Genomic DNA, 56,327 nt, shown 5'->3' with positions numbered 1-56,327 from the left:
TCTGACGCCGGGATATCCATGAACCGGTTTCGCGTCGTCGCCGTTGCGTCCCGGCATGCTGCGGCGCGCTTTCCGTGTCATACTTACGCGATATTGCCGTAGGGATATGACCATCAATGAAAGTGACGCGCAGGCAGGAAAAGATTATCCGCGAGGCCCTGAGCCGCTGGCAGCAAGATCGCGTTATCGATGAACGGATGCAGCAGCATTTAAACGCGCATTTAGTTCGTTCTCCCTTCGACTGGCAGCGCCTGAGCCGCTATGCCTTCTGGACGGCGCTGGCCTGTCTGCTTATTGCCCTGGGCAGCCTGTTCGCCGATAGCCAGCTGGTTGAGCGGCTGGTGGGCCTGTTCAGCGACTCGGCGCTGGCGCGCATTGTCATGCCGGCGGTGGTTGCCCTGGCGTGTTACGCCTGGGGCTTTCGCCGTCAGCGGCGCGAGGCGCAGTGGCACTACAGCACCGAGGCGATTCTGTTTACCGGCGTCGTGTTTACCGCGCTGACGCTCTGGCAGCTCGGCGTGCGGCTGGATGACGGCAGCGGCCATATCGCCCCGCTGTTCCTCGTCGGTTGTGCGATTTACGGCGCCATTGGCTACGTTGGCCGATCCGGGCTGGTATGGCTGTTTTTCCTGCTGGCGCTCGGCAACTGGTTCGGGGCGGAAACCGGCTATGTATCAGGATGGGGCGCCTACTGGCTGGGGATGAGCTACCCGATTCGCTTCGTGCTGTTTGGCGGCGCGCTGCTGGCGCTCTGTTTTGTGCTGCAAACGCGGTTGCGCCAGCGCCGGCTGTTTACCGTCAGCAAAGCGATGGGCCTGACCTATCTGTTTATTGCGCTCTGGATCCTGTCGATTTTCGGCAATCACGATCTGGAAAGCTGGTACGGCCTTTCGCCGACGCGGCTGCTGCCGTGGGCGCTGCTGTTTGGCGCAGCGGCTGGGGTCTGTATCTATATCAGCCTGAAAACCGATGACGGCATGCTGCGCGGTTTCGGCCTGACCTTCTTCGCTCTTAACCTCTATACCCGCTTTTTCGAGTACTTCTGGGGGAGCATGCACAAGGTGGCGTTCTTCCTGATTCTGGCGGTATCGCTGGCCGCGCTTGGCCGCTACGCGGAAAGAATCTGGCACGCCGGCGAGCGGCGTGCCGGGGGAGATTAAATCTCGGTGATGGTGGTCGCCTGCGGCAGGCGCGATTTCGGCAGCGCGGCGTTGAAGTCTTCGACGCTGTGGTGGCCAACCGGCACCACCACCAGGCTGGTGTAGCCCTGCGCTTTGAGGTCAAATTCCGCATCCAGAATCGCCAGGTCGACGCCTTCGATCGGCACCGCATCGAGGCCCATTGCGGCAACGCCGAGCAGGAAGTTGCCGACGTTCAGATAGACCTGTTTGCCCATCCAGTGGTTGGCGTCGTTTAGATCTTTGCGGTGCATATCGGCAAAGAAGGTGCGGCCCTTATGGTTACCCGCTTTGGCTTCCGGCGTCGCGAAACGGCCGTCGGCCTCCTCCTGGTCAACCACGCGCTCCAGCCAGGCATCGTCCAGCTCGGTTTTTGCGCAGAAAACCACCACGTGAGAAGCATCGAGAATTTTACGCTCGTTGAACACGTAGGTGCCGCTGGCCGCCTTCGCCACCCGCGCCTTGCCTGCGTCAGTGCTGGCAACGATAAAGTGCCACGGCTGGGAATTGGTGCTCGACGGGCTGAACTGCAGCAGCGTTTTCAGGTTTTCCGCCTGTTCTGCCGTCAGTTTTTTGCTGGCATCAAATGCCTTGGTGGAGTGGCGCTTTAGGGCGACAGAAACGATATCCATAACTCTTCCTCAGGTTTAATCTCAAGATAATTTGAGTTTACAGCCCCTTACGGAGCGTTCAGTGAGAGAAGAGTACAGCGATGTCGGGGAAATGATAAGAGACAAAAATGCGATAACACTTATCGCGCTGCGCTGAAAATCACGCCGGGCGCAGCCGCTGCTGGACTTTTTTCGGCAGCTTGTTCACCACCTGGTTCCACGAATCGTCAATCAGCTCCGCCAGCAGATCTTCGCTAACGTCGGCGCCGGGAACCACGGTAATCCAGTGCCTCTTGTTCATGTGGTAGCCGGGCTCGATGCTGCGATAAATCTCCTGATTCAGCAGCGATTTTTGCGGCTCGGCCTTGAGGTTCACCAGCGCCCGGCCGCGAATATTCATGGTTAGCATAAAAATGCGTCCGCCCACTTTAAACACATCGTACTCCGGGCCGAACGGCCAGCAGTGCTCGGTAAAGGGGTAGGCCAGCGCGATGCGGTGGGCGCTGGCGTGCAGCGACGCGGGGGTCATCAGGCGGCGTCCTCGTGCAGCGCCTGCCACATGGCCTCAAACCCGAGCGCGATAAGCTCCCGAGCGCGCTGCGGGTCGTGGCTGGCAAATTCGATGGTCGTTTCCGCCAGCGACAGAAACAGCGCGTCGCAGAAGGCGCGATAGGCATCGCTCTGGAAGATGGCCTTGATCGACAGCTGGCACATCTCGTTGAGTTCGGGGAACATCTCTTTAACGCGGGTGCGCGTTTCGTCGGTGATCCTTTCGCTGAGCGCCATCCGACGGATGGCCTTGTTCTCCATCGGGTGGCGAATGCCCCAATCGATATAGCCGTTCCAGATGTTGCGCGCGTTCTCTTTTGGCCGCTTCTCGTTCGGCGTCAGCCCGGCCACCATCGAGGCAACCAGACCCGTTTTGATAGAGAGGTACAGCTCGTTGAGCAGATCGTCTTTAGTGGCGAAATAGCGGAACAGCGTCCCCTCGGCAACCCCCGCGCTGCGGGCTATGGCCGACGTTGAGGCGGCAATACCTGACTGGGCGAAGGCGGCGGTTGCGGCCTCCAGTAACGCCTGCTTTTTATCTTCACTCTTAGGACGAGCCACTGCATTTTACCTCGCGCGGATTTAAACCTTGATCTAAGCATGCCTGGCCATGGCACTGCAACGGTGTATGTCAAAAATTGAAAATCGTCTTGACGACTTTCGTCTTCTTCCTAATAATGAGTGCTTACTCACTCATAATCAAGTCTTATAGCAAAACCTTTGGGTCAGTCAGAGGGTTTCGCCTGGTCCGAATATGAATCCTGTCATCGTCAGCGTGGTCGCCATCATGTTATTAGCCTCAGCAACAGCTTTACCGTTTGTGTTAAATGCCGGGTTTGGTAAGGCGCCACAGGGCGCACAGCTTAGCCTCGTTGAACAGTCGCCGCACTATCATGACGGCCAGTTTCACAACCAGCTGCCCACGCCGAGCTTTACCGGGCAGAAAAATATGCTGGCCGCGATGTGGGATTTTCTGGTGACCAAACGCGAAAACGCCAGGCCGCAGCAGCCGCTGCCGCTGGTCAACACCGATCTTGCCGGCCTGCCGGCGGGGGAGGACACGATGGTGTGGCTAGGCCACTCCTCCTGGTTTTTGCAGCTGGCGGGCAAACGCATCCTGATTGACCCGGTCTTCAGCAGCTACGCCGCGCCGTTTTCGTTTATCAATAAAGCCTTCCCCGGCGACTATCCGTGGCGCGCCGAGCAGATGCCGGAAATCGATCTGCTGATTATCTCGCACGACCACTACGACCATCTCGATTACGCCACCATCAGAGCGCTGATGCCGAAAATTAAGCGCGTGGTCACGCCGCTGGGCGTCGGCTCGCACCTGCGCTACTGGGGAATGGATGGGGCGATTATCAGCGAGGCGGACTGGAACGAATCGGTGAAGGTCAGCGATGAGCTCACCGTGCACGTCCTGCCGGCTCGCCACTTCTCCGGGCGCGGCCTCAAGCGCAACCAGACGCTGTGGGCCAGCTTTATGCTGGTGACGCCGCAGCAGAAAATTTACTACAGCGGCGATAGCGGCTATGGCCCGCATTTCAAGGCCATCGGCGAGCGGTTCGGCGGGGTAGATCTGGCGATTATGGAAAACGGCCAGTACGACCAGGACTGGAAATATATTCATATGATGCCGGATGAGACGGCGCAGGCCGCCGACGATATCGGCGCTCGCGCGGTTTTACCGGGACATGCCGGGCGTTTCGTGCTGGCCAGACACAGCTGGGACGACCCCTATAAACGGCTGGCTGCGGCCAGCGAAAAACGGGCATGGCGTTTGCTGACGCCCATGCTTGGCGAACCGGTTTGGGTCGCCGATAAGACACAATCATTTAATGCCTGGTGGCGCTAATCGCCAGTGTGGTTCAAGAGGAGAGAGGACTTATGACTATTTCCGCTCAGGTGATTGAGACTATCGTTGAGTGGATTGATGACAATTTGCATCAGCCGCTGCGTATTGACGATATTGCTCGCCACTCCGGTTACTCAAAATGGCATCTGCAACGACTCTTTTTACAGTACAAAGGGGAGAGTCTGGGGCGCTATATCCGCGAGCGTAAGCTGCGGCTGGCGGCGCGCGATCTGCGCGATACCGACCAGCGGGTTTACGATATCTGCCTGAAATACGGCTTTGATTCGCAGCAGACCTTTACCCGCATCTTTACCCGGACGTTTAACCAGCCGCCGGGCGCCTACCGCAAAGAAAACCACCACCGCGCCCATTGAGACGCCTCCGCCGGGGGAGACCGGCGGAGGCTTTTCTTACCAGGCGTAGTTCACCGTCGCCGTTACCGTCCTGCCAATACCGTAGAAACAGGCGCTATCGCTGGCGCACGATGCGACGTATTTGGTATCGGCGATATTATTCACGTTGAACTGCACCTTCGCCCCCTGCAGGCGCGGGCTCAGCTCGCCTAACTCATAGCTCACCATTGCGTCATACAGGTCCACCGCCGGCACCTTGAAGGTGTTTTTGGCGTCACCGTAGCTGGTGCCGATATAGCGCATGCCGACCCCGGCGGTCAGGCTTTTCAGCGCGCCGCCGGGCAGGGTGTAGCTGGTGAAGGCCGACGCCATATGCGTCGGGATGCGCGCCGGCGTTTTCCCCTCGGTGCCCGCCACGGTGGTGCTGACGGTTTCGGCGTCGGTCCAGGTGTAGGAGGCGATCAGGTTCAGGTTGTCGAACACCGTGGCGTGCGCCTCGGCCTCAACCCCTTTCGAACGCACTTTGCCGCTGTTCTCAAACCATCCCGCCGCGCTGTTGTAGGTGGCGACGTTGCTTTGGGTCAGGTCGTACACCGCCAGGGTCATTAGCGCATTCGGGTTTGGCTGATACTTCAGGCCCGCCTCCAGCTGTTTGCCCACGCTAGGGTCGAACGGCCCAACGCCCGGCGCCCGGTTGGTCTGCAGGTTAGGTTCAAAGGAGGTGCTGTAGCTGATGTACGGAGAGAGGCCGAAATCAAAGGCGTACAGCAGGCCGGTGCGCCAGGTGAACTTGCTGTCGTTTTTCTGGCTGCTGCCGGCGTTGGTAAAGTCGGTGGCCCGCACCTCCGCCCAGTCGTAGCGTCCGGAAAGCAGCAGCTCCCAGTTCTCCCAGCTCAGCTGATCCTGCAGATAGACGCCCATCTGATCGAGATTCTGCTGCTCGTCGCTGGCGGTGCTGAAGGTGCTTTCGTCGACGTCAACCCCGTACGCCGGATGGCGCCAGTCGATATCGTACTGCGACCCGCCGGCGCGGCCGAGGTACTGCTTATCCTTGCTGGTCTTATAGTCCAGCCCGCCGATGGCGGTATGCGTCAGCTGGCCGCTGGTGAACTGCGCCTCGAGCTGGTTATCGATGCCGAACTCGTCGGTCTGACGCTCCTCGCGCTGGGCGCGGCGCGACAGCACCGAGCTGTTGGCGTCGCTGGTGGTGTAGACCAGATAGCGATACTTCTGCTTGATGGTGGCGTAGCGCGCGTTCTGGCGCAGGGTGAGGGCGTCGTTAAGCTGATGTTCAAACTCATAGCCGATCATCGTTTGCTCGCGCCACGACTGGTTATAGTTAGGGTCGCTGACGTTAAAGTCGCGCGGAATATAGCTGCCGTCGACGCTGCTGACGGTGCCGTAGCGCGGGAGGAAGTTGCGGTAGCCGGCATCGGGATCTTTTTGGTAGCTGGTGAGCAGCGTGAAGCGGGTGGCCTGGTTGGGATACCAGGTCAGCGCCGGCGCAATCGCCATCCGCGTCTCTTTATAGTCGTCGACCTGATTATTCTGGCTGCGGGCGATGCCGTTCAGGCGATACAGCAGGCTGCCGTCATCGCTCAGCGGGCCGCCAAAGTCGAAGGCCCCTTCCGCCAGATGGTTGTTGCCTGTACGGAACTGCACTTCGTGCAGCGGCTGGGCGGTGGGGCGCTTGCTGGTCATGCTGATAAGCCCCCCGGGATTGACCTGGCCAAACAGCACCGAAGCCGGGCCGCGCACCAGCTCCACGCGCTCCAGCAGCCACGGGTCAAAGGTGCCGGTTTGCGAGGAGGCGGTAGCGCCGTAGCTCAGTCCGTCGAGATACTTCGGCACGTAGCTGAAGCCGCGCACGAAGACTTCGTCATTGCGGTTGGAGGATCCGCGATACTCGGTAAAGACGCCGGCGCTGTAGCGCAGCGCCTGGGAGACCGAGGTGACGTCGAGGGCCTTCATCTGATCCCGGGTAACCACCGAGACCGACTGCGGCGTTTTGATAAGCTCGGCGGCGGTTTTGGTGGCCGACAGCGTTTTTGTCGCCACGATGCCCTTCAGCGGCGCGGTGGGATCTTCGCCGCCGCCCGCCGTTACCACCAGCGTCTCCTCCGCCGCCCGCGCCTGCCCCGCGCAGGAAGCCAGCGCCAGACCCGCGACCCAGATTTTTGATATATTATTATTTTTAAACATATTTTTAGCTATGTCCTTGGTTTTAATTGCCATCGAAAGCCGTTTTCCGCGAAGGGAAAATCTAACGGTTATCACCAACCGCCCAGATGTTATTGCAAATCATTCCTATTTGCATTAGCGTTGGCAACAAATTCTTACAGGAATAATCGGGCAATGAAGATGGCATGGAGTGGTCTGCTGGTGGGGATGAGCGCGCTACCGGCGGCGGCAATGAACTGCGAGTCCCGCTCGCTGCAGGGAGAGCTGCAGGGCAAGTTCGATGCCAGCGGCGAGGTCTGTTTTGACCTGCCGACGTTGGGGGAAAACTACGTCGCCGCGACCCTTTCCGGGGTGACGGACGCCCGCCTGCTGGATGAGCACAACCGCCGCCTGCGCACGCTGCTGGCGGGTGGGCCGGCGGACGGCGAGCAGACGCTGCTGTTTTCTCTGCCGGTCAACCGTCCTTCGGCGCTGGTGCTGCACGGCGAAGAGGGCACCCGCTGGCGCTTTCAGTGGCGGATGAAGGAGACCATCGCGCTGGTAAAAAGCCAGCCTCTGGACCCCGTTAGCCCGCGTCTGCAGCTGCTGATGCGGGAGCTGGCGGCCGGCGGCTCAACGGCCGCCTTCTGGCAGGAGCGCGAGCAGGAGGGGACGCCGATGGTTGAGGCGCTGGACGCGAGCCATAAGCGCGTCACCTTCCTGTGGCGCGGGGCGAGCCGCAACGTGTTTATCCTCGGATCGCCGGCGGGCGATCACGATCCGCTGTTTCGTCTCGGCAGCTCCGACGTCTGGTTCCGCAGCTACGTGGTCCCGGCGGACACGCTGATGCAGTACAAGCTGGCGCCGGACGTACCGGTGATTGACGGCAGCGCGCGCGACCAGCGGCGGGCGATTCTGGTCAGCGCCCAGGCCGATCCGCTGAATCCGCACAGCGTCAACGCCGCCAGCGATCGCTGGAACCGCTATTCGCTGCTGGCCCTCAACCCGGCGCGTTTCTGCACCCCGCAGCGGATGGCGCAGCCGCTGCGCTACGGCACTCTGACCCGCCATCAGCTCTACAGCGACTTTTTGCAAAATAGCCGGGAGGTGTCGATCTATCGCCCGCGCCTGCCGCAGCCGGCGCGCTGGACCCTGATGCTGTTCGATGGCAAAACCTACCAGGATGAGTACCGCTTCGCCAACGTCCTCGATAGCCTGATCGCCAGCCACGCGCTGCCGCCGGTGAACGTGGTGTTTATCGATAGCCTCGATCATCCGCGGCGGGCCAAAGAGCTGCCGCCCAACCCCTTCTTCGCCGACTTTATGGCCCACGAGCTGCTACCGTGGCTGCGCCAGCAGGGGCTGAACCCGACGCGGCAAAAAACCGTGGTCGCCGGTTCGAGCTACGGCGGCCTGGCCGCTTCGTGGGTGGCGCTGCGCTACCCGCGCCAGTTTGCCAACGTGCTCAGCCTGTCGGGGTCGTACTGGTGGGCGCCGAAGGGGGAGGAGGCGAGCTGGCTGACGCGGCAGTATCAGCAGTCGCCGCGCTATCCGGTGCGCTTCTGGCTGCAGGCGGGGAGGTTTGAGACCGCGGGCCCCGACGGCGGGATTTATGCCAATACGCAGGAGTTTGAGCGGGTACTGCGCGACAAAGGCTATCGCGTCAGCTTCCACCCCTCCTCCAGCGGCCACGATTATGCCGCGTGGTGTGAGGCGCTGGTGGCGGGGATGCGCGACTTAACCGGACTAACGCTCAAGGGAAAACCAGCGGCGCCAGACCCAGCGCAGCACCACGTATTCAATCGCGCCCAGCGCTAAAAACCACAGGCAAAACAGCAGGGTGTAGAGCTGGTTGAGATCGAGCAGGTGAAAGGTCGCAACCAGCTTCTGCGCCAGCGTCAGCCCAAGGGAGGGGGCCGGCAGCAGCAGGCAGGAGAGCAGCGCCAGCAGCAGGATGCCGGCGGCAGAGATCAGCGTTTCAAGCGGATGTTTCATTACTTGGTAATGCCTTCAATCGATAGAAAACCATGATATGCTACTGGTATTTAGGGCTTTCTATGGCTACCGTTACTGTTCATTGTCCTCGTTGCCATTCCGATTCTGTTTATCGCCATGGGCACAGCTGTTCCGGGCACGAGCGCTTTCGTTGCCGGTCATGTCGCCGCGTTTTTCAGCTGGCTTATACCTATGAAGCCAGAAAACCCGGTGTAAAAGAACAGATAGTTGAACTGGCACACAACGGTGCCGGCGTCCGCGATACCGCCAGAGTTCTTAAGGTCGGTATCAATACCGTCATACGGACATTAAAAAGCTCTCGCCGTCCCGGATAACCGCTTCTCCTGTCGCTCATGCCGATGTGGCACTCATCTGCGAGCTTGATGAGCAGTGGGGCTTTGTTGGCAGTAAAGCCCGGCAGCACTGGCTCTGGTATGCTTACAATACCAAAACGGGTGGCGTACTGGCTTATACTTTCGGCCCACGTACCGATGAGACATGTCGGGAACTGTTGGCCCTGTTGACGCCCTTTAGCATCGGCATGATTACCAGCGATAACTGGGGCAGTTATGCCAGAGAGGTGCCGAAGGAGATACATCTGACTGGTAAAATTTTCACACAGCGCATTGAGCGAAACAATCTGACGCTGCGAACCCGTATCAAGCGGCTGGCACGCAAAACAATATGTTTTTCACGTTCCATCGAATTGCACGAAAAGGTCATCGGTGCCTTCATCGAAAAGTACATGTTCTACTGATTGGAGGCATTACCCATTACTTGTTAATCGTCAGTTAAAAAACATATTGTCCGGCAAAATATTATTTAACGCAATATGCTTTCGCCGGCTATTATTCTCGCCTCTTTGTATTATATCTGATGCTCCATTTTTAATATTTCTGTTAATTTAAATCGAGACTTTTGTGATTAAATTAATAACCTGTCAGTGTAAATTAAAGTCATTATTAGATCGTCGCTTTTACAAAACTATAGGTACTGTAGCCCACCAGCGTAGCGATGATGATAGCCAGCAGGATGTATAGCGCCAGGCGGCGTCCGCGATAGATTCCAAACATAATGAGCCTCGTTTAATATAGGTTTATTAATCTTCTGCAATAGTTGCTTTGAGAAACAACTTATCACATTTTTTAAATTTTGCGAGAGATTAAAAGTTATCCTTCGGGTAATTCCTCTTGCCCGTGAAATTATAATCTTTCATTGGCCAGAAATGATTTCAGGCTTTCTGCTTCACGGAATTTATAAGGAAAATTTATTTTGACCAAAAAGATAAATCCCCGTAATACGCCCCCTTCAGGGGAGGCAGCATCCTGCTACGCCTACCAGCAAACGGTGGCTGATGTTGTGGCGCAGAAAGAGAGCCGCGCTGACGGCCTGACCTCCGCCGAGGCCGCAGAACGCCTGAAAACCTGGGGGCCTAACGCGCTGCCGGAAAAGAAAGGCAAGCCGGGCTGGCTGCGTTTTCTCGCGCACTTTAACGACGTCCTGATCTTTGTCCTGCTGGCCGCCGCCGCGCTCACCGCGGTGATGGGCCACTGGGTGGATACGCTGGTTATTCTCGGCGTCACCGTGATCAACGCCCTGATTGGCCACGTGCAGGAGAGCAACGCCGAAAAGTCCCTGCAGGGCATTCGCAATATGCTCTCCAGCGACGCGCGGGTGCAGCGCGGAGGCAGGCACGAGACCGTGGCGACCCGCGATCTGGTGCCGGGCGATATCGTCCTTCTGCGCGCCGGCGACCGCGTCCCGGCGGATATGCGCCTGATTGAAACCCACAGCCTGCGGGTGGAAGAGGCGATCCTGACCGGCGAATCGACGGTGGTGGATAAAACCACCGACGCGCTGCAGGGCGAGCTGCCGCTGGGGGATCGCACCAATATGCTGTTCTCCGGCACCACCGTCAGCGCCGGCGCCGGCGTTGGCGTGGTGACCGCCACCGGCCAGCAGACCGAGCTCGGCCATATCAACCAGATGATGGCGGGGATTGAGAAGCACCGCACGCCGCTGCTGGTGCAGATGGACAAGCTTGGCAAAGCGATTTTCGTCATTATCCTCGCGATGATGGCCGCGCTGTTCATCTTTAGCCTGGCGCTGCGCGACATTCCGATCGGCGAACTGCTGCTGTCGCTGATTAGCCTCGCGGTGGCGGCGGTACCGGAAGGTTTACCGGCCATCATCTCGATTATTTTATCTCTCGGCGTGCAGGCGATGGCGCGGCAGCGGGCGATCATCCGCAAGCTGCCGACCGTCGAAACCCTCGGCGCGATGACCGTGGTGTGCTCGGATAAAACCGGCACCCTGACGATGAACGAAATGACCGTCAAAGCGATCGTGACCGCCGACTGCTGCTACCGCGTCGAAGGCGACAGCTACGAGCCGAAGGGCAATATCTGCCTCGAAGGCAGCGACGAGCCGGTACAGATCAGGCCGGGCAGCGTGCTGGAAAGCTGGCTGCGGACCATCGACCTGTGCAACGACAGCCAGATTATCCAGGACGAGAGCAGGCTGTGGGGCATTACCGGCGGGCCAACCGAAGGGGCGCTAAAGGTGCTGGCGGCGAAAGCGCAGCTGGCGCCGGTGGAAACGCGCCTGATTGCCAAAATTCCGTTCGACTCGCAGTACAAATATATGGCTACCCTGCAGCAGATTGGCGATGAGCCGCGGGTGCTGATTACCGGCGCGCCGGACGTGATTTTCGCCATGTGCCGCCAGCAGATGAGCAAGCAGGGCGCGGTGCCGTTCGACCTGCAGTATTGGGAAGATGAGATGGCGCGCTTCGCCCGTCAGGGGCTGCGCATGGTCGCCGCCGCCGGCAAGCCTGCCGCTGTCGGCAGCGCGACGCTGACCCACGATGACCTGCGCGAAGGCCTGGTGTTCCTCGGCATCGCCGGGATGATGGACCCGCCGCGTCCGGAAGCCATCGACGCCATTCACGCCTGTCAGAACGCGGGGATCCGCGTGAAGATGATCACCGGCGATCACCCGCAGACGGCGATGAGTATTGGCCAGATGCTGGGGATCGCCAACAGCAGCGAGGCGATGACCGGCTACCGCCTGGAGCACATGGACGATGCCGAGCTGGCAAAAGCCGCCGTCGAGTACGATATTTTCGCCCGCACCAGCCCGGAGCATAAGCTGCGGCTGGTTAAAGCCCTCCAGGAGAGCGGCGAAGTGGTCGGGATGACCGGCGACGGCGTCAACGACGCGCCGGCCCTGCGCCAGGCCGACGTCGGCATTGCGATGGGGATCAAAGGGACGGAGGTCACCAAAGAGGCCGCCGATATGGTGCTGACCGACGACAACTTCGCCACCATCGCCAGCGCGGTAAAAGAGGGGCGTCGGGTCTACGACAACCTGAAGAAAACCATCCTGTTCATCATGCCCACCAACCTGGCGCAGGGGCTGCTGATTATCATCGCCCTGCTGGCGGGGAACATTATTCCGCTGACGCCGGTGCTGATCCTGTGGATGAACATGGCGACCTCCGCGACGCTCTCCTTCGGCCTCGCCTTTGAAGCCGCCGAGCGCAACGCCATGAACCGGCCGCCGCGTAAAACCGGCCAGCACGTGATGGACGCCTTTGCCGTCTGGCGGGTGGCGTTCGTCGGCACGATGATCGCCGTCGCCGCCTTTATCCTTGAGGCCTGGCTGGCGCCGCGCGGCCATAGCCCTGAGTTTATCCGCACCGTGCTGCTGCAGATGCTGGTCACCGCCCAGTGGGTGTATATGATTAACTGCCGCAGCAGCGACAGCTTCTCGCTGAATATGGGCCTGCTGCGCAATAAAGGCATCTGGCTGGTGAGCGGCGTACTGCTGCTGATGCAGCTGGTTATCATCTACGTCCCGCTGATGCAGACGATGTTTGGTACCGAAAGGCTGCCGCTGCGCTACTGGTTCGTCACTCTCGCCATCGGCGTGGCGATGTTCCTGGTGGTGGAGGTTGAGAAGCGCCTGACCCGCCGTTGGCGTAAAACCGCCTGAACCTTCGCGCCCCTCCCCATCCGGGAGGGGCGCGATAACGTCAGCAAGGAATTTCCCCCATGAAAAAAATGTTCCGCTTCGCCTTACTGGCCTGCGGCCTGGCCGGCTGCACCCTTAGCGCCGCCGCCGCGCCGGCGATCCCGGTCCGCGCGGCGACCGTCGAACGCGCCGCCCACCTCGACGAGCGTCAGCTTCCCGGACGCGTCGAGGCGATTCACGCGGTTGAGATTCGCGCCCGTACCGAAGGCGCCATCGTCGAGCGCCATTTCGCGGACGGGCAGTACGTCAGGCAGGGCGAGCGCCTGTTTACCCTCGACGACGCCCAGCCCCGCGCGGCGCTGGCGCTGGCCCAGGCCGAGCTGAGAAGCGCCGAGGCGTCGCTGCGCCAGGCCGAACAGCTGCTGAGCCGCTATCAGCGTCTGCAAAACAACCACTCGATCAGCCGCAACGACGTCGATAACGCGCGGATGCAGCGCGATGTCGCCGCCGCCGCCGTCGATCAGGCGCAGGCGCGCGTTGCCGCGCAGCAGATTACCCTCGGCTATACGCGCATTGATTCGCCGGTGACCGGGCGCGTGGGCCACAGCCCCTTCCACGTCGGCAGCCTGGTCAATCCGGCCAGCGGCGCGCTGGTGGATATCGTCCAGCTTGACCCGATCCGCGTCTCCTTCGCCTTAGACGAGGGCGCCTTTTATAGCAAGGCGGGGCAGCATGACGATATTGCCGCGCTGAAGCGGGCGTGGCAGGCATTGATCGCCCCCGGCGGCGCGCGCGAAGAGGGCGTGCTGACCTCGGTGGATAACCGCATCGACAGCCGCACCGCCAGCGTGGTGATGCGCGCCGAGTTCGCCAATCCGCAGCACCGCCTGCTGCCGGGCGGCAGCGTGACGGTGATTTTGCGCCCGCGCCAGCAGCAGGAAAGCCTGACGATCCCGCTGGCGGCCGTGCAGCAGGACGCGCAGGGCTTCTACTGCTGGGTGCTGACGGACAATAACACCGCCGCGCTGCGTCGGCTGACCCTGGGCGAGCAGCAGGGGCAGCGCTACGCGGTCGCCCAGGGGCTGGACGTCGGCGAGCGGGTGGTGACGGAAGGCGTACAGCGCCTGCGTGACGGCGCGGCCGTGCGGCTATTGAAATAAGGAAAGAAGGGATGCTGACGTTTTTTATCCGCCGTCCGCGCTTTGCGATGGTGATTGCGCTGCTGATAACCTTTGCCGGGGCGGTGGCGCTGAAGCTGATTCCGGTTGAGCAATATCCACAAATTACGCCGCCGGTGATTAGCGTCAGCGCTAGCTGGCCAGGCGCCAGCGCGGCAGACGTGGCCGAGGCCATCGCCGCGCCGCTGGAGACCCAGCTCAACGGCGTGGACCATATGCTGTACATGGAGTCCACCAGCTCCGACGAGGGGACCTACAGCCTGAGCCTGACCTTTGCGGCCGGCACCGATGCCGATCTGGCGGCAATTGACGTGCAGAACCGTGTCTCCCAGGCGGTGGCGCAGCTGCCCGCCGAGGTGCAGCAGAACGGGGTGCAGGTGCGCAAGCGGGCCACCAACCTGCTGATGGGGATCAGCCTCTATTCGCCGACGGAAACGCTCTCGCCGCTGTTTGTCAGCAACTACGCCAGTACCCAGGTACGCGAGGCGCTGGCCCGGCTGCCGGGCGTCGGCGAGGTGCAGATGTTCGGCGCCCGCGACTACAGCATGCGCGTCTGGCTGCGGCCCGACCGCATGAATGCGCTCAACGTCACCAGCGAAGATATCGCCCAGGCGCTGCGCGAGCAGAACGTGCAGGGCGCCGCCGGGCAGGTGGGGACGCCGCCGGTGTTTAACGGCCAGCAGCAAACCCTGACCATCAACGGCATCGGGCGCCTGAGCGATGCGGCAAGCTTCGGTCAGATAGCGATCCGCAGCGGCGAGCAGGGGCAGCTGGTGCGCCTGGCCGAGGTGGCGACCATCGAGCTCGGCGCCCGCAGCTACAGCTCCGGCGCGCAGCTCAACGGCCGCGACTCGGCCTATCTGGGGGTTTATCCGACGCCGACCGCCAACGCGCTGCAGGTTGCCAGCGCGGTGCGCGCCGAGCTGACGCGCCTGCACGCGCGCTTCCCGGCGGACCTCACCTGGGAGGTGAAGTTCGATACCACGTGCTTCGTGTCGGCGACCATCAAGGAGATTGGCGTTTCGCTGCTGCTCACCCTGCTGGCGGTGGTGGCGGTGGTGTCGCTGTTCCTGCAAAGCTGGCGGGCGACGCTGATCGTCGCGCTGGCGATCCCGGTATCGCTGATCGGCACCTTCGCGGTGCTCTACCTGCTGGGCTACAGCGCCAATACCCTCAGCCTGTTCGCCGTTATCCTCGCCCTGACGATGGTGGTGGACGATGCCATCGTGGTGGTGGAGAGCGTCGAGAGCCAGATGGCGGAAGGCGCCGGCCGCCTCGAGGCCACCGCCCAGGCGCTGCGCCAAATCGCCGGGCCGGTTATCGCCACCACCCTGGTGCTGCTGGCGGTGTTCGTGCCGGTGGCGCTGCTGCCGGGCATCGTCGGCGAGCTTTATCGCCAGTTCGCGGTCACCCTCTCCACTGCGGTGACGCTGTCGAGCGTGGTGGCGCTGACCCTGACGCCGGCCCTCTGCGCGCTGTTGCTGCGCCCGCGTCCGGCGCGTCCGGCGGCCGTCTGGCGGCTGTTCAATCGCGGTCTCGATCGCCTGCGCGACGGCTACGGGGCGATCGTCGTGCGCATGAACCGCCGGCCGTGGCTGGCGCTGGCGGCGGTCACGCTGGCCGCCGGGGCGGTGGCGTTCAGCTTCAGCACCATGCCGAAGGGCTTTCTGCCCGAGGAAGATCAGGGCTACTTCTTCGCCAGCGTCCAGCTGCCGGAGGCGGCTTCCCTGGAGCGTACCGAAGCGGTAATGGCCCAGGCGCGCGAGCTGCTGCTGGCCAACCCGGCGGTGGAGGACGTCATTCAGGTGTCGGGCTTCAATATTTTGAACGGCACCAGCGCCTCAAACGGCGGGTTTATCTCGGTGATGCTGAAAGACTGGCATCGGCGGCGGCCGCTGGAGCAGGTGATGAACAAGCTGCAGGGGCAGCTGCTGGCGCTGCCGGAGGCGACGATTATGGCTTTTGCGCCGCCGACGCTGCCGGGGCTGGGCAGCGCCTCGGGCTTTAACCTGCGCATTCTGGCCCAGGCCGGACAATCGTCGGCGGAGCTGGAAAGCGTAGCGCTGCGGGTGCTGCAAATCGCCAATCAGCATCCGCAGCTGAGCCGGGTCTTTACCACCTGGAGCAGCCGCGTGCCGCAGCTGACGCTGAGCGTCGACCGCGATCGCGCCGCCCGCCTGGACGTCCCGGTCGCGCGGATCTTCAGCAGCCTGCAGACGGCGTTTGGCGGCACCCGCGCCGGGGACTTTAGCATCAATAATCGGGTCTACCACGTGGTGATGCAAAACGAGATGCAGTGGCGCGAGCGGGCGGAGCAGATAAGCGAGCTCTACGTGCGCAGCAACCACGGCGAGCGGGTGCGCCTGAGCAATCTGGTCACCGTCACCCCCACGGTGGGGGCGCCGTTTATCCAGCAGTACAATCAATCTCCGTCGGTGTCGATTAGCGGCTCGGCGGCGGAAGGGGTCAGCAGCCGGGCGGCGATGGCCGCGATGGCGGAGATTTTGCAGGCCAATCTACCCCAGGGTTACGACTATGCCTGGAGCGGGATCTCGTGGCAGGAGCAGCAGACCGGCAACCAGGCTATCTGGATCGTGCTGGCGGCGGTGGCGATGGCGTGGCTGTTCCTCGTTGCGCAGTATGAAAGCTGGACGCTGCCGGCGAGCGTGATGCTGTCGGTGCTGTTCGCCATCGGCGGGGCGCTGCTGTGGCTGTGGGTAGCCGGTTACGCCAACGATGTGTACGTGCAGATTGGCCTGGTGCTGCTCATCGCCCTCGCGGCGAAGAACGCGATCCTGATCGTCGAGTTCGCCCGGGCGAAGCGCGAAGAGGGGACGTCGATAGCCGACGCCGCCCGCGAAGGGGCTATCCGCCGCTTTCGCGCGGTGCTGATGACCGCGGTCTCGTTTATTATCGGGATCGTGCCGATGATGTTCGCCACCGGCGCCGGGGCGCAGAGCCGGCGGATTATCGGCACCACCGTGTTCAGCGGCATGCTGGTGGCGACGCTGATCGGTATTCTGTTTATTCCCTCGCTGTTTGCGCTCTTCCAGCGCCTGCGCGAGTGGGGGCACCGCCGGATGTCGGCGCGGCGCTAGCGGGCTTCTACCGTAATCATGCTGACGAACGGATGGTACTGCCAGGGCACGCCGCCGCCCTGCCGGTACATTTTCGAAATGGTGCCGTCGAGGTAGAGCATCTGCCGGACGTTAAGCTTTGACTGCGCGTAGCAGGCGAAGTCGTAGAAGTTGGTTTCCTGCTCGCTGAGCATAAATATCACCTGGCCCTGGCGGGTGAGGCCGACGCCGTTGCGCAGCTTGCGCGAGGCGGCGGACGGCTTCAGCCGCCAGTTTATCCTGCCGTTTTCAATCAGCATCGGGCCGGACTGCACGGCGTAATCGATGGCCGGCGACGGCCGGTATTTATCGATGCTGACGATCCCCGCCCGCTGGCCTTTAACAAAAAAGACCCCGCCGGGACGAATGAAAAAGTTGCCGCCGCCGGAGGCGCGGTTGAGCGCGGTCAGCCGTTTGCCCTTTTCGATATAAAGCCCCAGCGGCGCATAGGCCTTATCGTAAATCCCGCCGTTCATCGCCATCCGCACGCGGCCGTCGCGGTTGATATCCGCCAGCAGCGATCGCAGGGAGCCCCAGGCGCTGCCGTCGCCGTTTTTCCAGTACATGGCGATCCGCTCCTGCTGCGGATTGACGGCGTAGCTTTGCAGCGTCAGCGACGGGTCGGTGAGGGCGCATTTTCCGGCGGCAAAGGCGGAAAACGGCAACAGCATCAGCGCGACGAGTCGCGGAGAGAGGCGCGGGAGCATGGGCATTCCTTGAAGCGGCTAAGGCGGGCAGTATACCTTTTTGTCGCCGCTACGCCGCCCAGATCTCGCAGTGCTTTTGCACCAGGCCGATCAGCGAGCCGCCGTTGGCGACAAACTCGCGCATCCGTCGGGCCTCGCTGCGGTTGTGCTGCGCCTGGCGGACGATGGCGTCAAGGGCGCTGGTGGCGTTGAGCTGCCGGGCGAAGGGCGCCAGGCGCTCCGCCAGGCATAAAATCTCCTCCCGGACGCTGCGCTGCTCGCCGGAGCGGACGTCGGTGACGATCCCCTCGAGGCCGTAGCGGCAGGCCTGGTAGCGGTTGAAAGGGTAGAGCAGATAGTCCTCGGGCTGCGGCTTAAACGGCCTTTCCGCCAGCAGCCAGCAGGCGATTATCTGAATATAGCCGGCAATATTGACCGCCTGGGCAATCGTCAGCGGGGTATCCATCACCCGCACCTCGACGGTGCCGAAGCGCGGGCTGGGGCGAATGTCCCAGTGCAGATCCTTCATGCTATCAATCATGCTGGTATAGCTGAGGCGGCGGAACAGCCCGTTAAACGCCTGCCAGTCGGTGACCCACGGCATCGGCCCGTTGTCGGGGTAGGCGGAAAAGAGGTTCAGGCGGGCGGTGGCGAAGCCGCTGTCGGCGCCGTCGAGCCAGGGCGAGGCCGCATTAAGCGCAATAAAATGCGGCACGTAGCGCGACAGCCCGTGGACGAGATAGATCGCATCGTCGCCGTTCTGGCAGCCGACGTGGACGTGCTGGCCGAATACCGTTGACTGCTGCGCGAGGTAGCCGAAGTGCTCGACGGTCTTCAGGTAGCGCGGGTTGCTGCTGATTTGCTGGCGCTGCCAGGCCTGAAACGGATGGGTGCCGCCGCCGCATATTTGCCGATGCTGCCGCGCCCCGGCGCGCAGTATCTCCTGCTGAATAGCGGTCAGCTGCGCCATCGCCTGGTGAATGTCGCGGCAAATCCCCGTCGCCACCTCCAGCATGCTCTCGGTGATGTCGTGCTTCACCTCCCCGACGGTAATGGCCTCCTCCACGGCGGCAATTAGCGCCGAGGAGTCCTGGCTCAGATCGTATCCCGGCGGGTTGACCACCTGCAGCTCCAGCTCGATACCGAGCGTAAACGGCGCCGAAACGTGAAAATCAGGTAATGGCATGGCGATTCCTTGCGTACGGATATGCAGAAAGTATAGGTAAAATTTCTCGGGCTTAGCGCCCGCCGCCGCCGGGCGAACGCTAATGGCCCTTATAAATAGAGGGGAGTTATGAATTTATTTTATATAAAGTTGCGCGGCGTTATTATTGCTTCCCGCGATAAAATAAGCTGGTGCAGTTCTGCAACATATTTCCCGCTGACGGTGCGGGAGAATAAGCTGTCACTATTTTATCAATACATATCATAGAGATAGTATAATTTATTCTTATTTTATAAGCGCTTTCACACTTATTTTCCTTGCTTTCAGATGTGGTATGCATCTTGCCTGCTAAATAACGACTTTTATTTAACAGGGACATTGTGATGCTCAAAAATACCTTATCCTTGCGTAAACGCCGCCCCGTGGCCGCGGCGGTTGGGGCGCTGGCGCTGCTGGCCTCCCTGCAGGCGAGCGCCTCAACGCTGCGAATTGCGATGACCGCCGCCGACATCCCGTTAACCCTCGGCCAGCCGGACCAGGGCTATGAGGGCAACCGCTTCACCGGCATCCCGCTGTACGACGCGCTGGTGGAGTGGGACCTCTCGCAGGGAGAGAAACCGAGCGGGCTGGTGCCGGGCCTGGCGACGGAGTGGCACGTTGACCCGCAAAACCAGACCCGCTGGATTTTTACCCTGCGTCCCGGAGTGAAGTTTCATGACGGTACCGAGGTTAACGCCGACGCCATCGTCTGGAACGTCGATAAGGTCCTGAACAAAAATGCGCCGCAGTATGCGCCGGGGCAGATCGGCAATACGCTGTCCCGGATGCCGACGCTGATCGGGGCCGAAAAAATTGACGATCGCACCGTGGCGCTCACCACTTCCGAAGCTGATGCCCTGCTGCCGTACAACATTACCAACCTGTTTATCGTCTCGCCGGCCGCATGGCAGAAGCTGTATGACGCGGTGCCGGCCAGCGCCGGCGATACCGCCGCGCGCGGCAAGCTGGCGTGGACGGAGTTCGCCGCCCACGCGGTGGGTAGCGGCCCGTTCAAAATGGAAAAACTGGTTCCCCGCCAGCAGCTGATCCTCGATAAAAACCCGGACTACTGGAATAAAGAGCGCATCCCGCGGGTCGATAAGGTGGTGCTGATCCCGCTCCCGGAGGCCAACGCCCGCACCGCGGCGCTGCTGTCGAAGCAGGTGGACTGGATTGAGGCCCCGGCCCCGGACGCGGTGGATCAAATCAAAGCCCAGGGCTTTAAAATCTACGCCAACACCCAGCCGCACCTGTGGCCGTGGCAGTTCTCATTCGAAGAGGGCTCGCCGTGGAAGGACATTCGCGTGCGCAAGGCGGCCAACCTGTGCCTCAACCGCGCGGAGCTGAAGAGCTACCTCGGCGGCTATATGACCGAAGCGACCGGCGTCTATGAGGCCGACAGCCCGTGGCACGGCAAGCCGACCTTCCAGATCAAATATGACCCGGATGCCGCCCGCAAGCTGATGACCGAAGCGGGCTACGGCGCCGGTAAACCGCTGCACGTTACCGTCGCCACCTCGGCCTCCGGCTCCGGGCAGATGCAGCCGCTGCCGATGAACGAATACATTCAGCAGAGCCTGAAAAGCTGCTTCTTTAACGTCGACATCAAGGTGACCGAATGGAACACCCTGTTCACCAACTGGCGCCTCGGGGCAAAAGACCCTTCGGCGAAAGGCATTGACGCCATCAACGTCAGCGCGGCGGTTAACGACCCTTACTTCGGCATGATCCGCTTCTCAACCGCCAAAGCCTTCCCGCCGGTGGCGACCAACTGGGGCTACTTCTCCACCCCGGAAACTGAAAAGCTGGCGACCGCGGTGAAGCACGCCTTTACTCCCGAAGAGATGAACAAAGCGGCCGGCGAGCTCCACGCCGCGCTGGTGGACCAGGTGCCGTTCCTGTTCGTCGCCCACGACGTGGGGCCGCGGGCCATTTCGCCGGCGGTGAGCGGCGTGGTGCAGCCGCAAAGCTGGTTTATCGATCTCAGCCTGGTGAGTAAGAAAGAGTAATGTGACGGGAGCCAAAGATGATCAATACGCTGCTGTACCGCGTTCTGCTGGCCGTACCGACCATGCTCGGCGTGGCGGTAATCTGTTTCATGCTGGTGCAGATTGCGCCGGGGGATCCGCTGGTGTCGGTGATGCCGCCGGACGCCTCGGAGGCCCTGCGCCAGACGCTGATGCAGGCCTACGGTTTTGATAAACCGCTGCCGCTGCAGTTTGTTCACTGGCTGTGGCGGGCGCTGCACGGCGACCTGGGGATGTCGGTCGCCACCGGCCGACCGGTGATCGGCGAAGTGATGACCGCCGTCAGCTACTCCCTGCGTCTGGCGCTGCTGGCGACGATTATCGGCTTCGTGCTCGGCAGCCTGTTTGGCTTCGTCGCCGGCTATTTTCGCAACAGCGTCATCGATCGTCTGGCGTCGGTGCTGTCGGTATTTGGCGTCAGCGTGCCGCACTACTGGCTGGGAATGCTGCTGGTGATCGCCTTTAGCGTCAAGCTGGCGGTCCTGCCCGCCACCGGCGGCGGACCGATCGGCGAAACCGGCTGGCAGTGGGACTGGGATCATCTGCAGTTTATGCTGCTGCCGGCGGTAACCCTGTCGGTGATCCCGACCGGGATCATCGCCCGCACCGTGCGTTCGCAGGTCGCCGATATTCTCAGCCAGGAGTTTATCGTCGGGCTGCGCGCCCGCGGGCTGGGTGAATCGCGCATTTTCCTCCACGTGGTGAAAAATGCCGCCCCTACGGCGCTGGCGGTGATGGGGCTGCAGGTGGGCTATCTGATGGGCGGCTCGATTCTGGTGGAAACGGTGTTCTCGTGGCCCGGCACCGGGCTGTTGCTCAACACCGCTATCTTCCAGCGCGATTTGCCGCTGCTGCAGGGCACCATCTGGGTGCTGGCGCTATTCTTCGTGCTGCTCAATCTGCTGGTGGATATTCTGCAAACCGCCCTCGACCCGCGCATTAAGAGGAGCTGACCATGATGGATACCTTGACGACAAAAGCGCGACCCGCGTCTGCGGCCATTCCCGCCCGCCAGGGCTACTGGCGCGGCGTGATCCGTCGCCTGCTGCGCGATCCCGGCGGCGTGGCGGTCGGCTCTATTATCCTGCTGCTGCTCGTGCTGGCGCTGTTTGGCCCGTGGCTGATAGCGAAAGACCCCTACCAGACGTCGATGTTTCTGCGCCTCAAGCCGATTGGCACCGACGGTTTCACGCTGGGCTCCGACGAGCTGGGCCGGGATATGCTGTCGCGATTAATCCTCGGCACCCGGCTGTCGCTGTTTATGGGGATTGTCCCGGTGGTCTTCGCCTTTTTCATCGGCGGCGCGATCGGCATCGTTGCCGGCTATGCGGGCGGTAAAACCAACACCCTCATCATGCGCACCGTCGACGTGTTCTACGCCTTTCCCTCGGTCCTGCTGGCGATTGCGCTCTCCGGCGCGCTGGGGGCGGGCATCGGCAACGCGCTATTGTCATTAACGCTGGTGTTCGTCCCGCAGGTGGCGCGCATCGCCGAAAGCGTCACCGCCCAGGTACGGCACATGGACTATATCGATGCCGCCCGGGCAACCGGGGCCAGCGCGCTGACCATTATCCGGGTTCAGGTGCTGGGCAACGTGCTGGGGCCGATCTTTGTCTTCTCAACCGGTTTAATCTCGGTCTGCATGATCCTCGCCTCCGGGCTCTCGTTCCTCGGCCTCGGCGTGCGTCCGCCCGAGCCGGAGTGGGGATTGATGCTCAACACGCTGCGCACGGCGATTTATACCCAGCCGTGGGTCGCGGCCCTGCCGGGATTGATGATTTTTATCACCTCCATTTCGTTCAATATCCTCGCCGACCGCCTGCGCGCGGCGATGGCGATCAAGGAGTAAACGATGCAGCCTTTTGTCAATATTGACCTCGGCGGCCCGGCCCAGCCGCTGCTGCAGGTCAAAAATCTGTTGAAGTACTTTCGCGCCGGCGGCGGAAAGGGGCATGAAGTGGTGCAGGCGGTGGATGACGTCAGCTTTACGGTGGTTAAAGGCGAAACGCTGGGCGTCGTCGGGGAGTCGGGCTGCGGAAAATCAACCACCGCGCGGCTGCTGATGCAGCTCCTGAACCAGGACCGCGGCGAGCTGGTTTTCGACGGGCTGGAGGTGGGCTCCTCCCGCCTGTCGATGAAGGAGTACCGTCGCCAGGTGCAGATGGTGTTTCAGGATAGCTACGCCTCGCTCAATCCGCGGATGACCATGGAGGAGAGCATCGCCTTCGGCCAGCGCGTGCACGGCGTTAGCGCGAAGGAGGCCGGAGAGTACGCGCGCTATCTGCTGGCGCACGTTGGCCTCGAACCGGGGCGCTTTGCCCACCGCTATCCGCACGAGCTTTCCGGCGGCCAGCGCCAGCGGGTGAATATCGCCCGCGCGCTGGCGATGAAGCCGCGGCTGGTGATCCTCGACGAAGCGGTCTCGGCGCTGGATAAATCGGTGGAGGCGCAGGTGCTGCAGCTGCTGCAGGAGCTGAAGCGTACGCTGGATCTGACCTACGTATTTATCAGCCACGATCTGCACGTGGTGCGCTGGCTGTCGGACCGGATCCTGGTGATGTATCTCGGCGAGGTGGTGGAAATCGGGCCGGCGGAGCAGCTGTTTAGCGCCTCGGCCCATCCCTATACCCGAGCGCTGCTGAGCTCGATGCCGTCAATGGATCCGCAAAACCGCACCCTGACCTCGCCGCTCAGCGGCGATCCGCCCAGCCCGATCGCGCCGCCGGCGGGCTGCCGCTTCCATACCCGCTGCCCGCACGCCAGAACGGTCTGCGCCGAGGTGAAACCCAGCCTCGAAAGCGTGGGAGAGGGGCACCAGAGCGCCTGCCTGATGGCGCAGCCGGCGTCGCCCTGGCATCAGGCTGTCGCCGTCCGGGAGGTCCGCCATGTCGCATGAGGCCTTTGTCCATATCCGCGATCTGCGGGTTGAGTTCCGCCGCGACGGTCAGACGATCAATGCGGTAAACGGCGTCTCTTTTGATGTGCAAAAGGGCGAGGTGCTGGCGCTGATCGGCGAGTCCGGCTCCGGAAAAAGCGTGACCCTCAGAGCGCTGATGCGCCTGCATCCGCCTAAAAGCAGCGTGCTCTCCGGGACCCTACGGGTGGATGGCGAAGCGGTGCTGGAGATGAGCGCCTCCCGGCTGCGGCGCTATCGCGGCGCGCGCTGCGCCATGATCTTCCAGGAGCCGCTGCTGGCCTTCGATCCGGTCTATACCGTCGGTCAGCAGATTAGCGAAGGCCTGCGCCGCCATGAGGGGCTTTCGCGTCCGGCGGCGAGGGAGCGGGCGCTGGAGGCGCTGCGCCAGGTGCGCATTCCGAGCCCCGAGCGGCGGCTGGATGCCTATCCCCACGAGATGTCCGGCGGGATGCGCCAGCGGGCGATGATCGCCCTCGCGCTGTCCTGCAACCCGCAGCTGCTGCTGGCGGATGAACCGACCACCGCCCTCGATGCAACGGTGCAGATTCAGATCCTGATCCTGCTGCGCGAGCAGCAAAAGGAGCGCGGCCTGTCGATTATCTTTGTTACCCACGACATCGGCGCCGCGGTGGAGATTGCCGACCGCGTGGCGGTGATGTACGCCGGGCGCATCGTCGAAGAGGCCTCAATGGAGGATATTCTCTACCGTCCGCGCCACCCCTATACCCAGGTTCTGCTGGGCAGCCGCCCGAAAGAGGGGCTTAAAAAAGGCGATGCCCTGCGCTGCATCCCCGGCTCGCCGCCGGACCTGGCGCGCCTGCCGGCGGGCTGCGCGTTTGCCGACCGCTGCCCCCACGCCAGGGCGGTCTGCGGGCAAAGCCAGCCGGCGACGGAGCAGGTTGGCCAGCGCCACGTGGTGAGCTGCCATCGCTGGCGGGAGCTGGCCGCCGGCGTCGAAAACCAGGCGCAGTACGCCTAAGCAATAAGGAGACAAACATGCAGGATGATATTCACGCGTTTATGCCCTATCCGCCGCACCCGGTGCCGCACGCGCAGGGCGGGCCGCTGAGCGGCATGACCTTTGCGGTAAAAGATCTGTTCGACGTGGCGGGCTACCCGACCGGCGGCGGCAATCCACATCTGCTGGCGCTCTCCGGGGTTAAAAGCCGCACCGCGCCGGTTGTGCAAACGCTGCTGGATAACGGCGCGCGCTTTATGGGCAAAACCCATACCAGCGAGCTGGCCTATTCGATGAGCGGCCACAACGTACATTACGGCACCCCGCGCAACGGCGCGGCGCCGAATCATATTCCCGGCGGCTCCTCCTCGGGATCGGCCTCGGCGGTTTCCAACGCGGTCTGTGATTTTGCCCTCGGCACCGACACCGGCGGCTCGGTGCGCACGCCGGCGAGCTACTGCGGGCTGTTCGGCCTGCGGCCTACCCACGGCGGGATCTCCCTCGAGGGCTGCCAGCCGCTGTGCGCAACTATGGATACCTGCGGCTTCTTTGCCCGTTCGGCGGAGGTCTTCCGCGCCGTCGCCGGATGCCTGCTCGGCGGCGAGCGCCCGGCGCTCGATAACGTCAGGCTGGCCAGCCACGAGGCGCTGTTTTCGCGCCTGCCGCTGCGCAGCCAGCAGGCGCTGCTGCCGGTACGCCAGCGCCTGAGCCGCGCTTTTGGCGCAATAGCCCCGCTCAGCGAGCCGCTGCCGGACGTCGACGAGATCTATCTCGCCTTTCGCCAGATTCAGGGCTACGAAGCGTGGCAGGCGCAGGGAGAGACGATTGAGCGCTACGGGCTGCAGCTGGGGCCGGACGTGCGCGAGCGTTTTCTGTGGGGGAAAGCGGTGACGGCGGCGCAGTTCGACGGCGCCTGCCGGCAGCGGGACAGCTTCAGCGCCTGGTGGGATCGGCAGCTGGGCGATGCCATCCTGGTGCTGCCGACGGTGCCGGACGGCGCGCCGCTGCTGACGGCGCAGGCCGATGAAATTGAGGCGGTGCGCCGCCTGTCGCACGACCTGCTGCTGATTTCCGTGATGACCCGGCGCCCGCAGGTGACGCTGCCGGTCGCCCAGGCGGGCGGCCTGCCGCTGGGGATCTCATTTTTGGGGCCGCGCGGCAGCGATCGTCTGCTGGTGGAGCTGGCCGCCGCTTTTATGCAAGGAGAAGAGCATGAGCAGTGATGTCCTTTTTACCCCGGCCGCCGGGATTGACGCCGGTCGGGTCAACGGCGAACGGCTGTGGGATTCGTTAATGGCGCTGGCGGAGATTGGCGCGACGGCGAAAGGCGGCTGCTGCCGTCTGACCTTAACCGATCTCGACAGGCAGGGGCGGGATTTGGTGATCGGCTGGGCGAAAGAGGCCGGGCTGAGCGTCAGCGTGGATAAAATCGGCAACGTGTTTATGCGTCGGGAGGGGCGCAACCCGCAGCTGCCGGCGATCGTTTCCGGCAGCCATATCGATACCCAGCCCACCGGCGGCAAGTTTGACGGCAACTACGGCGTGCTGGCGGCGCTGGAGGTGGTGCGCACGCTCAACGATCTCGAGATCGAAACCGAAGCGCCGATTGAAGTGGTGTTCTGGACCAACGAGGAGGGCTCGCGCTTTGTGCCGGTGATGATGGGCTCCGGGGTCTTCGCCGGCGTGTTTGCGCTGGAAGAGATCTATGCCGTGCGGGACGCGGAAGGGAAAACGGTGGGCGAAGAGCTGGCGCGAATCGGCTATATCGGCAGCCAGACGCCGGGGGAGCGGTCGATCGGCGCCTACTTTGAAGCGCATATTGAGCAGGGGCCGATCCTCGAAGCCGAAGAGAAGGTGATTGGCGTGGTGCAGGGCGTGCTGGGCATTCGCTGGTACGACTGCGTGGTCAGCGGTCAGGAGTCCCACGCCGGGCCGACGCCGATGCGCCTGCGCAAAGATGCCCTGCAGGCGGCCACCCACATTATGCAGGAGGTGGTGGCGATCGCCGGGCGCAGCGCAGAGGGACGCGGGACCGTGGGCCGGGTGCAGGTGTATCCCAACAGCCGCAACGTAGTGCCGGGCGAGGTGAGCTTCTCTATTGATATGCGCAATCTCAGCGACGAGCTGGTGGATGAGATGGACCGTCAGCTGCGGGCGTTCATCGGCAAAATCGAGCAGGAGAGCGGCCTCGCGGTGGCGCTGAAGGAGGTCAGCCACTATCCCGCCGCGCCGTTCCACGCCGAGTGCCGGGCGGCGATTGCCGCAGCGGCGCAGCGCCTGGGCTATCCGGCCCGCGAGATTGTCTCCGGCGCCGGACATGACGCGGTGTATATGAGCTATCTGGCGCCCACCGGGATGATTTTTATCCCCTGCAAAGACGGCATCAGCCATAACGAAATTGAGTACGCCTCGCCGGAGCACGTCACCGCCGGCGCTAACGTGCTGCTGCAGGTGATGCTGCGGTACGCCCGGGCGGTATAGCCCTGCGCAACGGTAGCCCGGCTCCGGGCTACCCCATCTGCTCCAGCTGGCCGCGCAGCACCTCCACCCCCGGCTCGATGGCGTCGGGGTTGATGGCGTGAAAGCCCATGCGAAAGAAGTTGTCCGGCGGGGCGTCGCTAAGAAAGTGGCGCGCGCCGGGCTCAATCAGCACCCCAGCGTGGGCGGCGCGCCAGGTGAGCTGCTGGGTATTGATATGTTCCGGCGTCGCCAGCCAAAAGGCGTTGGCGTACTCGCTGCCGGGAATGATCCGACACTCCGGGAGATGGTTCTGCAGGGCGCTATTGAGCCGATCCCAGCGCAGGGCCGAATCGTAATGGTAGCGCCGCAGGTGCGTTTCATAGTGCCCCTGGGCGAGGAAGTGCGCCATCTGATACTGGATATTGGTGGGCGGATGGCGGTAAATCAGGCGCCGCAGCGCCCGCGCCTCGTCGATAAGATCCGGGTCGGCCACCATAAAGCCCAAACGCAGCCCCGGCGACAGCGCCTTTGACAGGCTGCTGATGTAGATCACGCGCCCGCAGCGATCGCTGGCCTTCAGCGCCGGCAGGGGGTTGAGCATAAAGTTACTCTCCGAATCGTAATCATCCTCCACGATCGCCGCGTCATGGCGGGCGGCGTACTCCAGCAGCTGGCTGCGCCGGGCTTTACTCATCGTCACCCCGGTGGGGACCTGGTGGCCGGGGGTCACGTAGTAGTAATCGCAGGGGGCCTCGTTGAGCACAATCCCCTCGTCATCCACCGGATGCGGCACGATGTCGGCATCCGCCAGCAGGAAGGTATTAATCGCCTCGCGAAAACAGGGGTTCTCCACGCCCACCCGGGTGGCGGAGGACATCAGCAGGCGGGTGAGCAGGTACAGCGCGTTTTGCGAGCCGAGGGTGATCAGGATTTCATCCGCGGCGGCAACGATCCCGCGCTTCGGCAGCACCCGGGTGCGGATCTGCTCAATCAGCATCGGTACGTCCTGGTCAACATGATCGACTACCCACGCCGGATCGCGCACGCCGCCGTGCAGCCAGTTGGCCGCCGAACGCCAGGTGGCCAGCGGGAACTGGCGGGTATCCGGCTGGCCGTAGATAAACGGATAGCGGTAGTTCATCCAGCCGGCGGGTTTGAGGATCGACTCCTGCTGGCTGGGCGTGATCCGCAGCCGGGCGCCCCAGCGTGGTGCAGCGGCCTCGTCCTGCGGTGCGCTCTGCACGGCGGCGCCGGCGGCGGGCGGCGGATAATCCGGGTGCAGATAGAACCCGCTGCGCGGCCGGCTGATGAGATAGCCTTCGCTGACCAGGCTTTCAAAAACCAGGGCCGTGGTATTGCGCGAGACCCGCAGCTGGCGGGCCAGCTGGCGGCAGGAGGGGAGCGGCGTATCGGCGGCGAAGATGCCGCCCAGAATGGCGTTAATCAGCGTCTCTCGCACCTGTTCCTGCAGCCCGCGATGCGGGTCGAAATCAACGTGTAAAAGGTGACGGATCATGCTCGGCTCCTTACGCAAAAACGATATCGGTCATGTTGCAATCTCCATACCACCCTGAATCTGACTGACACATCTGCGCGGCGAATCTGGCTCTATGGGGAAATTGAAAACGCTCCATACAGTAAGAAACCGTCTATCGGTCGCGGACCGGAACGTCCGTCGGCACATATTTTGCAAAACCTTTCCGTGTTCCGGAGTGAACCAGTCTGGCGAATTAATAAGGGGTAGATTGATGAACAAATCATTGGGTTCAGTATGTCTGGGCGCCGTTATGGCAATGGCTTTTTCTTATCACGCCGCCGCTGCCGATCTGCCGGCAATCGAAAAAGCGGGCACCCTGAAGGTCGCGACCGAGGATGATTACGCGCCTTTTAACTTTATGAATAACGGCCAGGCGGATGGTTTTAACAAAGATATGCTCGACGAATTACGCAAGTACGCGAAATTCAACGTCGACCAGAGCATCCTGCCGTGGACCGGCCTGCTGGCGGCGGTTTCAACCGGCCAGTACGACATGGCGCTGACCGGCGCGGTGATCACCGACGACCGGCTGAAGGTCTTTGACTTCACGCCGCCGTGGGCCTCGGCCCAGCACTACTTCGTGAAGCGCGCCGGGGATAGCTCCCTCGACACCATCGCCGCCTTAAGCGGCAAAAAGGTTGGCCTGCAGGCCGGTAGCGCGCTGCTGGCGCGGCTGCCGGAGCTGAAGGCGATGCTGGAGAAAACCGGCGGCAAGCTCGGGCCGGTGGTGGAGTATCCCTCCTATCCGGAAGCCTACGCGGATCTCGCCAACAAGCGTCTCGACTACGTGATTAACGTGGTGATTTCGGTTAACGACCTGGCGAAGTCAAAGCCTAAGGTGTTTGCCAAAGGGCTGGCGGTGTCCGGTCCGGGCTATATGGCGTGGCCGATTCCTAAAAACTCGCCGCAGCTTTTGGCCTATATGACCAAATTTATCAACCATATGCGAGAAACGGGCCGCCTCGCAGAGCTGCAGAAAAAGTGGTTCGGCGAAACCTACGACAACCTCCCGACGGAGGCGATAACCAGCCCCGAGCAGTTCCATAAGCTGGCGGGTCTGTAACACGTCGCGGCGGGCAACCGCCGCCTGTTGATGCGAAGGAGGGCCACATGGACGCAATTTCCTGGCAGTTACTGATTGAAGGCGCGTGGACGACCCTCTGGATATCGGCCATCGCCATCGCTCTCGGGGTGGTGATTGGCCTGCTGATCGCCCTGGTGCGGATGCTGCGAATTCCGCTTGTCGATCAGCTGCTGGTCGTCTATATCAGCCTCGCCCGCGCCACGCCGCTGGTAACGCTGGTGCTGTTTCTGTTCCTTTCGCTGCCGACGATAGGGATTAACCTCGATAAAAACCTGGCGGCAATCGCCGCGCTGACGCTGAATACCTCGGCCTTTAACGCCGAGATCTGGCGCAACGCGTTTCGCACCTTTCCCCGCGAGCAGCGCGAGGCCGCGGAGTCCGTCGGCATGCGGCGCTGGACCTACTTCCGCTACATTATGCTGCCGCAAATGTGGATCGAGAGCCTGCCGGCGCTGGTTAACGAGATGTCCTTTCTGATCAAGGGCAGCCCGGCGATTGCGGTAATTGGGGTGGTGGACTTAACCCGCGTCACTAACCGCATCTCCTCGGTGACCTACGAACCGCTATCGCCGATCCTCGCCGCGGGGCTGCTGTATGTAGTCATTATCGGGCTGCTGCTGAAGCTGCAGAGTATGGCGGAACGCAAAGCTAAACGCCTGGCGCGCTAAAACAGGAGATCCTATGAATCAGTGGGCCGTTATCTGGTCGGTGCGCGACAGCTTTATTGCCGGTTTGCTCGCCACCCTTGAGCTATTTATCATCGCGGCGCTGGCCGGTTTATTTATCGGGATTGCGCTGTGCTATCTCAGCGAATATCAGAAGAAGTGTCTTAACCGGCTCATTATTGGCTTCGTCAGCCTGATGCGGGCGATCCCTTTTTTAATTCTCGCCTACCTGCTCTATTACGGGCTGCCTGAAGTCGGTATCAGCCTTGAGGCCTGGACCGCAGGGCTGGTGGCGCTGATTATTTATCATGGCGCCTACTTCTTTGAAATACTGCGCAGCCAGCGGCGGGTCTTCTCCAGCGGCTATATTGAGGCGGCGGTGGCCCAGGGCTTTTCGCGCTACAAAATATTTACCCGCATTATTCTGCCTAATATCGTTTCGTCGGCGCTGCCGCTGCTCGGCAACCAGCTGATCATTTGCCTGAAAGATACCGCCTTTCTGAGCATTATCACCGTCCAGGAAATTACCGCCGCCGCCAACAGCGTCCAGGCGACCTATTTTATCCCGTTCAACGCGTTTATCGTCGCCATAGCGCTCTACTGGGCGATCGGCATTCTGCTGGAGCTGCTGGTTAAGCGGCTGAGCGCCTGGGGAGCGAAAAGAGGAATGAGCCATGCCTGATTCAACCGCTGTCAGCATTAAAAACGTCTCCAAACAGTTCGATAATATTGAAGTGCTCCGCGACATCAACCTGACGGTTGAAAAAGGCACGGTGGTCAGCATTCTGGGGTCGTCGGGGTCCGGAAAATCGACGCTGCTGCGCTGCATGAACTGGCTCGAGCAGCCGGATCGCGGCGAGATCCATATCGGCGGCCTGCGCCTCGGGGTCGATGAGCGCAGCGGCCGGGCGATGTCCCACCGCCAGCTGTCGAAGGTGCGAGAGCGGGTGGGGATGGTCTTTCAGAGCTTTAACCTGTGGCCGCACCTGACCGTGCAGCAGAACGTCAGCGAAGCCCTGCTGCACGTGAAGGGGATGAAGCGCGGCGAAGCCAACGAGATAGCCCTGCGCCAGCTGGAAAAAGTCGGCATGGCGCATAAGGCGGACGTCTGGCCGATCACCCTTTCCGGCGGGCAGAAGCAGCGGGTGGCGATTGCCCGCTCGCTGGCCATGTCGCCGGAGGTGATCCTGTTCGATGAGCCCACCTCGGCGCTGGACCCGGAGCTGGTCAACGAGGTGCTGGGGGTGATGAAGGCGCTGGCGGCCGAGGGCTACACGATGGTGGTGGTGACCCACGAGATGGACTTTGCCCGCCACGTCTCCGACGAGGTGGTGTTTCTTGAGAAGGGGCTTTTGATTGAGAAGGCGCCGCCGGAGAAGTTCTTCACTAACCCGGACTCCGAGCGGGTGCGGCAGTTTTTGCAGAGCCGCCGCTAGCGCTAAAAAGCCCGGTCGGCGAGCCGACCGGGCCTGTGCAATACGCCGCTTTAATCGCGATCGATGGCAAAGGGCTGCCAGGCCTGACGCACCGGCATCACCTCCACGCGGTTGATATTCATATGATCCGGCAGGGTGGCGATATAGAACATCTGCCCGGCAATATCCAGCGCGCTCAGCGGCGTGGTGCCGCGATAGAGGCTATCGGATGCCGCCTGGTCGCCTTTGGTGCGTACCAGGGTGAATTCGGTCTCGGCGATCCCCGGCGCGAGGTCGGTGACCCGCACCCCGGTGCCGAGCAGGTCGCAGCGCAGGTTGTAGCTGAACTGCTTGACGAACGCCTTGCTGGCGCCGTAGACGTGGCTGCCGGGATAGGGCCACTGGCCGGCGATCGAGCCGATATTGATAATCGAGGCTCCGGCGCCGTGCTTAATCAGCGTCGGCAGCAGCGCGTGGGTGACGTTGACCAGCCCGGTGATGTTGGTATCGATCATCGTTTTCCAGTCCTGCAGGTCAACCTTTTGCGCAGGCTGCGGCGCCAGCGCCAGCCCGGCGTTGTTAATCAGGGTTTTGATATCGGCGAAGGCCGCCGGCAGTGCGGCCACCGCCGCCTCCACCGCCTCGCCGTCGCGCACGTCGAGCTCGATAATATGCACCGGCACCTTTTGGCTCAGCGCGTCCTTCAGCTTCTCCAGCCGCGCCAGGCGGCGGCCGCTGAGCACCAGCGACCAGCCCGCATCGGCAAAAACCTGCGCCGCCGCGGCGCCAAAACCCGAGGTTGCCCCGGTAATAAATACCACGTTGTGGGTCGTCATTTCATTCTCCTGTGTGCCTGGTTCATCCACTATAAAAACCGCCGGCGGGCGCGCACAGGGCCAGTCTTCACGCGGCGTTGTGACACCGTGTCACATCGCCTGCCGCGCACTGGCTCTATCCCTTTTTTCGCAATGCGCCCAATGATAGCGACAACAACAACGCCATCAGAGGGGCAGGATATGAAGCTGGCACTACAAGACGATGTATCGGTAAGCAACGATGACGTACGCCAACTGGATCGCGCTTACGTATTTCACTCATGGTCGATGCAGGGCAATTTGAACCCGCTGGTGATTGCCGGAGCCAAAGGCTGCGAGCTGTGGGATTACGCGGGTAAAACTTATCTCGATTTCAGCAGCCAGCTGGTCAACGTCAATATCGGCTATCAGCATCCCCGGGTGCTGGCGGCGATGAAGGCGCAGCTGGAGGAGCTGGTGACCATCGCGCCGGCTACCGCCAACCTTGCGCGCGGCGAAGCGGCGAAGCGCATCGTCGAGCTGGCGCCGGAGGGCTTTAGCAAGGTCTTCTTCACCAACGCCGGCGCGGACGCCAACGAAAACGCGATCCGCATGGCGCGCCTGTATACCGGGCGCGATAAGGTGCTCTCCGCCTACCGCTCCTATCATGGCAATACCGGCAGCGCCATTGCCGCCACCGGCGACTGGCGCCGGGTGCCGAACGAGTATTCGCGCGGCCACGTTCACTTCTTCAACCCCTATCTCTACCGCAGCGAATTTAATGCCGCCAGCGAAGAGGAGGAGTGCCGGCGCGCGCTGGCGCACCTGCGCAGAATGATCGAGTGCGAAGGGCCCGGCGCGATTGCCGCGATCCTGCTGGAGTCGATTCCCGGCACCGCCGGGATCCTCGTACCGCCGGAGGGCTATATGCAGGGCGTGCGGGCGCTGGCCGATGAGTTTGGCATCGTGCTGATCCTCGATGAGGTGATGGCCGGCTTTGGCCGCACCGGCAGCTGGTTCGCCTTTGAACAGGACGGCATTGTGCCAGATCTGATCACCTTCGCCAAAGGGGTCAACGCCGGCTACGTGCCCGCGGGTGGGGTGCTGATTAGCGAGCCGATCGCCCGCCACTTTGACGACCACTTCTTTGCCGGCGGCCTGACCTACTCCGGCCACCCGCTGGCGATGGCGGCCATCGTGGCCACTATCGACGCGATGAAAGAGGAGAAGATCGTCGAAAACGCGGCGACGATCGGCAACGGCGTGCTGCGTGAGGGGCTGGAGGCGCTGGCGCAAAAGCACGCTATCATCGGCGAGGTGCGCGGGCGCGGGCTGTTCCAGGCGCTGGAGCTGGTCAGCAGCCGCGCGCGTAAAACGCCGCTGGCGGCCTCCGATATGGCGGCGATTAAGGGGGCATTAACCGAGGCCGGCCTGCTGGCCTTCGTGGTGGAAAACCGCATCCACGTGGTGCCGCCGTGCACCATCAGCGCCGAGCAGGTCGCCAAAGGGCTGGCTATTTTTGACGCGGTGTTCGCGCGCTTTGCCGATCTGGCGCAGTAGAACACGCGCCGCGGCGGCTTCCCGGATCCGGCGTTGATGCCGCCGCTCAAGAGCCTCAGCCCATCCGGTGCTCGCCGCTGGCCAGCGCTTCGCGGTCGAAGAAGCGCTGGATCGTCCCTTCAGCCATAAACGCCGCCCGGTCCGACATATGGGCCACCACGTCGGCGTCGTGGCTCACCAGCAGATAGGTCATGCCGTGCTCCTGCTTCAGCCGGTTCAGCAGGTTGAGGATCTCCGCCTGTACCGACATATCCAGCGCCGAGGTCGGCTCATCCAGCAGCAGGATCTGCGGGCGCAGCAGCAGCGCGCGGGCAATCGCCACGCGCTGGCGCTGGCCGCCGGAAAGCTGGTGCGGATAGCGCCGCGCCGCGTCGGCGGGCAGCCCCACCTGCTCGAGGGCGGTGGTTACCCGCTGCGCAATATCGTCGATGCCGTGAATTTTCAGCGGCTCGGCGAGGGTGCGCCACAGGGTATGGTTCGGATGCAGCGAGGCGTAGGGGTCCTGAAACACCATCTGCACGTTGCGCCGCAGCTGGCCCTGAAAGCGTACGCCCGGCGTAATGGCCTTGCCGAACAGCGCCACCTCGCCGCGCCAGTCGCGCTGCAGTCCGCCCAGCACCCGCAAAATGGTCGATTTTCCGCAGCCGGAAGCGCCGATCAGGCTGAAGGTCTCCCCGGCGTCAACGCTGAAGCTGGCGGCGGAAACCGCCGTTTTAGCGCCGAAAATAACCTGGAGCGCCGAGAGATTAACGATCGCCATGCGCCGCCTCCGTAAAGGGTTGATTTCTGTCAAGGGTCGGCAGCATCCGGCCGTAGGTTTGCGCGTCGGGATGGCAGGTCCACAGCGTGCGGGTATACGGATGGGTGGCCGTCGGCAGGTCGCGGGCCGCCATTCCGTCGACCTGCGCCCCCCGATACATCACCAACACCCGGTGGCAGTGCTCGGCGACCAGCGGCAGGTCGTGGCTGATCAGCAGCATCGCCATCTGCCGCCGTTCGCACTGTTCGACCAGCAGCTCGAGGATCTGGTTACGCAGGCGGGCGTCGAGGGCCGAGGTGGGCTCATCGGCAATCAGCACCTTCGGGTTGTTGAGCAGCGCCAGGGCGATCATCACCCGCTGGCCCATGCCGCCGGAGAGCTCCCCCGGATAGCGGGCCAGCACCGGTAAATCAAGGCCCACGGCGGCCACGGCGGCCTTTACCGCCTCCAGCCGCTGGCGGCGGTTCAGGCGCTGGTGGAGCGTAAGCGCCTCCTCCAGCTGCGCCTGAACGCTGAGCACCGGGTTTAGCGCGTAGCGCGGGTCCTGCAGCACCATCGCCATATCGTTGCCGCGCAGCGCGCGCCAGCCGCGGTCGCTGAGGGTTAGCGCGTCGCGGCCGAGCACGCCGAGCGCGCCGGCGCTGACCACCCCCGGCCTGCGCACCAGCCCCATCAGGGCGCGGGCGGTCATCGATTTCCCGGAGCCCGATTCGCCCACCAGCGCCAGGCGTTCGTTGCCGAGCGTAAAGCTTAAATCGTTCACCACCCTGGCGCCGGGGTAGTCAATGGAGAGCCCCTGGACGTTGAGTCGGATATCAGTCATGTTGTGGCTCCAGTACGTCGCGCAGGCCGTCGCCCAGCAGGTTAAACGCCAGGCTGGCAAGTAGTATCGCCGCCCCGGGCGCGGCGGCAATCCACCATTGGTCGAAAATTACCTGCATCCCATCGGCGATCATCGCCCCCCATTCCGCCATCGGCGGGCGGGCGCCGAGGCCGAGAAAGCCCAATCCGGCGGCGGCGAGGATAATCCCCGCCAGATCCAGCGCCAGGCGCACGATGGCTGAAGGCAGGCACAGCGGAAGAATATGCCCCGCCAGCAGCCGCCCGCCGCGAATGCCCATCATCTCCGCCGCCGCCAGGTAGTCGCTGTGGCGCAGGCGCTGAATTTCGCTCCGCGCCTGGCGCGCGTAGGCCGGCCAGGCGGTGAGCGCCAGCGCCAGGGCGCCGTTGACCAGCCCCGGGCCGAGCATGGCGACAAAGGCAAAGGCCAGAATCAGCCGCGGCATCGACATCACCACGTCGGTAAAACGCATCAGCCCGCGCTCCAGCCAGCCGCCGTAGTAGCCGGAGAGAATACCCACCAGCAGGCCGGCAGGAAGGGTGATCAGGGTGACCAGCGCCACCAGCCCCAGCGCCGGACGGGCGCCGTAAATCAGGCGCGAGAGCAGGTCGCGGCCGTAGCTGTCGGTGCCGAGCCAGTGCCGGGCCCCCGGCCCCTGCAGGCGGGCGGCGGCATCCTGCCAGTTGGGATCCAGCGGCGCCAGCCACGGCGCGAACAGCGCCACCAGCACCAGCAGCAGAATGATCGCCAGCCCGCAGAAGGCGGCGGGGGAGCGGCGCAGGCGGCGTAAAAACAGATATGTCGGCATCAGCGCACCCTCGGGTCGTTTAAGCGCACCAGCAGGTCGGTGAGGTTATTGATCAGGACGAAGCTGACGCCAATCAGCAGCGTGCCGCCCATGATCGCCGTGGTGTCGCCGGCAAACAGCGCGGTGGTCAGATAGCGGCCGATTCCCGGCCACGAGAAGACGGTTTCGGTGAGGACCGCGCCTTCCAGCATGGCGGTCCAGGCCAGCGCGATCACCGTCAGCAGAGTGCCGCGAATGTTGGGCAGCACGTGGCGAACCAGGATCGTCATTTCGCCGGCCCCTTTGGCGCGCGCCAGCAGGATGTACTCTTTGTTCATCTCGCTCAGGCAGGCGGATCGCGTCAGGCGGGTGATGCTGGCCAGCGAGTAGTAGGCCAGCAGCAGCACCGGCAGCAGCAGGTGGCCGACGGCATTTTTAAACGCCTCTCTATCGCCAGAAAGCCAGGTGTCAATCAGCGCAAATCCGGTGCGCGGCTCGACGCTGTACTGATAGATATCGTCCAGCCGCCCGGGACCAGGCGTCCACTGCAGCCTGGCGTAGAACAGCGCCAGCATCAGCAGGCCGAGCCAAAAAACCGGCACCGAATTGCCGAGCAGGGTAAAGGTGCGCACCGCCAGGTCCCAGGGCGAGCCGACGTAGCGGGCGCAGAGCACGCCGGCAATGACGCCAAGCAGGGCGCCAATAATCAGCGCCAGCGTCGCCAGCTCGAGCGTCGCCGGGAAGGTGGAGAGCAGGTCGTGAAGTACCGGCTGGCCGGTGGCGCTGGCGATGCCGAGATCGCCGTGGGCGAGCCGGGTCAGATAGTGCCAGAACTGCACCGGCAGCGGCCGGTCAAGGCCGAGCTGGTGGCGTACCTGATCGTAGGTGGACTGGCTGGCGTGGTCGCCGACGATTTGCAGAACCCGGTCAACCGGCGACAGCGCCGAGAGGGCGAAGGTCACCAGCAGCAGGCCGAGCAGGGTCAGCGCCAGGGTAATCAGCCCCTGAAATAGCGCGAGCAGAGGGCGCTTTGCGCGCCGCTCCGCTCCGGTGGGTGAAACAGCAGACATGGTTATTCCGTAGGTAAAGAGTGCAGCGTAATCGTTGCGGGTAAACTTCCCGGAGCGCGGCGTTACGCCGCGTCCGGGTGGCTAAAACGTCGCTATTTGCTGACCCGATCGTACCAGACCATATCGGCGTTCAGCCCCTGCTGGTAGCCCTTGACGTTGTCGCGGACCACGATCTGCGTTTTCCCCTGGTCGACAAACACGTACGGCGAGCTGCGCTGCAGCTCTTCCTGCATCTGTTTGTACAGCCCAAGGCGTTTGGCGGCGTCCGGCTCGGCCACCGCCGCGAGGGTGGCTTTATTCAGCTCCGGAATTTGCCAGCCGTTAAGGCCGGCCACGGTGCTCGATTTACCGTCGTTGTAAGCGAAGGCGCTGGCGTTGGAGTGGGCGTCGAAGTAGTCGGGGATCCACAGGCGAATCGCCGCCTGATGCTGCTTCGCCCGCACCCGGGCGTACACCTGGCTACCGGCCGCCGGCAGCAGGTCGATCTTCACCCCGCCCTGGGCGAAGCTGGCCTGCATGGACTGGGCGATGGTGATAAACGGCGGCTTGTTTTCAACATCAAGGGTGAAGTGGGCGTCCTTAATTCCGGCTTTGGCGAGGATAGCTTTGGCCTTCGCCGGGTCGAATTTAAACGGATTGTTGTCCAGCGCCCCCGGCAGACCCACCGGCAGGAAGCTCTGGTGGACAAAGTACTGGCCCTTGAGCAGGTCCTTCGTGATGCCGTCGTAATCCACCAGCCAGCGTGCGGCTTCCCACAGCGCCGGGTTTTTCAGCAGCGGGTTGGCGTCGTTGCCGGCGTTAAATACCAGATAGTTTTGTTCCGCCGAGGGGATGCTCAGCACCTTCACGCCGGGCTTGTTCTGCAGGGCGGCGATCTGATCGGCGCCGAGGTCGCGCGCCACGTCGGCGTCGCCCTGCTGGATCAGCAGGCGGCGGGAGGCCGGATCGGGGACGTTTTTGATGATGATGCTTTTCAGCTTCGGCGCGCCGGTGGGCGAGCTGTCGTTAGCCTCCAGCACGATGGCCTGATGCGGCTGGTAAACGCGCATTTTGAAGGCCCCGCTGCCCGCCGAGTGCATCTTCAGCCAGCCGTTGCCGAAATCGTTATCTTTGGCATTCGGCGCCACCAGCTTCTCATCGACGATGGAGGCGATAGGCGTGGAGAGAATATTCAGCGCCACCGCCGGGCTGACCTCGGCGGTCCAGTGCAGCGCCAGCGTGTGGTCATCCACCTTTTTCAGCTGGCCGGCGATGTTGTCCGGCTGCCAGCCGAGGACGTTGAGAATAAAGGCCGGCGATTTATTCAGGGTCACCGCGCGGGTGTAGGAGAAAATAACATCTTCCGGACGTACCGGGTTACCGGAGGCGAATTTCGCCTCGGGCTTGAGCTTAATGGTCAGCGTTTTCGCCGCCGGGTCCGCCTGCCAGCTCTCGGCCAGAATCGGGGTGATTTTTTCAGGGTTGTCGCGGTCCGGCTGCACCAGGCGCTGATAGAGGCTCGGGACCGTCTGGATGCTGGAGAGTTCGTTGGCTTCCGCCGGGTCGAGGCTAACGATGTCGTCGAGGCCCTGGGCAACGACCAGGGTGTTTGGCGGCGTGGCGGCATGGACGGCGGCGGAAAGCGCGGTCAGCACCAGTAGTGACAGCAGTTTTTTAGTCATGAGCAATCCCTGAAAAATAGTGTTTTGATTATTGATGTGTCGCTAAATTAGGCCCCTTCACCAAAGGCGTAAAGTCAAAATGCGGATAAACTTATGCTTAAAAAGCATAATCAATATCAGCGGGCTATAGGTGAAAAATAATGCGGTCATCTTTCTGCGCGCGGCGCTTTTTGATATAACAATTTGTTCACAATTTAACGGAACCCAAAAAAAGATGCCGGAAATCAATCAGTATGGCCAGCAGGTAAACGATGTGGTCGTTGGCTGGCAGGGCGCCAGCGTGCTTAAACGCAGCCCGCTGGCGGGACAATACTGCCGGCTTGAACCGCTGGATACCCGGCGGCACTCGGCGGATCTATTTGCCGCCTACTCGCTGGGCGACGAAAGCGACTGGACCTGGCTTGCCAGCACCCGTCCTGAAACCGTGGAGGCCACCGCGCACTGGGTGGCGGGCAAAGTCAGCGACGACGCGCTGGTCCCCTTTGCGGTGGTCGATCTCAGCTCCGGCCGGGCGGTGGGGCTGGTGAGCTTTATGGCCATTGAGCAGGCGATGGGCTCGGTAGAGATCGGCCACGTCACCTGGTCGCGGAAGATGAAAAATACCCCGCTGGGCACCGAGGCGGTCTGGCTGCTGCTGAAGTACGCGTTCGCCGCCGGCTATCGGCGCCTGGAGTGGAAGTGCGACTCGATGAATATCGCCTCCCGGCGGGCCGCCGAGCGGCTGGGCTTCACCTGGGAAGGGCGCCTGCGCCAGAAGCTGGTGCGCAAGACGCGCAGCCGCGACAGCGACATGCTCTCCATTATCGACGGCGAATGGCCCCAGCGCGATGCGGCGCTGCGGGCGTGGCTGGCGGCGGACAATTTTGATGCCCAAGGGCGGCAGATAAAGCGGCTGGAGGCGTTCAGGGAATCCGCTACCCCCTCCTGAACAGGACGGAGGGGGAGGCGCTGTTTACCAGCAGATAAATCCGCCATCGACTACCAGGTCGACGCCGGTGCAGAATGACGCGGCGTCGCCGGCGAGGAACAGGGCCGGGCCCGCCATCTCCTCGACTCTCGCCATTCGCTGAATCGGCGTCTGGCTTTCGAATTCGCGGGTCTGATGGACCATTTCCGGACGGGTGTTCATCGGCGTGGCGGTATAGCCGGGGCTGATGGAGTTGACGCGGATCCCCTTGCCGACCCACTCCATCGCCAGGCTTTTTGACAGATGGATGACGCCCGCTTTAGAGCTGTTGTAGTGCGCCTGCTCAAGGCCGCGGTTAACGATAATGCCGGACATGGAGGCGATATTAATGATCGAGCCGCCGCCGGATTCCAGCATCAGCTCCGCCTCGGCTTTACAGGAGTTCCACACCCCGGTGAGGTTGATATCAATCACCCGCTGCCACTGCTCGGCTTCCATCTCCAGCGCCGGGTTGGCGTTGGCGATGCCGGCGGCGTTCACGGCGATATCGAGGCGGCCGAAGCGGCTTTTCGCCAGCGCGACGGCGGCGCGGAGATCGCTGAGCTGGCGCACGTCCCCGGTGTACAGGCAGGCCTGGCCGCCGATGGCTTCGATATGATTCACGGTCTCGGTGAGGCCGCCGTCTTCCCGCAGATCGAAGCACACGACCCGCGCGCCCGCGCTGGCAAGCGCGTAAGCAATGGTCTGACCGATCCCGCTGCCCGCGCCGGTGACGAAGGCAACGCGTTCCTGCAGATTAAACAGCTGTTGAGCAAAATCTTTGGCGATCATAGTGATGACCCTTTTAATGAATATCCCATAGCCCGGAGAGGCGCAGGGCGCGGTATCCGGGCTATCCTTGGTGAATCCTTGCTTAGCGGCGCGGCTGCGGGGCCTCAGGACATAATTAAGCCGCCGTCGATGTTAATCGTTTGTCCGGTGAGGTATCGCGCGTCGTCGGAGGCGAGAAACGCCACCAGCCCGGCGACATCTTCCGGTTTCCCCGCGCGTTTCATCGGAATACCTTCAACCCACTCCGCCATCAGCTCGCCCTTAGCGTAGCGTTTGCTATCGCTGCTGAGGATCTCCCCCCACACGCGGTCGTTGTAGTCCCACATTTCGCTCTCGATAATTCCGGGGCAGAAGGCGTTAACGGTGATATTCCACGGCGCCAGCTCATGGGCCAGGCTTTGGGTAATCCCGATAACCCCCATCTTGCTGGCGGCGTAGTGCGGGGTATAGATAAAGCCCTGACGGCCCTGGCCGGAAGAGGTATTAATCAGGCTGCCGTGGTTTTGCTTGACCATGTATTTAGCCGCTTCGCGGCAGCACAGCCAGACGCCGGTGGTGTTCACCGCCAGCACCTTCTCAAAATCAGCCTTTGGCATATGGTCGAAGTAGTCGATAGTGATCACCCCGGCGTTTTGAATGGAGACGTCAATGGTGCCAAAACGCGCGGCGGCCTGTTCATAAAGAGACTGGACCTGGGCTTCGTTGGTCACGTCGACCTCCAGCGACAGGATGTCCGCCTGATAGCGCTGACGCAGGGTTTCCGCGGTTTCATGGACGCGATCGGCGTTAGAGACCATCACCAGCCTGGCGCCATCGCGCGCGAAGCGCTCGGCGATACCCGCGCCAATGCCGCGGCAGGCTCCGGTAATAACAATCGTTTTGTTGTGAAAATTTCTGTTCATACTATTTTCCCTTTAGCGAGGCCGGGCGGGGCGCGCCCGGCGCAATGATCGTTGTCTGGCGGCGTATTAGCTGGAGGCGGCGCCGCCGGGCAGCGCGGCGGCCTGCTTCTCTTCGTGACGACGCATCAGGATGACTTTGTTCTGCAGCTTTTGCTGGAACTGGTCGACGACGACGGCGGTTACGATTACCACGCCTTTAATGACCATCTGCCAGAAATCGCTGACCCCCATCATGACCATGCCGTCGGCGAGGAACACGATAACGAAGGCGCCAATGATGGAGCCGGTGACCCGGCCTCGGCCGCCCGCCAGCGCCGTGCCGCCGAGCACGGTGGCGCCGATGGCGTCCATTTCAAACATATTGCCGGTCATCGGGTGGGCGGTTTGCAGCTGGGAGGCGACGATCAGCCCAACGAACGCGGCGCAGAGGCCGGAGAAGGCGTAGACGAAGATCTTCGCCTTCACGATAGGTACCCCGGCGAGGCGCGCCGCAGACTCGTTGCCGCCGATGGCGTAGATGTAGCGGCCAAGAGGCGTTTTGGTCGTCAACCAGTAGCCGAGCACGAGGAAGCCGATCATCAGCCAGATGGGGAGATAAATGCCGAGCACGGTGCCGGAGCCGAGGATCGAGAAACCGGTGTTCCCCAGCGCTTCCATCCCGTTGAGGTTAGGGTAGGTGCTGCCGTCGTTGAATAGCAGGGCGGAGCCGCGGGCGACGTACATCATGCCGAGCGTGCAGATAAAGGGCGCGACGCCGAAGCGGGTAATGACGGCGCCGTTAACAAAGCCGACCAGGATGCCAAAAATGGCTACGCAGAGGATCACCTCAGGCACGTTGAAGAAGACAACGCTGCCGTTCCACAGGGGCAGCCCGTTGGTCAACAGCGCGCCGGCGACCATGCCGCAGATCCCGGCGACGGCCCCGACCGAAAGGTCGATACCGCCGGTGAGGATCACCAGCGTCATCCCAATCGCCAGCAGGCCGGTGATTGCCACGTGCTGGGTCATAATCAGCAGGTTAGAGGTGGTCAGGAAATTCGGTACCATCACGCTGAAGAATGCAATGACCAGCAGCAGAGCGATAAACGTTCTGGCCTTCAGTAGGTACATATAAATCATATATTTCTGGTTCATGATGGATTCCAGCCTGATTAATCTTGAGGTGTTGAAGCCGCGATTAATTTTTCGCGGGTAACCGCATGGCGCGGTAAATCTGCGGTAATGCGGCCATCTGCCATCACCAGAATGCGGTCGGCCAGGGCCATCACTTCGTCCAGCTCCGAGGAGGAGAACATGACGGCCAGCCCCTGGTGCGCCATTTTGCCAATCAGGTGATAGACGTCCGTTTTTGCACCAACGTCTATCCCGCGGGTGGGCTCATCGAGAAACACCACCTGCGGCTGCGTCATCAGCGCTTTACCCAGCACAACCTTCTGCTGGTTGCCGCCGCTCAGGGAGGTAATAGGCAGCTCGGGGTCGCTGACCTTGATGGCGAGCTGGCGGATCATCTCCTTCACGCTGGCGTTCTCTTTATGCGGATTCAGCCATTTCCACGCCCGGCGAAAGCCCTGCAGGCTAAAGTCAGAGAGCGTCATATTGGATTGAATGGACATCATCTGCACCACGCCTTCGCCCTGACGGTCTTCCGGCACCAGCGCCAGGCCCTTTTTTAGCCGGGTTTGAAACGGAGCTTTACCGATATTTTCTCCGTTAAGGTGGACGCTGCCGGTCTGGCAGGTCATCAGGCCGATCAGCCCCTTAAACAGCTCGGTACGCCCGGCGCCCAGCAGGCCATAGATGCCGATGACTTCGCCTTTATTCAGCGTGAAGGTCACGTCGTTTAGCTTGTAGCCGCCGCTGTGATGCAGCGCGGTCAGCCCCTCGACGGCAAGCACCGCTTCGCCCTGCGGCGCCGGGTGATAGTCGAAGTGCTTTTTCTTATCCCCGACCATCTGCTCAATGATCCAGGGAATGCTGGCATCGCCGAAGGCGCGTTCGCTGATAAAGCGGCCGTCGCGGAAAATCGTGATGTGGTCGCCAATCTCCATCAGCTCTTCCAGGCGATGGGAGATATAAATAATGGTGACGCCGCGCCGTTTTAGCTGCTCAATGACGTTAAACAGGATCTTAACTTCCGACTGGCTGAGCGCCGACGTGGGCTCATCCATAATCAGCACCCGGGTATCCTTTGACAGCGCACGGGCGATCTCCACCAGCTGCTGATGGCCGATCCCCAGCTCGCCCAGCGGGGTGTAGGGGTCGACATTAAGCTCCAGTCTTTCCAGCAGCGATTTCGCCAGTTCGTACTGATATTTTTCGTTAATCCGGCCTTTCTGGAAAAATTCGTTCGCCATGAAAATATTATCCATGACGTTCATATTGAGGAATAAATTAAGCTCCTGGAAAATAATGCTGATCCCCTGACGTTCGGCCTGATGAGTGGAGCTTAATGACACTTCGGCACCGTCGAGAATAATTTGTCCGGAGGAGGGCGTTTCGACACCGGCAAGCATTTTCATCATGGTGGATTTACCCGCACCATTTTCTCCGATCAGAACGTTTACTTTATTTCGATATACCCGGTAATTAACGTTATCTAAGGCGATAACCCCCGGATAAACGCGGGACAGCGCGCGCGTTTCGATAATAACTTCAGATTCGACTGGTTGGGGAGCGACGAGTGATTGCGACGGCATCTTATTGTCCTCCGGAGCGTACAATTTTCGCTGGCGTAATATCGGGAACCGCTTGCGGAATATCCCAGGCGGAGAAGACGCCGTATATCTCGACGGTTTCACCGCTTTTTACCTGCGCGGTCTGAATCATTTTCACCGCCTGTTCATTAATGGCCCGGCCGTATTCGCCAAACAGCACCTGGTCATTAAAGTCCTGATAGCTGGTGCCTTTATCGCCATCCCGCAGCTGGGTGCCGCGAAGCGTCGGGCCAATTTGCACCACTACCGGGCCGCCGGCGCTATCTGCAACCGTCATTTTTCCGCTGCGGGAGGTAGAGTCGATCTTGTCGATTTTACCCGCGACCTTGACGTAAAAAATGCACGGATTCTCTTCCTGGGCGCGATAGCCCAGAGCCTGACAGGCGCTATCGAAATCCTTAGCGGCGCGCAGCGCGGCCATCAGTTCGCTGACCGGACGGGCCTGCGCCACAACCTGCGGTACGATTTTGTTCTGCCACGTTTGATCGATATTTGCCATATGCGGATTGGGCGGGGATTTAAGATCGGCCAGCTCCTGCTGGGAGACGATACGACAGCCTCCGAGAGCAAGTACGGCCAGTGCCAGCCAGTTTTTTTGTACATATCACTCTCCTACGCGCCCCCGAAGGGGCGCAACAACCCGAACTCAGGATTTGATGTTGAAGTCCTGAACTTTATCTGCGTTATCTTTGGTTATCAGAATGCCGCGGAACATGACGCGTTGCTTCGCGGGTTTGACGCCTTTTTGCAGGTAGTTATCGAGGTCGGTAACGCCCTGCGCCGCAATCGACTGGGCCTGTAGCATAACGGTTGCCTGCAGCGTGCCGGCCTTGACCGCATCGCGCTCGTCGTTGCTGCCGTCGATGCCGACCACTACGACGTCAGTCCGATTTGCCGCCTTGAGGGCGGCGATGGCGCCAAGGGCTACCGGACCGTTGCCGCAGATCACGCCTTTGACGTCAGGATGGGCCTGCAGAATGCTGTCCATAATGCGCTTGCCGTCAATTAGCGTGCCTTTGGCATCCTGTTTAGCGACGCTGACCATATCCGGATACTGGTCAATCACCTGGTGGAATGATTTAGAGCGCGTAACGCAGTTATTATCCGCAAGGTTGCAGGTGAGTTCGGCATATTTTCCTTTTTCCGCCATTTTCTCAACAAAGACGTTGGCGACTTCCGAACCGGCCTGGAAGTTATTATGCGTAATCTGCTCAAGGGCCACGTCATCGACAGGAATTTCCCGGTTAATTAATATAATCGGAATACCCGCATCTTTAGCTTTCTTAATCGCCGCGACGCTGGCGGTGGAGTCGGCGTTATCCAGAATAATGCCCTGAACTTTTTTACCGATGGCGGTATCAATCAATTCGTTCTGTTTTTTTACATCTTCGCCATGAGACAGGATGGTGGTGTTATATCCGAGTGCTTTTGCCTTCTCGCTGGCCCCTTTGGCTTCAGAAGCGTAATAGGGGTTATCCAGCGAGTTAACCATGATCATGATGGTGCCTTTTTCTACTGCCTGGGCAGTAAAAGAAAGCGCGGTCAGGGTTGCAGCGGTTAGAAGCGTTAAACGTAATTTCATGACAATGTTCTCTCTGTGTTGTTATTGTCGGGTACGGTGAAACAACGTAAGTCCGGAAAGGCGGTTGTATGGGCCGGAATTCTCCTTCTGTTAATGATTAAGGTTCGTCACCCGCGGATTCCCTGGTGGGCGTCAGGCGCACGTCGCCGGTTTCCATAATGTTCTGTCCACCGCATGGCGCCACTCCTGCCATCGTGCCTGCAGGCGCTGGTGGCGGGCCATGTCGGGGCTAAATGTACCGTGTGCGGTTAAAAAGGCTGCCAGGTCAACGGGCGTACCGGGATTGAGCGCCTTACGGGCCAGCAGGGCCGCGCCAATGGCCGAGAGCTCGGGCACGTCGCTGCGCATAACCGGGCAGCCCAGCAGATCGGCCTGGTACTGCATGAGCCAGTCGTTTTTGGTCGGTCCGCCGTCGACCATCAGCGCCGAGAGGCTGAAATCATCGTGCTGGCGCATGGCGACAACCACGTCGGCAATCTGGTAGGTGATCGATTCCAGCGCGGCGCGGATCAGGTGCGCGCGCTTAACGCCGCGGCTCAGCCCACAAATGACGCCGCGGGCGCTATCGTCCCACCACGGGGCGCCAAGCCCGGTCAGCGCCGGCACAAAATAGACCCCCATCGTCGACTCAACCGAAGCGGGCAGGGTGTTCAGCTCGTGGGCCAGCTCGTCGGCGGTGAGTTCGCTCAGGCCGGTGCTGTCGGCCATCCACGCCACGGCATCGCCGGTGTGGGGAATGTTGCCTTCCAGCCCGTAGGTGATGCGCTCGCCGTCATGCCAGGCAATGGTGGTGGCCAGCGCGTCAATATCGCACTGGGCTGATTTAACCGGCGCCATCACCGACGAGCCGGTGCCGTAGGTGGCCTTCACGCACCCGAGCTCTCCGAGCGCGTGGCCAAAAAGCGCGGCGTGGGAGTCGCCGACCATCGACATGATCGGAATGCCGTCAGGTATCGCCGCGAGCCCGCGGGTGTAGCCAAATAATCCGCTGGATGGCTTAATTTCCGCCAGCGCGGCGCGGGGGATCTGGAACAGGGCCAGCATGTCGTCATCCCACTGTCCGCTCTGCAGATTGAGCAGCTGGGTGCGCGCGGCGTTGGAGTAGTCGCAGCAGAAGGCGTCGCCGTGGGTTAAGTTCCACAGCAGCCAGCTATCGATGGTGCCGAGGCAGATCTCGCCGCGTTCGGCGAGAAGGCGACCCTCGGGGATGGACTCCAGCAGCCAGCGCATTTTGGAGGCGGAAAACAGCGGCGCAATCGGCAGGCCGGTGGTGGTTTTAATCTGCTGCTCTTTGCCCGCATGGCGCAGCTCGTCGCAAAACGCGGCGCTGCGGGTGCATTGCCAGGTGATGGCGGCGTTAACCGGCTTTCCGCTGTGGCGATACCAGCCGATGGCGGTTTCCCGCTGATTGCTGATGGCTAATGCGGCGACGTTATCCGCGCCAACGTGCGCAACCGCTTTGGCAATCACCGCAAGCGAGGCCTCGATCAGCGTCTCGCCGGATTGCTCGACCCAGCCATCGCGCGGGGTTTGAATCGCCAGGGGCTGTGAAAATTTGACAATAACGTTGCCACGGCCGTCGAGCACGACCGCTTTGGCATTGGTCGTTCCCTCGTCGAGTGCAATAATGAACTCTTGCTGTGTTGCCGACATTAGATAGTCTCCTGAGCCACATTTCGTCCTGGCGCTGAGGGGCGAACATTCCTCGCTATCGCGTTGCGACTTAGCAGGCCATGATGTGACATTTCGTTATCACTTTTGTAATCACTGAATATATATTCGATAGTGATTATTTATTTAATACCTTAGCCAGAAACTTTCCCCGGGGCTAGAGGGAAAGTTATCAATTGTGCTGGCAATCACACTTATCTGAATGGATAAATGCGCTGAGGGCTGGCGGGTTAAGCGCGGCGAAATTTTATCAGAGTATTGAAATATATATGTTTATTTTTCATACCTCGGCATCAGAAAGGGCGGCGCAGAGGCATGCAAAAAATATCTGCCGGAAAATTAGCCGGTGATCAGCAGCCTCGCGGTGGGGTAATCGGTGATTAAAACGTCGATATAGCCGCCGGAGAGGGCGCCTTTGATCGCCGCGACCTTATCGCTGCCGCCGGCCAGCGCCACGACGTTGGGGCATTTTTTTACTTTTTCCAGCGCCATGCCAATAACAGGATCTTCATCATCGCGTAACACGGCCTGGCCCTTTTTGTCGTAATAGTGCAGGCAGATATCCCCCACCGCGCCGCGCTCGGCCAGCACCTGCAGCATATCTTCGTGGTAATAGTTACCTGATGTTTTCAGCAGCTGCGAAGGTTCAAGGATCCCAATCCCGACGATGGCAATATCGACCTCATCGAAGCGCGAAACCACGTCGGCGACGTCCTGACTGGCAATAAGGCGGTTTTTCTCCGCCATCGAACCTTCAATGCTTTGCGAAGGCAGCAGCCAGGCCTGGCAGTTAAGGTGCTGCGCGAGCGTCTGGGTCAGGATGGTGGCCTGCACGTTGCCGTTCGGCCCCACGCCGCCGAGCAGCTGGATGACGCCGCTGGCCTTCAGGTTCTGCGCGTGGACCTCATCGACCATCGCCCTGATGGTTGAACTCCATGAGGAGACGCCGATCAGATCTTTTGGCCGCAGGCGGGTTTCCAGATAGTGGGCGGCGGCGGAGCCAATGGCGCGCTTGAGGGTGTGATCGCTGGCATTCTCTTCGGTATCGACGACGATAGCCTGCTTAATTCCGTAGCGATCTTCGATGCCTTTTTCGAGGTTAAGAAAAATATTCGAAGGCTGAACGACGCTAATTTTTACCACCCCTTCCTTCTGGCAGCGGGTGATGGCGCGGGAGACAAATGACTGGGAGAGCGAAAGAAGTTGTGCGATGTCGGACTGCTTTCGTCCTTCAAGATAGTAAAGCGTGGCAATCTTAACTAACAGCCTTTGTTCATCCTGCTTAGCCATATATATCCCCGAAAATCATTAACGTCTATCCATTATGCTATACCCATCAGGCCGAAAATTGCCCGTCCGCTGGCGTTGCGCATCTACCGCGCCGACCCTCTGCCTGAGCAGACTGCAGTGCGAATAATTCAGGGTATAGAGGCTTTTATCATACGTGAAAAAGAAAGAGAACTAAGTGTGATGAAACTCTAACTTTTATCAATCCTCAAAATCAGCTATGGACAAAAACAGAACAGTTGCCGCATAATTGAATAAAGAATCATTGTTGAATATATATTCATGGTGATGTCAAGTCAACTGAAAACTTATCCAGGCGCAGACCAGCCTGATAGTAAGGAGGCAGAATGTTCCTGAGTATGATGCAGCGGCGGAAGCCTGATGATGCGCTGCCTGGGGATGTCTGGTTTTTTTAGTCCCTGACGGAATAAATATTCCAAGTTGAAATTAAATTCAGAGGTATTAAATGAATCCCTATAGCTACGATGTCCAGGCTCTTGAGCGTCAAGCTCGCGCGGTACGCCGCCATATTATCAGATTGAATGCCAACAGCCCGGCCGGAGGGCATACCGGCGCCGATCTGTCGCAGGTCGAGCTCCTCACCGCGCTCTATTTCCGCGTGCTAAACGTCTCCCCGGAGCAGATTGCCGATCCGGAGCGGGATATTTACATCCAGTCTAAAGGCCACGCGGTGGGGTGCTACTACTGCGTGCTTGCCGAAGCCGGCTTTTTCCCGGTTGAGTGGCTGGCGACCTACCAGCACGCCAACTCGCACCTTCCCGGCCACCCGGTTCGTCAAAAAACCCCCGGCATCGAGCTGAATACCGGGGCCCTGGGCCACGGTTTGCCGGTTGCGGTGGGGCTGGCGCTGGCGGCGAAAAAGAGCAACAGCGCCCGGCGCATCTTTTTAATTACCGGCGACGGCGAGCTGGCGGAGGGCAGCAACTGGGAGGCGGCGCTGGCCGCGGCGCACTACGGGCTCGATAACCTGATTATTATCAACGACAAAAACAATCTTCAGCTCGCCGGACCCACCCGGGAGATTATGAACACCGACCCGCTGGACGAAAAATGGAAAGCGTTTGGCATGAACGTGACCGAGTGCCAGGGAAACGATATGGCCTCAGTGGTGGCCGCTCTGGAGGGGCTGCAGCAGGCGGGTAAACCGAACGTTATTATCGCGAATACGACAAAAGGCGCCGGTATTTCCTTTATCCAGGGGCGTCCGGAATGGCACCACCGGGTACCGAAAGGCGAAGAGATTGAACTGGCACTGGAGGAACTGAAAGATGAGTAATGCAGAACACCTGGCGATCGTAATGGTGCAAGCGTTTATTGACGCGGTAGAAAGCGGCGTTGATCTGGTGCCGGTCGTCGCTGATTCCACCTCGACGGCGAAAATCGCCCCCTTTATTAAACAATTCCCCGGCCGTCTGGTTAACGTCGGGATTGCCGAACAAAGCATGGTCGGCATGGCGGCCGGGCTGGCGTTGGGCGGGAAAGTTGCGGTCACCTGTAACGCCGCGCCCTTCCTGATTTCTCGCGCCAATGAGCAGATCAAAGTCGATGTCTGCTACAACAACACCAACGTTAAGCTGTTTGGCCTCAACGCCGGGGCCAGCTACGGCCCGCTGGCGAGCACCCACCACTCCATTGACGACCTGGCCGTGATGCGCGGGTTCGGCAATATCCAAATCTTTGCGCCTTCTACGCCGCGCGAATGCCGGCAGATAATCGACTACGCCATTCAGTATCAGGGGCCGGTCTATATCCGCCTTGACGGCAAGGCGCTGCCGGAGCTGCACGACGAGAGCTATCGCTTTGCGCCAGGGGCGGTGGTTACCCTGCGCGAAGGCCAGGATATTGCGCTGGTTGCAACGGGGTCGACGGTGCATGAGATCGTTGACGCTGCACAACTGTTGGCTGAGCAGGGCGTTGACGCGAAGGTGGTGAGCGTGCCGTCAATCCGCCCTTGTGATACCGCAGCGCTGCTGGCGGCGCTGGAGGGCTGTAGCGCGGTCATCACGGTTGAAGAGCACAACGTCAACGGCGGGCTTGGTAGCCTGGTTGCCGAAGTGCTGGCCGAAGGCGGCGCCGGTATCCCGCTGAAGCGCCTGGGGATCCCGGACGGCGAGTATGCGGCGGCGGCGGATCGCGGCTGGCTTCGTCAGCACCACGGTTTCGACGCGCCGGCAATCGCCGCGCTGGCCTGCACGCTGCGCTAACTCTGGTGAAAACCCGTGCGGGCAGCCGCGCGGGTGGCGCTATTTTGCCTTCCCGCAGAGGGTGATGACCCGGGCGTCAGCTTGCAGCCAGTGAACCTCCGCTATCTCATCATCAATTTGCATCCGCAGCGTTCCTTCCTTTATATACGTCAACCGCATACGCAGAAAATCCATCCCGGACTGGCGGGAGAGGGGGAGCGCCTTAAACCCGCTCTCTTTCGCCGAGAACGCCAGCGTCAGCGCCAGCGCAAAGGGCAGGCCGCTGGCCGTCAGCAGCGTTTTTTCCGCAGCGTTGATAATGCTGCCTTCGAGCTCCGCCGCCAGCACCGGCGTAAAGCAGCGCTCAATATCAATCCCCACCGGTCGGGATGAGACCACCGCCAGGGCGCTGTTTTCGCAGTGGCTGATGCTGCCGAACCACGGCGCGGGCCACAGCGGCTGGCGCCGCTCACCGGGGGGCGGGGGCGTTTTTTCGCCGACTTCGCGCAGGGCGTGAACGGCGGCGATGCGTCCGGCAAGATGCTCGGCCTGGCGCTTGCGGCCGCCTGCGGCGAGCAGGGCGTGGTGGGGCAGCCACAGCAGATCCGCGGGCTGGAAGCTGGCAGGGTCGAAATCGATCCGCTGGATAAGATGTCCGGCAAGTAAAAGGGTGCTGTGACGTGTCTGCATGACAGGATGTTAACCGATTTCCCGGCCGCCCTCTATGGCTGGAGGGCGGCGGGATTCAGGCGAGCAATCAGAAGTGAGTGTTGATGCCCATATACCAGGTACGGCCCGATTCGTTATAGGTTTCGGCGCCCGCGCCGTACATATAGCCGGTGGCTCCGCCGGTAGTTTGGGCGTTGCCCGCGCGCCAGTGGCGCTTATCGAAGACGTTATCCACGCCGCCGGTCAGGCTGACGTATTTGGTGACGTCCCAGGTCGCGCTCAGGCCGAGGATGCTGTATGGGCTAACCTCGTTCTTCTCGCTGCCGGTGACCGCCTGACCCTTGTAGTTATACTTCTTCGGCTGCTGCTTGCCGTACCAGGTAAAGGTCGACTGCACGGAAACATCGTCGTATACCTGCCAGCTGAGGGTCGAGTTGAGGGTATATTCCGGGATAATTGACAGACGGTCGCCGGTTTCCTTATTCTTACTCTGCAGCATGTAAGTGATGTTGTTGGTCCAGTTAACGGTCTCGCTAACCGGCACGTTTAACGTACCTTCCAGTCCCTCAACCACCGCTTTCGGCACGTTCTCCCATTTGTACAGGTCGGTACCTGCCGCGTTTTGGTAGACCGGAGAATAGCCCGCTTCAATTTTGTTGCGGTAGTCGTTACGGAACCAGGTCGCGCCCGCCAGCCAGCCGTCGTGCTTGAACTCAAGCCCAATCTCTTTGTTGATGCTGGTTTCCGCCTTCAGATCTTCGTTACCCTGCAAGTAGCAGCCGGCATTGCTGGCGTAGCAGCCCTGACCCCTACTGTACAGAATGTAGTTCGGGTTGGTCTGGTACAGGCTCGGCGCTTTATAGGCGCGGGCAATACCCATCTTCAGGGTAAAGTCGTCCCCCAGGCCCTGGGACAGGTTCAGCGACGGGCTCCAGTTATTGCCGACGATGCTGTGGTGATCGAAACGTAGCGCCGGAGTCAGCATGGTAGAGTCGGTCACTTCCATATTGTTCTCGGCGAACAGCGAGAAGATTTCCGCTTTTGAATATGGGCTACGGCCAGTGCTATCGTAGCCTGGAATCGTTCCGCCCATTAAGGTTTGGGTATTAGAGGCGTTATCCTTCATCCGCTGCTGGTTCCATTCGGTCCCCAGGGTCAGGTTCTGATTGACCAGCAGGTCGAACGGCAGGTTCACTTCGCTGTGCAGCATCACGTCGGAAAGGTCGGTATCGGAGAACAGGTTGCTGTTGAAGATACCTTCCGTACCCCCGGCCAGGCCTTCGCCCTTACGCGAGTTGCGGGTGTGCTCGTACTGCGCCCAGTTGCTGGTGGTGATGCCGTTATCCCAGCCTCCGTTCCAGGTGACGGAGTAGGTATTGCGGTACAGGCGGTTGGTCTCTTTACCGTAGTTCTCTTTCACCAGGTCGTTGGTGTTGGTGTTCTGCGTGTCGCCTGCGTAGAGGTTGCCCTGGCGGCTGTAGCCCGACTCAAACTCCAGCGACTGCATCGGCGCGAAGTCCCAGCGCACGACGCCGTTGATGTTTTTATTCTCGACCCCTTCGCGCCCGGCCGGCAGGGTATCGGAGTAGATTCCGGTACGCTCGGACTGATGTCCCTGGTTGATATCCCAGGCGTCGGCCTGCGTTTTATCGAGGTTGCCGTACAGGCGGAAGCTGAAATCGCCGCCCATCGGGCCGCTGAGGTTAAAGTCGGTGCGCTTGGTGGAGCCCTCGTCTTTATGCTCAGGGGCGTTCATGTAGGCATTCCATGAACCGTGCCACTCGTTGCCACCTTTTTTGGTGATGATATTGACCACGCCGCCCGCCGCGCCGTTGCCGTAACGTGCCGCCGCCGGGCCGCGAATGACCTCAATGCGCTCGATAAGCTCCGGCGGCACCCAGCTGGTATCGCCGCGGGTATCGCGCTCGCCGCGCCAGCCGAGACGAATGGAGTTACGGCTGGTGACCGGCTTACCGTCAATCAGGATCAGGGTATTTTCCGGGCCCATGCCGCGAATATCAATCTGGCGGTTGTTGCCGCGCTGGCCGCTGGTGGAGTTGCCGGTCAGGTTAACCCCCGGCATAGTGCGGATAATTTCTGAGACATCGCGAGCCGGTGGACGTTTACGAATTTCATCGGCGGTGATGGTGGAGACGCCGGGAGCCTGCAGGTTCTGCTCCGCTGCGGTAACCACCATGGTCTCTTCGGCGGCCGTTTTTTTGCTGTTTGTGGTCTCTTCCGCGCACAGCGGGAGGGCAACACCATAAATTCCCAGATTGACCAGCAAGGCCAGGGATTTGATCCTGTTATTCATTTTATTAAATCCTGCTGTCTGTCGCCGCTTTCCCCAAAGGCCTTTTCCCACCGGGAGAGGTGACGGCATACACAAATGTTGCCAGTAGAGGACAAATGCCCGTCATCTCTGACATGTTTTTAGTTAGAAGTTACTCGTACCTACGCGCGGTAATACGCTATTGCAAATGCAAATTGTTATCAATAATATTATCAACAAAATATTGCGTTTATTGATAAATATCACGATAAACATAGGGTTATTGAATGCTCAAGACAGGAAGCGATGGCTGGTGGCAGAGCCTTACCGGCCCGCAGTCAGAGGCATCTGGCGATGCGTACCGGGTGACGTTCTGGTGGCGGGACCCGGCGGGCAGCGAGGCCACTTCGGCGACGCGGCGGGTGTGGATTTACATCACCGGCGTCACCGACCACCACAAAAATTCCGTCCCACAAACCCTGCGGCGCGTCCCGGGCACCGATGCCTGGCAATGGCAGACCACGCTCGCGTCGACCTGGCGCGGCAGCTACTGTTTTATCCCCTCCGAACGCGATGACGACTTTGCTCCCGAGATTTTTAACGGCGATGCGCCGGACCGCACGCTGCTGCGCGAGGGCTGGCGACGCCTGCTGCCGCGCGCGGTAGCCGATCCGCTCAACCCGCAAAGCTGGAAGGGCGGGCGCGGCCACGCGGTCTCGGCGCTGGAGCTCCCGCAGGCGCCGGAACAGCCTGGCTGGGCGCTGCGTGATGAAAACTATGCTCCGCCGGTCTGCATCCAGTGGCGCAGCGCGCGGCTTGGCAACAGCCGTCGGGTATGGATTTATGCCACCGGCGACGGCGCGGCGGAAGAGCGCCCGCTGGCGGTGCTGCTGGACGGCCAGTTCTGGGCCGAGAGCATGCCGATATGGTCGCCGCTGGCCGGACTTACCCGCGAGGGCCGGCTGCCGGCGGCGGTGTATCTGCTGATCGACGTGATTGATAACGCGCACCGCGGCCGCGAGCTGCCGTGCAATCGCGATTTTTGGCTGCGCGCTCAGCCAGTCCGGCTCCTACTGGTGGCCGCACCGCGGCGGCGCGCAGGATGGCGTGCTGATTGAAGGCCTGAGTTCGGGCGAGCTGCGCGCCGACGGGCTGCTGGTCTGGCTCGAAGCCGGCGAGCGGGAGCCCCTTATTCTCCGCGCGAATCAGGCGCTTTTAGCCCTGCTGCAGCGGTCGGAAGGGACGGTGTTCTGGCGTCAGGTTGACGGCGGACACGATGCGCTGTGCTGGCGCGGCGGGCTGACGGCGGGACTGATTCAGCTGTGGCAATCGACAGAATCCGCCCCTTTGGAACCCAATCATTGATCATGCGCGAGGGCTGCCGAGGCGGCCAGCAGGATAGCGAGTATTAACAGGAGTTTGAAATGCAATTCAGTAACCCCTTCGATAATCCGCAAGGGCAGTTTTACATTCTGCGTAACGAGCTGCAGCAGTACAGTCTGTGGCCCCATCACTGCGCGCTGCCGGAGGGCTGGACGGTAGAGTGTCCGCCGCAGTCGCTGGAAGCGTGCAATGCCTGGCTGGCGGCGAACTGGTCAACCCTCACCCCCGCGCACTACGCGTCCTAAGGAGCCGATGATGACCACTCGTTTACCGCTGGTTGCCGCGCAGCCGGGGATCTGGATGGCGGAGCGGCTGTCTACGCTGCCCGGGGCCTGGAGCGTCGCTCACTACGTCGAACTCAGCGGCAGCCTCGATCCGGCGCTGCTCGGCCGGGCGATCGTCGCCGGCCTGCGTCAGGCCGATACGCTAAGCCTGCGCTTTTGCGAAGATAACGGCGAAGTCTGGCAGTGGGTTGATGAAGACCGGGTCTTCGACGAACCGCAGTACCA

The 56,327-nt window shown here is 61.4% G+C and carries 49 protein-coding genes and 1 pseudogene (1 of these 50 cut by a window edge); 26 read left to right on the top strand and 24 right to left on the bottom strand.

Annotated elements, in window-relative coordinates; translation table 11 throughout:
• Nucleotides 1-116: 116 nt before the first annotated feature.
• Nucleotides 117-1,160 carry a DUF2157 domain-containing protein gene (locus AC1M2H_RS20420; protein WP_480148809.1) on the top strand — a complete coding sequence of 348 codons (1,044 nt, stop codon included), beginning with the start codon at nt 117-119 and terminating at the stop codon, nt 1,158-1,160.
• Here the strand turns inward: AC1M2H_RS20420 and nfsB are convergent.
• From nfsB to AC1M2H_RS20405, 3 genes are all read right to left on the bottom strand, one after another.
• Nucleotides 1,157-1,810 carry an oxygen-insensitive NAD(P)H nitroreductase gene (nfsB, locus tag AC1M2H_RS20415; RefSeq protein ID WP_480148808.1) on the bottom strand — a complete coding sequence of 218 codons (654 nt, stop codon included), beginning with the start codon at nt 1,808-1,810 and terminating at the stop codon, nt 1,157-1,159. The two genes, AC1M2H_RS20420 and nfsB, sit on opposite strands and share 4 nt — an antisense overlap.
• A gap of 139 nt (nt 1,811-1,949) precedes the next feature.
• Nucleotides 1,950-2,318, bottom strand: a complete 369-nt coding sequence (locus AC1M2H_RS20410; protein ID WP_480148807.1) for an MmcQ/YjbR family DNA-binding protein — start codon at nt 2,316-2,318, stop codon at nt 1,950-1,952.
• Nucleotides 2,318-2,899 (bottom strand): TetR/AcrR family transcriptional regulator, encoded by a 582-nt coding sequence (locus tag AC1M2H_RS20405; RefSeq protein WP_133596679.1) that lies wholly within the window; start codon nt 2,897-2,899, stop codon nt 2,318-2,320. Before AC1M2H_RS20405 ends, AC1M2H_RS20410 begins: the two co-directional genes overlap by 1 nt.
• 193 nt (nt 2,900-3,092) lie before the next feature.
• Here AC1M2H_RS20405 and AC1M2H_RS20400 point away from each other — a divergent pair, with 193 nt between their 5' ends.
• Both AC1M2H_RS20400 and AC1M2H_RS20395 read left to right on the top strand, forming a co-directional pair.
• Nucleotides 3,093-4,193, top strand: a complete 1,101-nt coding sequence (locus AC1M2H_RS20400) for an MBL fold metallo-hydrolase (RefSeq protein WP_480148806.1) — start codon at nt 3,093-3,095, stop codon at nt 4,191-4,193.
• A 32-nt stretch (nt 4,194-4,225) separates the two neighbouring features.
• Nucleotides 4,226-4,567, top strand: coding sequence for a RamA family antibiotic efflux transcriptional regulator (locus AC1M2H_RS20395; protein WP_480148805.1), 342 nt, complete (start codon nt 4,226-4,228; stop codon nt 4,565-4,567).
• 36 nt (nt 4,568-4,603) lie between these two features.
• On the opposite strand, the gene AC1M2H_RS20390 is transcribed toward AC1M2H_RS20395, so the two are convergent.
• The gene (locus AC1M2H_RS20390) at nt 4,604-6,748 is read right to left on the bottom strand and encodes a TonB-dependent siderophore receptor (protein ID WP_480148804.1); all 2,145 of its coding nucleotides are present in this window, start codon (nt 6,746-6,748) and stop codon (nt 4,604-4,606) included.
• A 153-nt stretch (nt 6,749-6,901) separates the two neighbouring features.
• Here AC1M2H_RS20390 and AC1M2H_RS20385 point away from each other — a divergent pair, with 153 nt between their 5' ends.
• A complete protein-coding gene (locus AC1M2H_RS20385; protein WP_480148803.1) occupies nt 6,902-8,524 on the top strand; it encodes an alpha/beta hydrolase-fold protein in 1,623 nt (540 codons plus the stop codon).
• Here AC1M2H_RS20385 and AC1M2H_RS20380 read toward each other — a convergent pair.
• A complete protein-coding gene (locus tag AC1M2H_RS20380; protein WP_480148802.1) occupies nt 8,453-8,701 on the bottom strand; it encodes a DUF1158 domain-containing protein in 249 nt (82 codons plus the stop codon). The genes AC1M2H_RS20385 and AC1M2H_RS20380 overlap by 72 nt on opposite strands.
• A 62-nt stretch (nt 8,702-8,763) precedes the next feature.
• On the opposite strand from AC1M2H_RS20380, the gene AC1M2H_RS20375 reads away from it, so the two are divergent.
• The 4 genes from AC1M2H_RS20375 to AC1M2H_RS20360 all read left to right on the top strand — a co-directional run bounded on the left by AC1M2H_RS20375 (nt 8,764) and on the right by AC1M2H_RS20360 (nt 16,952).
• A protein-coding gene (locus AC1M2H_RS20375) for an IS1 family transposase (RefSeq protein ID WP_480147781.1) occupies nt 8,764-9,458 on the top strand; the annotation gives its coding sequence in 2 pieces (ribosomal slippage) (nt 8,764-9,010 and nt 9,010-9,458; 696 coding nt in all).
• A 515-nt stretch (nt 9,459-9,973) separates the two neighbouring features.
• Nucleotides 9,974-12,697: a cation-transporting P-type ATPase gene (locus AC1M2H_RS20370; RefSeq protein ID WP_480148801.1), complete on the top strand. Its 2,724-nt coding sequence runs from the start codon at nt 9,974-9,976 to the stop codon at nt 12,695-12,697.
• Between the two features lie 59 nt (nt 12,698-12,756).
• On the top strand, nt 12,757-13,836 hold the full coding sequence (locus tag AC1M2H_RS20365) for an efflux RND transporter periplasmic adaptor subunit (protein ID WP_480148800.1): 1,080 nt from the start codon (nt 12,757-12,759) through the stop codon (nt 13,834-13,836).
• 11 nt (nt 13,837-13,847) lie between these two features.
• Complete coding sequence (locus AC1M2H_RS20360; protein ID WP_480148799.1) at nt 13,848-16,952, top strand: efflux RND transporter permease subunit; 3,105 nt, start codon at nt 13,848-13,850, stop codon at nt 16,950-16,952.
• On the opposite strand, the gene AC1M2H_RS20355 is transcribed toward AC1M2H_RS20360, so the two are convergent.
• Nucleotides 16,949-17,677, bottom strand: a complete 729-nt coding sequence (locus tag AC1M2H_RS20355; RefSeq protein WP_480151998.1) for a phosphodiester glycosidase family protein — start codon at nt 17,675-17,677, stop codon at nt 16,949-16,951. The genes AC1M2H_RS20360 and AC1M2H_RS20355 overlap by 4 nt on opposite strands.
• Nucleotides 17,678-17,726: 49 nt before the next feature.
• Nucleotides 17,727-18,842, bottom strand: coding sequence for a YbdK family carboxylate-amine ligase (locus tag AC1M2H_RS20350; protein WP_480148798.1), 1,116 nt, complete (start codon nt 18,840-18,842; stop codon nt 17,727-17,729).
• Between the two features lie 362 nt (nt 18,843-19,204).
• Here AC1M2H_RS20350 and AC1M2H_RS20345 point away from each other — a divergent pair, with 362 nt between their 5' ends.
• From AC1M2H_RS20345 to AC1M2H_RS20315, 7 genes are read left to right on the top strand one after another with little or no spacing between them, the layout of a single operon-like run.
• A complete protein-coding gene (locus AC1M2H_RS20345) occupies nt 19,205-20,869 on the top strand; it encodes an ABC transporter substrate-binding protein (protein WP_480148797.1) in 1,665 nt (554 codons plus the stop codon).
• 17 nt (nt 20,870-20,886) lie between these two features.
• A complete protein-coding gene (locus tag AC1M2H_RS20340) occupies nt 20,887-21,840 on the top strand; it encodes an ABC transporter permease (protein ID WP_480148796.1) in 954 nt (317 codons plus the stop codon).
• Nucleotides 21,841-21,842: 2 nt separating this feature from the next.
• A complete protein-coding gene (locus AC1M2H_RS20335; RefSeq protein ID WP_480148795.1) occupies nt 21,843-22,736 on the top strand; it encodes an ABC transporter permease in 894 nt (297 codons plus the stop codon).
• 3 nt (nt 22,737-22,739) lie between these two features.
• Nucleotides 22,740-23,783, top strand: a complete 1,044-nt coding sequence (locus tag AC1M2H_RS20330) for an ABC transporter ATP-binding protein (RefSeq protein ID WP_480148794.1) — start codon at nt 22,740-22,742, stop codon at nt 23,781-23,783.
• Nucleotides 23,773-24,783 carry an ABC transporter ATP-binding protein gene (locus AC1M2H_RS20325; protein ID WP_480148793.1) on the top strand — a complete coding sequence of 337 codons (1,011 nt, stop codon included), beginning with the start codon at nt 23,773-23,775 and terminating at the stop codon, nt 24,781-24,783. Before AC1M2H_RS20330 ends, AC1M2H_RS20325 begins: the two co-directional genes overlap by 11 nt.
• Nucleotides 24,784-24,800: 17 nt before the next feature.
• A complete protein-coding gene (locus tag AC1M2H_RS20320; protein WP_480148792.1) occupies nt 24,801-25,985 on the top strand; it encodes an amidase in 1,185 nt (394 codons plus the stop codon).
• Complete coding sequence (locus AC1M2H_RS20315) at nt 25,975-27,243, top strand: Zn-dependent hydrolase (protein ID WP_480148791.1); 1,269 nt, start codon at nt 25,975-25,977, stop codon at nt 27,241-27,243. Before AC1M2H_RS20320 ends, AC1M2H_RS20315 begins: the two co-directional genes overlap by 11 nt.
• 28 nt (nt 27,244-27,271) lie before the next feature.
• Here the strand turns inward: AC1M2H_RS20315 and pdxR are convergent, their stop codons facing one another.
• On the bottom strand, nt 27,272-28,738 hold the full coding sequence (gene pdxR, locus AC1M2H_RS20310) for a MocR-like pyridoxine biosynthesis transcription factor PdxR (protein ID WP_480148790.1): 1,467 nt from the start codon (nt 28,736-28,738) through the stop codon (nt 27,272-27,274).
• A gap of 232 nt (nt 28,739-28,970) precedes the next feature.
• On the opposite strand from pdxR, the gene AC1M2H_RS20305 reads away from it, so the two are divergent.
• The 4 genes from AC1M2H_RS20305 to AC1M2H_RS20290 are packed head-to-tail and all read left to right on the top strand — an operon-like array spanning nt 28,971 to nt 31,944.
• Nucleotides 28,971-29,822 carry a transporter substrate-binding domain-containing protein gene (locus tag AC1M2H_RS20305; protein WP_480148789.1) on the top strand — a complete coding sequence of 284 codons (852 nt, stop codon included), beginning with the start codon at nt 28,971-28,973 and terminating at the stop codon, nt 29,820-29,822.
• A 47-nt stretch (nt 29,823-29,869) separates the two neighbouring features.
• Nucleotides 29,870-30,511: an amino acid ABC transporter permease gene (locus tag AC1M2H_RS20300; protein WP_426812750.1), complete on the top strand. Its 642-nt coding sequence runs from the start codon at nt 29,870-29,872 to the stop codon at nt 30,509-30,511.
• A 13-nt stretch (nt 30,512-30,524) separates the two neighbouring features.
• A complete protein-coding gene (locus AC1M2H_RS20295) occupies nt 30,525-31,190 on the top strand; it encodes an amino acid ABC transporter permease (protein WP_480148788.1) in 666 nt (221 codons plus the stop codon).
• The gene (locus AC1M2H_RS20290; protein WP_480148787.1) at nt 31,183-31,944 is read left to right on the top strand and encodes an amino acid ABC transporter ATP-binding protein; all 762 of its coding nucleotides are present in this window, start codon (nt 31,183-31,185) and stop codon (nt 31,942-31,944) included. Before AC1M2H_RS20295 ends, AC1M2H_RS20290 begins: the two co-directional genes overlap by 8 nt.
• Nucleotides 31,945-31,994: 50 nt before the next feature.
• On the opposite strand, the gene AC1M2H_RS20285 is transcribed toward AC1M2H_RS20290, so the two are convergent.
• On the bottom strand, nt 31,995-32,759 hold the full coding sequence (locus AC1M2H_RS20285; RefSeq protein WP_480148786.1) for an SDR family NAD(P)-dependent oxidoreductase: 765 nt from the start codon (nt 32,757-32,759) through the stop codon (nt 31,995-31,997).
• A gap of 180 nt (nt 32,760-32,939) precedes the next feature.
• On the opposite strand from AC1M2H_RS20285, the gene AC1M2H_RS20280 reads away from it, so the two are divergent.
• On the top strand, nt 32,940-34,277 hold the full coding sequence (locus AC1M2H_RS20280) for an aminotransferase class III-fold pyridoxal phosphate-dependent enzyme (protein ID WP_480148785.1): 1,338 nt from the start codon (nt 32,940-32,942) through the stop codon (nt 34,275-34,277).
• Between the two features lie 55 nt (nt 34,278-34,332).
• On the opposite strand, the gene AC1M2H_RS20275 is transcribed toward AC1M2H_RS20280, so the two are convergent.
• From AC1M2H_RS20275 to AC1M2H_RS20255, 5 genes are all read right to left on the bottom strand, one after another.
• Nucleotides 34,333-35,037, bottom strand: a complete 705-nt coding sequence (locus AC1M2H_RS20275; RefSeq protein ID WP_480148784.1) for an ABC transporter ATP-binding protein — start codon at nt 35,035-35,037, stop codon at nt 34,333-34,335.
• Nucleotides 35,024-35,860, bottom strand: coding sequence for an ABC transporter ATP-binding protein (locus tag AC1M2H_RS20270; protein WP_480148783.1), 837 nt, complete (start codon nt 35,858-35,860; stop codon nt 35,024-35,026). The genes AC1M2H_RS20275 and AC1M2H_RS20270 overlap by 14 nt, the downstream gene beginning before the upstream one ends.
• Complete coding sequence (locus tag AC1M2H_RS20265) at nt 35,853-36,686, bottom strand: ABC transporter permease (RefSeq protein ID WP_480148782.1); 834 nt, start codon at nt 36,684-36,686, stop codon at nt 35,853-35,855. Before AC1M2H_RS20265 ends, AC1M2H_RS20270 begins: the two co-directional genes overlap by 8 nt.
• A complete protein-coding gene (locus AC1M2H_RS20260) occupies nt 36,686-37,735 on the bottom strand; it encodes an ABC transporter permease (RefSeq protein WP_480148781.1) in 1,050 nt (349 codons plus the stop codon). Before AC1M2H_RS20260 ends, AC1M2H_RS20265 begins: the two co-directional genes overlap by 1 nt.
• A 92-nt stretch (nt 37,736-37,827) precedes the next feature.
• Entirely contained in the window at nt 37,828-39,396 is a 1,569-nt protein-coding gene (locus AC1M2H_RS20255; protein WP_480148780.1) for an ABC transporter substrate-binding protein, read from the bottom strand.
• Nucleotides 39,397-39,610: 214 nt separating this feature from the next.
• On the opposite strand from AC1M2H_RS20255, the gene AC1M2H_RS20250 reads away from it, so the two are divergent.
• On the top strand, nt 39,611-40,324 hold the full coding sequence (locus AC1M2H_RS20250; RefSeq protein ID WP_480148779.1) for a GNAT family N-acetyltransferase: 714 nt from the start codon (nt 39,611-39,613) through the stop codon (nt 40,322-40,324).
• Nucleotides 40,325-40,348: 24 nt separating this feature from the next.
• Here AC1M2H_RS20250 and AC1M2H_RS20245 read toward each other — a convergent pair whose 3' ends face one another.
• From AC1M2H_RS20245 to AC1M2H_RS20210, 8 genes are all read right to left on the bottom strand, one after another.
• Nucleotides 40,349-41,134 carry an SDR family oxidoreductase gene (locus AC1M2H_RS20245; protein WP_480148778.1) on the bottom strand — a complete coding sequence of 262 codons (786 nt, stop codon included), beginning with the start codon at nt 41,132-41,134 and terminating at the stop codon, nt 40,349-40,351.
• Nucleotides 41,135-41,238: 104 nt separating this feature from the next.
• Nucleotides 41,239-42,036, bottom strand: coding sequence for an SDR family oxidoreductase (locus AC1M2H_RS20240; RefSeq protein ID WP_480148777.1), 798 nt, complete (start codon nt 42,034-42,036; stop codon nt 41,239-41,241).
• 66 nt (nt 42,037-42,102) lie between these two features.
• On the bottom strand, nt 42,103-43,170 hold the full coding sequence (locus tag AC1M2H_RS20235; protein WP_480148776.1) for an ABC transporter permease: 1,068 nt from the start codon (nt 43,168-43,170) through the stop codon (nt 42,103-42,105).
• Nucleotides 43,171-43,187: 17 nt separating this feature from the next.
• On the bottom strand, nt 43,188-44,732 hold the full coding sequence (locus tag AC1M2H_RS20230) for a sugar ABC transporter ATP-binding protein (RefSeq protein WP_480148775.1): 1,545 nt from the start codon (nt 44,730-44,732) through the stop codon (nt 43,188-43,190).
• Between the two features lies 1 nt (nt 44,733).
• Nucleotides 44,734-45,336 (bottom strand): DUF2291 family protein, encoded by a 603-nt coding sequence (locus AC1M2H_RS20225; RefSeq protein ID WP_480151997.1) that lies wholly within the window; start codon nt 45,334-45,336, stop codon nt 44,734-44,736.
• Between the two features lie 60 nt (nt 45,337-45,396).
• Nucleotides 45,397-46,332 carry a D-ribose ABC transporter substrate-binding protein gene (locus AC1M2H_RS20220; protein WP_426812738.1) on the bottom strand — a complete coding sequence of 312 codons (936 nt, stop codon included), beginning with the start codon at nt 46,330-46,332 and terminating at the stop codon, nt 45,397-45,399.
• A 132-nt stretch (nt 46,333-46,464) separates the two neighbouring features.
• Nucleotides 46,465-47,985, bottom strand: a complete 1,521-nt coding sequence (locus tag AC1M2H_RS20215; RefSeq protein ID WP_480148774.1) for an FGGY family carbohydrate kinase — start codon at nt 47,983-47,985, stop codon at nt 46,465-46,467.
• A 357-nt stretch (nt 47,986-48,342) separates the two neighbouring features.
• Entirely contained in the window at nt 48,343-49,293 is a 951-nt protein-coding gene (locus AC1M2H_RS20210) for a sugar-binding transcriptional regulator (protein WP_480148773.1), read from the bottom strand.
• Between the two features lie 463 nt (nt 49,294-49,756).
• Here AC1M2H_RS20210 and AC1M2H_RS20205 point away from each other — a divergent pair, with 463 nt between their 5' ends.
• Nucleotides 49,757-50,587, top strand: coding sequence for a transketolase (locus AC1M2H_RS20205; protein WP_480148772.1), 831 nt, complete (start codon nt 49,757-49,759; stop codon nt 50,585-50,587).
• The gene (locus tag AC1M2H_RS20200; RefSeq protein WP_480148771.1) at nt 50,580-51,515 is read left to right on the top strand and encodes a transketolase family protein; all 936 of its coding nucleotides are present in this window, start codon (nt 50,580-50,582) and stop codon (nt 51,513-51,515) included. The genes AC1M2H_RS20205 and AC1M2H_RS20200 overlap by 8 nt, the downstream gene beginning before the upstream one ends.
• Before the next feature lie 39 nt (nt 51,516-51,554).
• Here the strand turns inward: AC1M2H_RS20200 and entD are convergent, their stop codons facing one another.
• Both entD and fepA read right to left on the bottom strand, forming a co-directional pair.
• Complete coding sequence (entD, locus tag AC1M2H_RS20195; protein WP_480148770.1) at nt 51,555-52,184, bottom strand: enterobactin synthase subunit EntD; 630 nt, start codon at nt 52,182-52,184, stop codon at nt 51,555-51,557.
• Nucleotides 52,185-52,251: 67 nt separating this feature from the next.
• Entirely contained in the window at nt 52,252-54,477 is a 2,226-nt protein-coding gene (fepA, locus tag AC1M2H_RS20190; RefSeq protein WP_480148769.1) for a siderophore enterobactin receptor FepA, read from the bottom strand.
• Nucleotides 54,478-54,722: 245 nt separating this feature from the next.
• Here fepA and fes point away from each other — a divergent pair.
• The 3 genes and pseudogenes from fes to entF all read left to right on the top strand — a co-directional run.
• Nucleotides 54,723-55,800: pseudogene (gene fes, locus AC1M2H_RS20185) on the top strand (enterochelin esterase).
• Between the two features lie 59 nt (nt 55,801-55,859).
• Nucleotides 55,860-56,063, top strand: coding sequence for an MbtH family protein (locus AC1M2H_RS20180; protein ID WP_041144522.1), 204 nt, complete (start codon nt 55,860-55,862; stop codon nt 56,061-56,063).
• Between the two features lie 10 nt (nt 56,064-56,073).
• Nucleotides 56,074-56,327 carry the beginning of an enterobactin non-ribosomal peptide synthetase EntF gene (gene entF / locus AC1M2H_RS20175; protein WP_480148768.1) on the top strand. Its footprint extends 3,628 nt past the window's final position, so 254 of the gene's 3,882 nt are visible here — the first part of the coding sequence; its start codon is at nt 56,074-56,076; its stop codon lies off the right edge, out of view.

It is taken from the genome of Klebsiella sp. F11 (assembly GCF_056712265.1).
The sequence above is the reverse complement of the archived record's forward strand: the minus strand, read 5'-3'. Positions and strand labels throughout refer to the sequence as shown.

What these genes read in the sequence shown, in the direction of transcription:
- AC1M2H_RS20280 (WP_480148785.1), top strand. Translation starts at nt 32,940, where the DNA reads ATGAAGCTGGCACTACAAGACGATGTATCGGTAAGCAACGATGACGTA.
- AC1M2H_RS20255 (WP_480148780.1), bottom strand. Translation starts at nt 39,396, where the DNA reads ATGACTAAAAAACTGCTGTCACTACTGGTGCTGACCGCGCTTTCCGCC.
- AC1M2H_RS20300 (WP_426812750.1), top strand. Translation starts at nt 29,870, where the DNA reads ATGGACGCAATTTCCTGGCAGTTACTGATTGAAGGCGCGTGGACGACC.
- AC1M2H_RS20385 (WP_480148803.1), top strand. Translation starts at nt 6,902, where the DNA reads ATGAAGATGGCATGGAGTGGTCTGCTGGTGGGGATGAGCGCGCTACCG.
- AC1M2H_RS20315 (WP_480148791.1), top strand. Translation starts at nt 25,975, where the DNA reads ATGAGCAGTGATGTCCTTTTTACCCCGGCCGCCGGGATTGACGCCGGT.
- AC1M2H_RS20380 (WP_480148802.1), bottom strand. Translation starts at nt 8,701, where the DNA reads ATGAAACATCCGCTTGAAACGCTGATCTCTGCCGCCGGCATCCTGCTG.
- AC1M2H_RS20360 (WP_480148799.1), top strand. Translation starts at nt 13,848, where the DNA reads ATGCTGACGTTTTTTATCCGCCGTCCGCGCTTTGCGATGGTGATTGCG.
- AC1M2H_RS20395 (WP_480148805.1), top strand. Translation starts at nt 4,226, where the DNA reads ATGACTATTTCCGCTCAGGTGATTGAGACTATCGTTGAGTGGATTGAT.
- AC1M2H_RS20350 (WP_480148798.1), bottom strand. Translation starts at nt 18,842, where the DNA reads ATGCCATTACCTGATTTTCACGTTTCGGCGCCGTTTACGCTCGGTATC.
- AC1M2H_RS20345 (WP_480148797.1), top strand. Translation starts at nt 19,205, where the DNA reads ATGCTCAAAAATACCTTATCCTTGCGTAAACGCCGCCCCGTGGCCGCG.
- entD (WP_480148770.1), bottom strand. Translation starts at nt 52,184, where the DNA reads ATGCAGACACGTCACAGCACCCTTTTACTTGCCGGACATCTTATCCAG.
- AC1M2H_RS20305 (WP_480148789.1), top strand. Translation starts at nt 28,971, where the DNA reads ATGAACAAATCATTGGGTTCAGTATGTCTGGGCGCCGTTATGGCAATG.
- nfsB (WP_480148808.1), bottom strand. Translation starts at nt 1,810, where the DNA reads ATGGATATCGTTTCTGTCGCCCTAAAGCGCCACTCCACCAAGGCATTT.
- AC1M2H_RS20220 (WP_426812738.1), bottom strand. Translation starts at nt 46,332, where the DNA reads ATGAAATTACGTTTAACGCTTCTAACCGCTGCAACCCTGACCGCGCTT.
- AC1M2H_RS20410 (WP_480148807.1), bottom strand. Translation starts at nt 2,318, where the DNA reads ATGACCCCCGCGTCGCTGCACGCCAGCGCCCACCGCATCGCGCTGGCC.
- AC1M2H_RS20320 (WP_480148792.1), top strand. Translation starts at nt 24,801, where the DNA reads ATGCAGGATGATATTCACGCGTTTATGCCCTATCCGCCGCACCCGGTG.
- AC1M2H_RS20365 (WP_480148800.1), top strand. Translation starts at nt 12,757, where the DNA reads ATGAAAAAAATGTTCCGCTTCGCCTTACTGGCCTGCGGCCTGGCCGGC.
- AC1M2H_RS20420 (WP_480148809.1), top strand. Translation starts at nt 117, where the DNA reads ATGAAAGTGACGCGCAGGCAGGAAAAGATTATCCGCGAGGCCCTGAGC.
- AC1M2H_RS20200 (WP_480148771.1), top strand. Translation starts at nt 50,580, where the DNA reads ATGAGTAATGCAGAACACCTGGCGATCGTAATGGTGCAAGCGTTTATT.
- AC1M2H_RS20265 (WP_480148782.1), bottom strand. Translation starts at nt 36,686, where the DNA reads ATGCCGACATATCTGTTTTTACGCCGCCTGCGCCGCTCCCCCGCCGCC.
- AC1M2H_RS20290 (WP_480148787.1), top strand. Translation starts at nt 31,183, where the DNA reads ATGCCTGATTCAACCGCTGTCAGCATTAAAAACGTCTCCAAACAGTTC.
- AC1M2H_RS20285 (WP_480148786.1), bottom strand. Translation starts at nt 32,759, where the DNA reads ATGACGACCCACAACGTGGTATTTATTACCGGGGCAACCTCGGGTTTT.
- AC1M2H_RS20355 (WP_480151998.1), bottom strand. Translation starts at nt 17,677, where the DNA reads ATGCTCCCGCGCCTCTCTCCGCGACTCGTCGCGCTGATGCTGTTGCCG.
- AC1M2H_RS20340 (WP_480148796.1), top strand. Translation starts at nt 20,887, where the DNA reads ATGATCAATACGCTGCTGTACCGCGTTCTGCTGGCCGTACCGACCATG.
- AC1M2H_RS20205 (WP_480148772.1), top strand. Translation starts at nt 49,757, where the DNA reads ATGAATCCCTATAGCTACGATGTCCAGGCTCTTGAGCGTCAAGCTCGC.
- AC1M2H_RS20295 (WP_480148788.1), top strand. Translation starts at nt 30,525, where the DNA reads ATGAATCAGTGGGCCGTTATCTGGTCGGTGCGCGACAGCTTTATTGCC.
- AC1M2H_RS20235 (WP_480148776.1), bottom strand. Translation starts at nt 43,170, where the DNA reads ATGAACCAGAAATATATGATTTATATGTACCTACTGAAGGCCAGAACG.
- AC1M2H_RS20335 (WP_480148795.1), top strand. Translation starts at nt 21,843, where the DNA reads ATGATGGATACCTTGACGACAAAAGCGCGACCCGCGTCTGCGGCCATT.
- AC1M2H_RS20330 (WP_480148794.1), top strand. Translation starts at nt 22,740, where the DNA reads ATGCAGCCTTTTGTCAATATTGACCTCGGCGGCCCGGCCCAGCCGCTG.
- AC1M2H_RS20325 (WP_480148793.1), top strand. Translation starts at nt 23,773, where the DNA reads ATGTCGCATGAGGCCTTTGTCCATATCCGCGATCTGCGGGTTGAGTTC.
- AC1M2H_RS20210 (WP_480148773.1), bottom strand. Translation starts at nt 49,293, where the DNA reads ATGGCTAAGCAGGATGAACAAAGGCTGTTAGTTAAGATTGCCACGCTT.
- fepA (WP_480148769.1), bottom strand. Translation starts at nt 54,477, where the DNA reads ATGAATAACAGGATCAAATCCCTGGCCTTGCTGGTCAATCTGGGAATT.
- AC1M2H_RS20390 (WP_480148804.1), bottom strand. Translation starts at nt 6,748, where the DNA reads ATGTTTAAAAATAATAATATATCAAAAATCTGGGTCGCGGGTCTGGCG.
- AC1M2H_RS20215 (WP_480148774.1), bottom strand. Translation starts at nt 47,985, where the DNA reads ATGTCGGCAACACAGCAAGAGTTCATTATTGCACTCGACGAGGGAACG.
- AC1M2H_RS20270 (WP_480148783.1), bottom strand. Translation starts at nt 35,860, where the DNA reads ATGACTGATATCCGACTCAACGTCCAGGGGCTCTCCATTGACTACCCC.
- AC1M2H_RS20275 (WP_480148784.1), bottom strand. Translation starts at nt 35,037, where the DNA reads ATGGCGATCGTTAATCTCTCGGCGCTCCAGGTTATTTTCGGCGCTAAA.
- AC1M2H_RS20250 (WP_480148779.1), top strand. Translation starts at nt 39,611, where the DNA reads ATGCCGGAAATCAATCAGTATGGCCAGCAGGTAAACGATGTGGTCGTT.
- AC1M2H_RS20245 (WP_480148778.1), bottom strand. Translation starts at nt 41,134, where the DNA reads ATGATCGCCAAAGATTTTGCTCAACAGCTGTTTAATCTGCAGGAACGC.
- AC1M2H_RS20400 (WP_480148806.1), top strand. Translation starts at nt 3,093, where the DNA reads ATGAATCCTGTCATCGTCAGCGTGGTCGCCATCATGTTATTAGCCTCA.
- AC1M2H_RS20180 (WP_041144522.1), top strand. Translation starts at nt 55,860, where the DNA reads ATGCAATTCAGTAACCCCTTCGATAATCCGCAAGGGCAGTTTTACATT.
- AC1M2H_RS20260 (WP_480148781.1), bottom strand. Translation starts at nt 37,735, where the DNA reads ATGTCTGCTGTTTCACCCACCGGAGCGGAGCGGCGCGCAAAGCGCCCT.
- AC1M2H_RS20230 (WP_480148775.1), bottom strand. Translation starts at nt 44,732, where the DNA reads ATGCCGTCGCAATCACTCGTCGCTCCCCAACCAGTCGAATCTGAAGTT.
- pdxR (WP_480148790.1), bottom strand. Translation starts at nt 28,738, where the DNA reads ATGATCCGTCACCTTTTACACGTTGATTTCGACCCGCATCGCGGGCTG.
- AC1M2H_RS20240 (WP_480148777.1), bottom strand. Translation starts at nt 42,036, where the DNA reads ATGAACAGAAATTTTCACAACAAAACGATTGTTATTACCGGAGCCTGC.